This window comes from Flammeovirga sp. OC4 (genome assembly GCF_000812565.1).
Taxonomy (GTDB): domain Bacteria; phylum Bacteroidota; class Bacteroidia; order Cytophagales; family Flammeovirgaceae; genus Flammeovirga.
Genome location: NZ_JTAM01000073.1, coordinates 1 through 57671, shown reverse-complemented (window position 1 = coordinate 57671; position 57671 = coordinate 1). Strand labels below are relative to the sequence as shown.

The 57671-nt window shown below is 32.5% G+C and carries 38 protein-coding genes; 4 read left to right on the top strand and 34 right to left on the bottom strand.

Annotation, left to right across the window (positions count from 1 at the left end):
- Positions 1-364: 364 nt before the first annotated feature.
- From PL77_RS25110 to PL77_RS25035, 16 genes are all read right to left on the bottom strand, one after another.
- Complete coding sequence (locus PL77_RS25110) at positions 365-2455, bottom strand: UvrD-helicase domain-containing protein (RefSeq protein ID WP_044211536.1); 2091 nt, start codon at positions 2453-2455, stop codon at positions 365-367.
- 55 nt (positions 2456-2510) lie between these two features.
- Positions 2511-8807, bottom strand: a complete 6297-nt coding sequence (locus PL77_RS25105; protein WP_044211535.1) for a DEAD/DEAH box helicase — start codon at positions 8805-8807, stop codon at positions 2511-2513.
- Positions 8808-8868: 61 nt separating this feature from the next.
- A complete protein-coding gene (locus PL77_RS25100) occupies positions 8869-11496 on the bottom strand; it encodes a hypothetical protein (RefSeq protein WP_044211534.1) in 2628 nt (875 codons plus the stop codon).
- Between the two features lie 7 nt (positions 11497-11503).
- Positions 11504-13072, bottom strand: a complete 1569-nt coding sequence (locus PL77_RS25095) for a hypothetical protein (RefSeq protein WP_044211532.1) — start codon at positions 13070-13072, stop codon at positions 11504-11506.
- 74 nt (positions 13073-13146) lie between these two features.
- Positions 13147-17403 carry a sacsin N-terminal ATP-binding-like domain-containing protein gene (locus PL77_RS25090; RefSeq protein WP_044211530.1) on the bottom strand — a complete coding sequence of 1419 codons (4257 nt, stop codon included), beginning with the start codon at positions 17401-17403 and terminating at the stop codon, positions 13147-13149.
- Between the two features lie 138 nt (positions 17404-17541).
- Complete coding sequence (locus PL77_RS31030) at positions 17542-18777, bottom strand: HNH endonuclease (RefSeq protein WP_052444711.1); 1236 nt, start codon at positions 18775-18777, stop codon at positions 17542-17544.
- Positions 18764-20773, bottom strand: coding sequence for an AAA family ATPase (locus tag PL77_RS25080; protein WP_044211528.1), 2010 nt, complete (start codon positions 20771-20773; stop codon positions 18764-18766). The genes PL77_RS31030 and PL77_RS25080 overlap by 14 nt, the downstream gene beginning before the upstream one ends.
- A gap of 191 nt (positions 20774-20964) precedes the next feature.
- Positions 20965-21399, bottom strand: a complete 435-nt coding sequence (locus tag PL77_RS25075) for a hypothetical protein (protein ID WP_044211526.1) — start codon at positions 21397-21399, stop codon at positions 20965-20967.
- 6 nt (positions 21400-21405) lie between these two features.
- Positions 21406-21822 carry a helix-turn-helix transcriptional regulator gene (locus PL77_RS31375; protein WP_063769051.1) on the bottom strand — a complete coding sequence of 139 codons (417 nt, stop codon included), beginning with the start codon at positions 21820-21822 and terminating at the stop codon, positions 21406-21408.
- Between the two features lie 12 nt (positions 21823-21834).
- Positions 21835-22347: a hypothetical protein gene (locus tag PL77_RS25065; protein ID WP_156152532.1), complete on the bottom strand. Its 513-nt coding sequence runs from the start codon at positions 22345-22347 to the stop codon at positions 21835-21837.
- Between the two features lie 140 nt (positions 22348-22487).
- Positions 22488-27494, bottom strand: a complete 5007-nt coding sequence (locus PL77_RS25060) for an Eco57I restriction-modification methylase domain-containing protein (protein WP_044211523.1) — start codon at positions 27492-27494, stop codon at positions 22488-22490.
- 230 nt (positions 27495-27724) lie between these two features.
- Complete coding sequence (gene tnpA / locus PL77_RS25055) at positions 27725-28138, bottom strand: IS200/IS605 family transposase (RefSeq protein ID WP_044211521.1); 414 nt, start codon at positions 28136-28138, stop codon at positions 27725-27727.
- 161 nt (positions 28139-28299) lie between these two features.
- Positions 28300-31161, bottom strand: a complete 2862-nt coding sequence (locus tag PL77_RS25050; RefSeq protein ID WP_044211519.1) for a helicase-related protein — start codon at positions 31159-31161, stop codon at positions 28300-28302.
- Positions 31162-31261: 100 nt separating this feature from the next.
- Positions 31262-32425: a hypothetical protein gene (locus tag PL77_RS25045; protein WP_156152531.1), complete on the bottom strand. Its 1164-nt coding sequence runs from the start codon at positions 32423-32425 to the stop codon at positions 31262-31264.
- 110 nt (positions 32426-32535) lie between these two features.
- Positions 32536-33102 carry a lysozyme inhibitor LprI family protein gene (locus PL77_RS25040; RefSeq protein WP_082026720.1) on the bottom strand — a complete coding sequence of 189 codons (567 nt, stop codon included), beginning with the start codon at positions 33100-33102 and terminating at the stop codon, positions 32536-32538.
- An 18-nt stretch (positions 33103-33120) separates the two neighbouring features.
- Positions 33121-34491 (bottom strand): hypothetical protein, encoded by a 1371-nt coding sequence (locus tag PL77_RS25035; RefSeq protein ID WP_044211513.1) that lies wholly within the window; start codon positions 34489-34491, stop codon positions 33121-33123.
- Positions 34492-34909: 418 nt separating this feature from the next.
- Between PL77_RS25035 and PL77_RS25030 the strand changes: the two genes are divergently transcribed.
- Positions 34910-35662: a metallophosphoesterase gene (locus PL77_RS25030; protein ID WP_044211511.1), complete on the top strand. Its 753-nt coding sequence runs from the start codon at positions 34910-34912 to the stop codon at positions 35660-35662.
- A 239-nt stretch (positions 35663-35901) separates the two neighbouring features.
- On the opposite strand, the gene PL77_RS25025 is transcribed toward PL77_RS25030, so the two are convergent.
- The 6 genes from PL77_RS25025 to PL77_RS25000 all read right to left on the bottom strand — a co-directional run bounded on the left by PL77_RS25025 (position 35902) and on the right by PL77_RS25000 (position 40810).
- Positions 35902-36111: a hypothetical protein gene (locus PL77_RS25025; protein WP_044211510.1), complete on the bottom strand. Its 210-nt coding sequence runs from the start codon at positions 36109-36111 to the stop codon at positions 35902-35904.
- A 12-nt stretch (positions 36112-36123) separates the two neighbouring features.
- Complete coding sequence (locus PL77_RS25020) at positions 36124-36780, bottom strand: hypothetical protein (protein WP_044211507.1); 657 nt, start codon at positions 36778-36780, stop codon at positions 36124-36126.
- A gap of 11 nt (positions 36781-36791) precedes the next feature.
- Positions 36792-37820, bottom strand: coding sequence for a hypothetical protein (locus PL77_RS25015; protein WP_044211505.1), 1029 nt, complete (start codon positions 37818-37820; stop codon positions 36792-36794).
- Between the two features lies 1 nt (position 37821).
- Positions 37822-38979, bottom strand: coding sequence for a DUF6371 domain-containing protein (locus tag PL77_RS25010; RefSeq protein ID WP_044211503.1), 1158 nt, complete (start codon positions 38977-38979; stop codon positions 37822-37824).
- 144 nt (positions 38980-39123) lie between these two features.
- Entirely contained in the window at positions 39124-40515 is a 1392-nt protein-coding gene (locus tag PL77_RS25005; protein WP_044211502.1) for a DUF3987 domain-containing protein, read from the bottom strand.
- 100 nt (positions 40516-40615) lie between these two features.
- Positions 40616-40810, bottom strand: a complete 195-nt coding sequence (locus PL77_RS25000; RefSeq protein ID WP_172665948.1) for a helix-turn-helix domain-containing protein — start codon at positions 40808-40810, stop codon at positions 40616-40618.
- 219 nt (positions 40811-41029) lie between these two features.
- Here PL77_RS25000 and PL77_RS24995 point away from each other — a divergent pair, with 219 nt between their 5' ends.
- On the top strand, positions 41030-41800 hold the full coding sequence (locus PL77_RS24995; RefSeq protein ID WP_044211499.1) for a helix-turn-helix domain-containing protein: 771 nt from the start codon (positions 41030-41032) through the stop codon (positions 41798-41800).
- A 437-nt stretch (positions 41801-42237) separates the two neighbouring features.
- Here the strand turns inward: PL77_RS24995 and PL77_RS24990 are convergent, their stop codons facing one another.
- On the bottom strand, positions 42238-43461 hold the full coding sequence (locus PL77_RS24990) for a site-specific integrase (protein ID WP_044211497.1): 1224 nt from the start codon (positions 43459-43461) through the stop codon (positions 42238-42240).
- A gap of 247 nt (positions 43462-43708) precedes the next feature.
- Between PL77_RS24990 and PL77_RS24985 the strand changes: the two genes are divergently transcribed.
- A complete protein-coding gene (locus PL77_RS24985) occupies positions 43709-44131 on the top strand; it encodes an N-acetyltransferase (protein WP_044211495.1) in 423 nt (140 codons plus the stop codon).
- Between the two features lie 6 nt (positions 44132-44137).
- Here PL77_RS24985 and PL77_RS24980 read toward each other — a convergent pair whose 3' ends face one another.
- The 11 genes from PL77_RS24980 to PL77_RS24930 all read right to left on the bottom strand — a co-directional run bounded on the left by PL77_RS24980 (position 44138) and on the right by PL77_RS24930 (position 55723).
- A complete protein-coding gene (locus tag PL77_RS24980) occupies positions 44138-44815 on the bottom strand; it encodes a M48 family metallopeptidase (RefSeq protein WP_044211493.1) in 678 nt (225 codons plus the stop codon).
- Between the two features lie 92 nt (positions 44816-44907).
- Positions 44908-48036: a type I restriction endonuclease subunit R gene (locus PL77_RS24975; RefSeq protein WP_044211491.1), complete on the bottom strand. Its 3129-nt coding sequence runs from the start codon at positions 48034-48036 to the stop codon at positions 44908-44910.
- A gap of 38 nt (positions 48037-48074) precedes the next feature.
- The gene (locus tag PL77_RS24970; protein ID WP_044211489.1) at positions 48075-48653 is read right to left on the bottom strand and encodes a DUF2971 domain-containing protein; all 579 of its coding nucleotides are present in this window, start codon (positions 48651-48653) and stop codon (positions 48075-48077) included.
- 25 nt (positions 48654-48678) lie between these two features.
- Positions 48679-49575 (bottom strand): hypothetical protein, encoded by an 897-nt coding sequence (locus PL77_RS24965; protein WP_052444710.1) that lies wholly within the window; start codon positions 49573-49575, stop codon positions 48679-48681.
- Entirely contained in the window at positions 49565-50689 is a 1125-nt protein-coding gene (locus PL77_RS24960; RefSeq protein ID WP_044211487.1) for an AAA family ATPase, read from the bottom strand. The genes PL77_RS24965 and PL77_RS24960 overlap by 11 nt, the downstream gene beginning before the upstream one ends.
- 225 nt (positions 50690-50914) lie before the next feature.
- Positions 50915-51433 (bottom strand): hypothetical protein, encoded by a 519-nt coding sequence (locus PL77_RS24955; protein WP_044211485.1) that lies wholly within the window; start codon positions 51431-51433, stop codon positions 50915-50917.
- On the bottom strand, positions 51423-52154 hold the full coding sequence (locus PL77_RS24950) for an ImmA/IrrE family metallo-endopeptidase (protein ID WP_044211483.1): 732 nt from the start codon (positions 52152-52154) through the stop codon (positions 51423-51425). Before PL77_RS24950 ends, PL77_RS24955 begins: the two co-directional genes overlap by 11 nt.
- Positions 52154-52492 (bottom strand): helix-turn-helix domain-containing protein, encoded by a 339-nt coding sequence (locus tag PL77_RS24945; protein ID WP_044211481.1) that lies wholly within the window; start codon positions 52490-52492, stop codon positions 52154-52156. Before PL77_RS24945 ends, PL77_RS24950 begins: the two co-directional genes overlap by 1 nt.
- An 85-nt stretch (positions 52493-52577) precedes the next feature.
- Positions 52578-52778 (bottom strand): hypothetical protein, encoded by a 201-nt coding sequence (locus PL77_RS24940; RefSeq protein ID WP_044211479.1) that lies wholly within the window; start codon positions 52776-52778, stop codon positions 52578-52580.
- Between the two features lie 86 nt (positions 52779-52864).
- Positions 52865-54139 (bottom strand): restriction endonuclease subunit S, encoded by a 1275-nt coding sequence (locus PL77_RS31025; RefSeq protein WP_052444709.1) that lies wholly within the window; start codon positions 54137-54139, stop codon positions 52865-52867.
- Between the two features lie 3 nt (positions 54140-54142).
- Positions 54143-55723 (bottom strand): class I SAM-dependent DNA methyltransferase, encoded by a 1581-nt coding sequence (locus PL77_RS24930; RefSeq protein WP_044211476.1) that lies wholly within the window; start codon positions 55721-55723, stop codon positions 54143-54145.
- 757 nt (positions 55724-56480) lie between these two features.
- Between PL77_RS24930 and PL77_RS24925 the strand changes: the two genes are divergently transcribed.
- The gene (locus tag PL77_RS24925; protein ID WP_044211475.1) at positions 56481-57206 is read left to right on the top strand and encodes a DNA-binding domain-containing protein; all 726 of its coding nucleotides are present in this window, start codon (positions 56481-56483) and stop codon (positions 57204-57206) included.
- Positions 57207-57671 lie beyond the last annotated feature (465 nt).

Sequence of the window (57671 nt, the reverse complement as noted above, 5' to 3'; positions counted from 1 at the left end):
TTCACCTCATCTTATTCTTATCGGTTGAATCCTTCTTGTAAGCAAGATCAAACCCAAAAGCATCAGATCTCATCTATTTATCTTCTAAGTTAGGACTGGACAATTTAAATTACCCATTGAGATTGCAATTGAAAAGTACAATTTAAACGAAAGCAGAACCTACGATTTTAGCTTGTTTTACGGGTGTAAGAACGGTGTCATAACGGAAGCAATACGAGGGCAACACCAGTAAAAAGTGTATTTTTACCGGTGTCTCACCAATGTTATACGGGAACAATCAATAAACTTATTCTGATTTATTGGTAAAGTACAATAGTATTACACTCGCAATCTATATTAGATACCATGATAGGCAATCCAAACTTTACAGTTCTTCAATTCTTTCTCCTACACCACTAATATTCAAATAGGCAATAGCCCTTGTCATAGCCACATACAATAGAGATTTCTGATTTGCGACAAACTGTTTCTGTTTAATTTGCTCCCAATCATTAAAACTATATGGTTTGTATGGGTAGGTCTCTTTTGAAATTTTTGTTATAAATACTGCTTTAAACTCTAGTCCTTTCATATTATGAAAAGTAGAAACATTTACACCCTCTTTATCACCAGTATTATTACCAAGTTCAAAATAAGGTATACTTGCTTTGTGTAATGCTTTCCTTAGTTCTTTAAGATCATCATTCTTATAAGCTGAAATACAAACTTCTTTATAATCTAGTTCTTCCTTTTTAATATTCTCTACAATTTGGTGGACTATATCCTTATGCTCTTCCTCTGGTGTTTTGAATACTTTATAACTTGGTTTAGTACCTTTGATTAATGAAACATATCCATTTTTCTCCTCTTCCTCTCCTTCAAAATTATCAAAAGAAATTCCTTTGATACAACCGACAGCCATTCTTCGAATCTCTTCAGTAGTCCTATAATTGACCTTCAACCTTTTAGATCTATTCCCTCTGATGTTGATTCCACATTTTGAAAAATTCAGTGCTTTCCCATAAATATTTTGAAGAGGGTCTCCAACTAAAAATAAGTCATTCGCAACCTCTTTTACAATACTTCTAAGAAAGCGTAATTCTGCATTTGAAAAATCTTGAATCTCATCTGCCAAAATATGATCAAATGGTTTTATTTCCATTTCAGAATAATAGTTGGCTAGTTTATTCATTACTTCCTCTTTAAGAAAATAGCCTTCAGAAGACGAATATTTCTTGTATGCTGTAATGATTTCCCAAACATCTTTTCGATCTTTTCTATTTAATCGACTTTGTCTACCAGTACGGGGAGTTCTAAAATATGTTTTTTCATCTATTACATTATTCCATAAGACAACATCTAAATATTCAGAAGCAAGAAAATCAGCATCATATTTAGTCAAATTTTGTTCTAATACTTCCTCCCAAAGCTTTCTGTAGTCATCACTATTATTGTATATAATCTTAGCATCAAATGGTATTACTCCTTCACTTCTTGCAAGATCTGAAGCAACGCTGTCAATATTCTCAATTCTTAGCTGTGAAGGTTGAATACCGAGGGTCTTTATATCTTTCTTTAAGTGTTTTGTAAGGCTTTTAGTATAAGTTGTAAATAAGATTTTTGATTGAACTTCTTTACTCAAAAGAAATTTTGCTCTGTGCAACGCTGCTACAGTCTTACCTGTCCCTGCTCCACCAGTTACTTTGATTGGTCCTTTATAATCAGAAGTAACAAGTTTACGTTGGGATGGATGTAAGAATACTTTCCACTTTTTAAAGTCATTAGAAAGAATCTCATCTAGGTTATCTTCAGCGGTGATTTGCATGAAGAAACGTTGGTTATTAGCAGAATGATCTTCTTCATCAGCATCAATAGTCTGCATTCCTTCTTGCACCTGTTCTATCAATAGCTCAATATTCCCACCATCAAATAAAGTAAATATATTTTCAAAAGCATCTTCAGGTAGATGTGACTGCATCTTTTCTAAATCATCGAGATCATTTATTTGAAGAACACTTGGAATTAATATCTCAGGAACACCAATTTTTAGTAATTGATCTTGAGAATAGGACTCCATATAACTAACATTAGCTTCTTCTTTTATGTTATAATCAGTAGTTTTTGGGGATTCAACCTCATGAACCTCATTAGTTTCATATACTTGATAAGCATTGGTATGCTCGTTCCATTGAAACATTTTGTTTGCAGCCCAACGATAGGCTTTGTCATGATGATCGACCCATAGCAAGTGAAAGATATCACCTCTATCAGGTTGATGAACGATCGCTCTATAAGTTTGATCAACTCTTACAGATCTAAGGTTTTTATCTTTTAAATTTTTTATATGTTCAAAATGAAGAGATTCCCCTTTTGGGTTTGCTCTAAATTTTTCAATAAATGTTTTTGTTGCTTTTTGAACTTGTTTAGGTAATTCAATAAAAGAATCCCAAAATTTATCGTATAAAAATAATTTCATTTCTTATGTTCTTATGATCTATAATTCACAAATTATTTATGACTTACAGATAGTTTTAGTTTAATTTCTCAATAGTCTCTTCAACTGTTTCGGTTATAATATAACCTAGTTCTTTCATCTTGTCTTCATCCCCATCAAAAGGTAAAAGTGCTATTTTTCTTGGTGAATTTATGACTATTTCAGCTCCACATAACACAATCCCATTATCATCTGTTATTTCATAACCTTCCTCCATAACAACAAAGTTATTATCATCACAAAATTTGATTAAATCAAGATACTCCTCAGAATAATCTTCAATAATATCTTCATTGGAGAAATCATTCTGATCAATTCTATTTTCTTCTATTAAGCTATCATACATTGGTTGAAAGGTATTATAATACTGCCAGAATAACTCCCAATTCTCCTTACCAACTTCAATTACCTTGTCATCTATTATATCAACGTAAGATTTTGTATTCTTTTTAGGTAAACCAATCGATAATCTCAATTCAACATTATCAATACCTGTATCAATATTTGTAATCAAAAATGGCTGACTTGTGCTTTCTGGTTTCAAATCATTTCTATCTCTACCCTGAAGATATTCCATAATTGTACTTTCAGTAAAAATCAAATGTTGTTCGAAAGGGGTAAACCCTAAGAATACATTCGTTACTTCATCTTTGATCACTTCTCTCTCTGGGTGAGAAAGATGATACAAAAACCTTTCTACAGCATTCTTTTTAGATACTAATCCATGTGAATAAGTAAACTTATCTCTTACACTTTTTGGTAGTTTATTTAATGAATTAATATGGTCATTGAAAAACTGATCCGTTTTATTTTCCTTAAAGAGATCTAAATCTTTCCATGTGAAAGAATATACCTGATAATAATTAGGTGATTTTAATATAGCGTCACGCTTTTGGATGTCTTTATGAAAAATATTATTAGATTCAGAAGCATGATATTGATAACCATCTGTGAATATATTAATCTTAGGAAAATTGATTAACTCTTCTTGTTTATTAATACCATCTTCTACGAATTGAATACATCTAAATTGAAAGTCTGGTTTACTTGAAATCGCTACCCCTTCACTATGACTTAAACTAACTTGAGGATCAATTGCCCAGATGAACTCCTTTTTATCATCTTTAATAGTTAACTCATATCTAAAACCATTTTCTCTTTTGGTATGAAAATTCCATCCCTCCTTTTTCTGTTCTTCTGATAGAGCAAACTCTTTTATTAAGGAGATAAAACGTTTTTCCATCTCAGATTCTTCGATTTGTCCTGAATCTTTAATTTTAGATAAACCTTCATCCAATTGATCCCAGTCATTAATCGAGGACATTAAACGACCAAACAAAGTTTCTGCATTTTTCCTGCTTAATTGATCTTGCTCATATTGATTACTATAGGTGTATACACAATGATAACAACCATCTTTTCCATTATTCTGACAATTACATGTTTTGATTGCCTTATAAGCTTCTCTTAATACTTCTGAGAATACTTCTGTTTGAAAAAGTTTACCCAAATAGCCGGTTCCACCAGGAATAGTATCAAAAAGAACTAAAAACTGTCCCATTCTTCCTACTTTCTGATCATATTCTTGATAGTCTTGTAAAAATAAATGAGAAGGGTTTCCTCCGTAATAATTCTGGATTCCTCTTAATAACCCAGATTTAAAAAGTGCTATTTGCTCTAACGTTTCGAAATCTTGAACAGGAAGCATAATTTTTATAGCTTCAGTATTCATTCTTCGGTATAAAAACACCTCTTCAAAAATAGCATCAGCTTCACCTTTATAAGGTTTCTTCTTCTCTGAACACCAACCGTAGTGATAATCAATAGCTTCTTTATTACCAGGTTTTGAATCATGCTTTGTTGTTGGTGTTGATTTTCCACATTTTTTACATGTTATAAAACCACATGTTGGTATTTCTTTTTCATTAATTTTTACAGATCTACCTTTATCGTTTAAATTCATAGGTAAACCTGAATTCACTGTAGTAATTTCTACATCTTCAAAAAGCTCTATACCAAAAGGAATTTTCTTTAATGCAAAAGCACCTCTAGAACTTTCTTCTTTAAATTTAAAGTGGGTAGTTAAAGCGAATAATGCATTACTTCTATCATCAGAAGAGTCATCTAATCGAGTATCTTTTTCCCAATTGATAGACCTAGAACGTTCTAATCTTAAAAATTTGTGTGTATTTGTTACTGATGCAAAAGATTCATCACCACACTTAGGACAAGCTTCATTTTTGGATTTATAAGTCTCTTCAATATGATCACATTTCGAACAAAAACGCATATCTACAGCTTCCTCTTTCCAGCTTAATACATTTAGTCCTGTGATTTTTAATTTATGACCTTGTGTGTAAAATACATTACCCGGTGCTAATTCTTTAATAGCACTACTTGCAGGTCTAACCAACTCAATATTTTCAGGTGGTATAGGTTTTACCTCATTACTTTTTTGTTTAAAAGTAATATTTGCATTAAGGTTAACTCCAGTTTCAGGGAATGCATAATTAGGTAGTAACCCAACATTGGTCATATATTCAATGACAGAACGTTCATTGATCTCTTTAATAGTTCTTCTAATATTCGATATTTCTTTTGAAAGCTCCTCATATTCAGCATCAGTCTTTGCTAATTTCCGATTCTTTATATCTTCAAAAATACCGTCTTTCTTATTATTAAGCAGATTAATTTCTTCTCTTACATTATTAAAGTGAAGTTCAATTTGCTTAGATAAATAGCTACTATCCCCTCCAATTACATATTTTTCAAGCGAATTAAACGCATTAATGATTTCCTCACCACTCACATTTGTTTGATAAGTGCTTCTAAAATTATTTAGTAAGTCATTCTCATTATTTGTAATAAAATTAATTAGCTTTCTACCAAAGAAAACCGAGCTCCTCACGTCAAGAGTATTGAGTTTTAAAACTCTCATTTTATGAGGTATCCTTGCTTCTTCACCTTTTTTATTTACCCATGTATCAATACAATATGCTAGAAAATGACGTTTTAAAATGTCCTTTGCTTCTAAGTAACAGCCAGGAGTACATACCTCACCAGCCATCATACTCATAGGCTCCTCATAATAATATTTATCGTGGGCTTTTCTTCCTGCAAAATTTAGAATTAGAGCACTACCCGTTTTTCTACCAGCACGACCCACTCTTTGTAAAAAGTTGGCAGGAAGAGGTGGAACAGAACTATTCATTGTTACATTCAAATCACCAATATCAATACCCATTTCAAGGGTTGAAGTTGCAATTAAAGTATTGATTGAGTTAAAGAAAGGACGTTTTTTAAATGAATATTCTACCTTTTCCCTTTTAGATCTCTCCAATAACCCAGTATGTTCAGATGAATATATTCTAGGAGACCTTTTCCTATTATAAACTTTTGGGTAATACCCTTCTTGAATTTCATCTTGAGCAACATAATGTCCAGTACATCTATATTTCAAACATGAAGCATTATCAAAAACAGGATCATATTCTTCCCCTAACTTAATTTCATGCCCACATTTATCACACACATAATTTTGTACTTGATTTGTAATCTTTATTTCTGAAGGATTAATTGCAAAATTAACAATACTTCCATCTGCTTCTTTAGAATCGAATAATTCAAGGTCAGTAAATACTTCAAAAAACTTTAAATAGAAATCATTTATAGCATCAACATTATCTGTAAATACAGCATATCTAGATGAAATACTTTTTCTGAAGTGAGTATGAAACCAGTTTGCCGAATTTCCTCTAGTGATAGGACTATCGTATACATCAAACTTCTTAGAAGGACTAATTAATTTGGGAATCCTACTACTCGAACCGAAATTCTTATTCATGAAATGTCGATCATCTCTTGCCCAATTGAGATTAAAAGTATCACTTTTTGTAGTTCTAAACTTCTGTAAGAATGGATGATCAACCGCTCCTCTTTGTCGCATTCTATGGAGTATACCAAGAGTAAATAAAATGAAGTGTTCTTCTTCTAATAGCTCCATTCTATTTTCAAATAACCATGGCTTCATTTTTTGAAAAGCAGTAGTTACTTTCTCAATATCAAAGTAAGTAGCAGATGATTGTGTTTTCTCTAAAGTTCTACCAATTGTAGCATTATAGCCAAATTCACTACAAATCTCCCAATCTACTCTTAAATCAAATTCATTGATAAAAGAGTAATCAAATTTTTCTTCATTTAGCTTAAAGTCCCTCACCGCAAAATCACCGATTTTATCAGATGGGAAAAACTTATAAAAATAAGCCTCAATAGGTGTTCTTTCGTCTGCATTTCTTTTCCAATACTGCTTAAAAGCATCTGATAACGATACTATATTTATCTCTTCTCCTTGTTCATCAAGAGCATTTATCACTTTCTGAAGAGCAGATCTAAATGTGAATCTAAAGTTTCTTGCTTCCACAAAGCCAGCAAGGTGAGCAGCATCTTGAACTCCGTTGGCAAAAGAGAGCATCTTACGATCTCTTTCTTTATTTTTATCTAAATCAGATGATAATATTTGTGCAGTAGAAATTGAGGATAATGTACTTACTCTTGTACCGATTGTTGCAATGGTGTCTTTTGCATTACAACAAGGACATCTGTTTTCAAATTTCTCTTTATTATTAAGTTTTTGATAAGCATATATCTCTATGTTATCATCTGCTTTTTTTCTTTCTTGCTTTAGCGTATGAACATTTAAAAAGTACCCTCTTGAATCAGTATAAGTATATTCTTCCGTACATGGCTCTGTCCCTACAAGCCAAACTTCTTTATCTTTTCTGAAAAATTTATTGTTTACAACCGATGGGCTTGCATTAAAGGCATCTTTAGTGTCAGGTTTTGTCATTAACCAACCTGAATGTCCACAATCTCTACAGAAGAATGATACAGAAGGATGTAATTTCCGTCCATTTTCATCTTCTTCTTTAAAATTTTCTCTCCATATAAACTGAGAATTACCATCTACTATTCTTCCTATACCTGATAATTCTCTAATCCATAATTGACCTTGGACGGCCAGCAATGGGAACCGAAAGTCCTTATCTGCTTTAGCTTCTGCAATAAGCGCTAGAATAGACAATACAACTCCTTCCTTAGGTGAAAATTTTGCAAAATTATCGTAAAATGGAAGAGAGGAAAAGTCTAAATTCCTTCTATCCAATTCTGTTATCAAAGCATCAACAGTTCTGATTCCTTTGTTACAGATAGCTGCTATATCTTTTACAATCTGAAATTTCAATAACTCTTGACCAAGTTTTTGAGGATTAACTCTAGGTTTAATACCCCAAAGTTTTTTTTGTCTTAAGATATATGTCTCATACGTTTCACCTGATGTTAGTAAAGTATCTTTAAGGCTAGCAGTAGGCAAACCCTGTTTTAACTCTTTATTACCAAAAAACTCATCTTCACTATATCGATCCTCTCCTACAATACACTCTTCAGTAAAAGTTTCTCCAAAGATTTTAGTTGCATAATCTGCTAATAGTTGTTTTGAATTTTCTCCCGAACCAATAGTTGCTGATGTTCCAACAGGACAAAGCTGTCCCTTTGGTAATTTCAATTTCAACTTTAACCTTCTAATTAGGTTTGCTACATCCGATCCTTGTGCACCATCATAAGTATGTAATTCATCAAGTGCAATATATTTCAGAAGGTCAGGTGCTTCAAAATTAGGTTTCCAAATTGAAGAAAAATCTTCACGCATTAAAGCGAAATCCAACATTTTGAAATTGGTCAATAATATATCAGGAGGACTGGTTATAATTGTATTTCTATCTTCTATTACTTTTATATTACTCATCTCCTTTGGGAGATTATCTTTCTTTCCACCTGTACCAATAAACAACCCTACTCTAATCTTCCCTTTCGTTAGTGGATTGTTATAAATCTCTTCAGCAAAACGTTGAGCTTGATCTGTTGCCAATGCATTCATGGGGTACATTACAATCGCTTTTATCCCAAACTGATCCCTACGTTTATAACAATAATCCAACAATGGAAATAAGAATGATTCTGTCTTTCCAGATCCTGTACCTGTAGTCAACACTGTAGGCTTAGGAATATTCTCTTCCTCAGTAGTTAATCTACAAAAGGATTCATATTGATGTTTAAAAGGAGGAAAAGTAGGTTTTATATCTAAAGGAATTTCCGCATCAAACTCTTTTCTATAGGGTAAACGTAATGAGATGTACGGTCCTTTTATCAACCCATCTTCTTTATCTTCTATTATTTTTAAAAATGCCTCCTTCAATTTTCTATCTGAAAAGTTAAAAGTGGCTTTTAAGTATTCAATAATGGAGGTTTTAACTTCTTCTGCTTGGTGAAAAACGAGCATGATTACTTTGTTTGTGATTGTTGTTTTTAGTGTTACGAATATAAGAAAAATTAGAATTGAATTAAAATAATACCATTTCACGTACCTCGTTCTTACCCATATTTATATTTGTCCATAGAAAATCTCCATTTTGATAATCATAACCCACTCTTTTAAAATCAAAATTTAAGTTGGCTCTCTTATTTACTAAATGATAGAAACCTATCGAAGTTGAAAAGATGATATCTGAATCCGTAATTTCATTTAAGGGTTTGCGCTTTTCATTATTCCAAGCTAAATATTTTGGTAAAGTTATCTTTCTTAAATATTTTATTTCTTGTAGTATATCTCTATCTAAAAATTTTATCTCATCGAGGTATTTATCTAATTGATTAAAAATCGATTGATAGGATTTAATATCATCTCCGATTTTTAAAGTATGAAGCGTATTTAATATCAAATTGTTTTTATACTTCTCTTCATCGGGAAGCCAACTCATATTAAATGTGATAAATAAGATATAGCTCATTAAAGAAGCTTTAAATTGCTTCATTCTAGCTATGGAAATATCATCGGACTCTGTAACAATGTTGTTGTTGGCAATTAATAAGAACTTACTCACTGTAGTCATCAAAAACTTTTTTAAACCAAATTCTTTTTGATTTAACTTACCATTAAGCAATAGTCTTAATTTAATATTTGGCTTTTTCGAATCTTCACTTTCTTCTTCTTGATCATAATTTAGCATTATCACTTCCAAAACAATTAAAAGGTGCTTTATTTCTTCTTCAGTGATCTTAAACTCAATCTTTTTATTTGTGTCTTTACTTTTTAAATAGTCATATAAAATTTTGTCGTACTGCTTATCCAATTTTGAAATGATAAAAGTATTATAACTAAGCGTTTTTTTATAATCTGCTTTTTCTCCTTCAGTTTCAGGCAAGTCATCTCTTACATCATTTCCCCTTTCACTTTCATCCTTTGTCAATTCTTCTTCTTCAATACCTGATTCTATATTTTGGTCATGTAAGTGAGCTCTTACACTTTGTAAAAATTGTAAGATCAAGTTGGTTGGAGAGCTACTTACTCCCAACTGCTTTAAAAGAGATTTTTCAGAAGGTGTCATGAATTCTTCCTGAGAAATGTTTTTAACCTCCTTTGGTTCATCTGCTCCGTGGCTTCGAATGTTTATTTTTGAATCTTTCCTTTCATTTTGAAACTCTCCCCAATTGCTAGAAAGATAGGACATCAATTTTTCTAGTGAACTATAATTTTCTATTTCTCCATTTAATAATTGATGAAGTTTTGAATTCTTTTGTTGAGGGTTACTTCTAAAAAAAGTATCAGCGTGATGTACCAGTGCAAAATTTGAGGTTCTATTAGTTTCTATTTCTATAGCTTGCACTTTGAAAACATCTTCTAATTGAGAAGTAATAAATATAGTTTCTTCTTTTTCTGTAGTGAAGCTTATCTTTTCTATTTGATTATCGAATTTATCAAAAACGAATAATTGACAATCACACGCTCTTATTTTGTCATCAAGTTTGATACTAATTTTGTCACCTTTGGCTTCCGCATATTTTAATCTGAAATAAAAAATACTTTTGAATATTTTATTGTTTTGATGCTTCAAATTTGATGGAGGAGTATAATCAATTATTGATTTCCGATGATTTGCTTCTATCCCTAATTCTTTGATAAAATCTTTGTTAGATTGCTTGATTAAAAGCCCTGCTTCCTCATTAAGGGCAGATTTGCCATTCTCTCCAAATGCTGGGATTGAAGCATTAGCACTTCCAAAATACAAATAAGTCGTTCCATCACTTAATTTTATCTGTACTAATTTAGCATGAAGTCTTGTAATTTTCTTTACTTTTTCATCTTCTGAAACCTCATAACTATCAGACCAATCATAAAATTGAATCTTATCATGATAGGCCTTATCCAATTGATAAGGTAATGACTCAAAACTCTGGTCGACAAAACATTGTAATAATTGTGGTTGATAATGTTCTATTAAATGAATTAATAATTCACCTTTCAAGTCATAAAATGGAGCAACTACTTGAATGTTTTCTACACTATTTTGTGGAACGTATTCCATCAATTGAGAAATTGTTGACTTAGTTGAAGAGTTACCAATAAATCGGATAGAAGTATAAGTATTTTTTTCTATCCAACCTGAAGGAGTTGGTAGTTTAGTTAACCATGGTGTATATTCTTCTACCCAATGTAATTTCTGAATAGATGCTCCCAACAAATTACTTTCAAATGATTTAAGGTAATTCCATACTTCTTTGAAAATAGGGGCATGTTTATTTTCTTCTTTGGTATTGAATTGAAAAGCGGCCCATATTTCATCATTCCCGTTTAAACCCGAAGAGGTAATGTTACCAGAACCTATCAATAATAACCCATCTTTTTCTCCTGTTAAAAAGAGTATTTTAGGATGAAAAACGCCCTTAGTATACACTCCATGAAAACTATATCCTCTATGTGGTTTAAATTCTTCCCCAATGCACTGTTCTTGTGCATATTCCAAATAATTACCATCAGCTAAAATAATAGTGTTATTAATATTTAAGACCCTTAGAGTAGGTAAAAGACGAGTTTCGAAATAATTGAAATCAAAGGAAAAACTACTTATCACACATGAATGATATTTTCGTTTGTTTCCTCCTAAAAGTTCAAGAATGTTTTGTTTATTCATGTTAGTTTTACATTAAGTTGTTGAGTAACTGCAATCCTTTTGTGGTTAGTTTTTCTTTTTCAACCAAGTTTAAATCTTCCAAAAAGAGATGCATCACTCTTAACCTAGGCCCTGAGAAGAAAGGAGAAAAGTTATCAATGTATCGCATATGTTGATCTTCCAACAAAAACTTTTGTGTGGTTAACGATCCTAACCCCATTTTTCTTAACGCCACCAATTGATGTCTCTGAATGATTCTTTTATTTATAAAATTCTTACACCAAGATGTGAATTTTTGACTCTTTTGATTAGAGAGCTCTTCTATGAAATAAACCAATCCATTTCCCTCTCTATTCAAGCTATATTGCTGACCAAATTCATTCATTAACTTAAGTTGATCGTGATTAGTTTTATACAGTTTGAGAATTAATAAAAGGGCAGCTACACTGTTTTCCCTATCATTTTGTTGCTCAATCTCATCAGCTAATTGTCTTTCGTTCTTTTCTATTAGTATATCTAGGACTAACACATCTTCCAAAGTCATCTCTTGTGTTATCCCTAAGCTATTACAAATAGTATTGACATTCTTATTAACAATATCAGAGGTAGGTACCCAACCTTCTTGATATCTAGCTAAGTCTATAAGCAAGGCATTTAAAATGGAAGTATTAGCAAACAACCAAAATTCATTAAATAAGTAAAAATACCAACCTTTTAAAGTGATGTTATTGAGGTCTTGAAAAACGGTATCTCCAAAATAAATATGATCTAAAAATGCTCTATCGTAAAAAAGTTCCTCTTGCTGAATGTACTCCAACATCAACTTTATAGTTTGTCTTCTAAAGTAATTCGATTCTTTGTACAAGGGTTTGTCTTGATCTGTAATTAACTCTAAAAGAAGTCTTTGTTCCTCAGTACCATCTGGAATAACTGACAAATTAAAAGAAGTACTGATCTGACTTAATTCATCAATGCTTGCTTCCCCTTTTTCAATACAATCCAAAAAGATTTGTTTAGCATTCAACTCCAAATTCTGATCAAAAGCATTCGCTAATTTTAAACCATTGATTTTATCATTCGTTTTTTCAGTGGTATTGACCAAACTGAAAAAGTTATTATCATTAATGATACTTAGACTTTTCATTGCTCCTGAATAATAGGTAGCCAATATCCCATAGGTTCCTTTCCAATAAGTGCCTGCCGTACTTTTATCTTCCTTATAGATCCCTGCTTCTAAATTGACACTTTGGGTTGTTTCAGAAAGGACTCTTCCTGCATAATCACTCCCTGAGATTCCTTTTATACTTTCCCCTTTATGAAATTGTGCTTGGGAACATAAAGCAATAAGATATTCTCCCTTTCTTAGAAAACTAAGATAGTGGCTATTATCATCAGTCAGTTGCCCTTTTTGAATGAACTCATTCAGTAACCAACAATAAAAGCTATAATATCTGTAACGCTGTGTAAGGTTGGTTAATCCTGGAAGTAATGTGGCATAGGTAGTTTCTGATGTAAGCTGTATGCCCATAGGATCTAAGCCATGTATAAACTTTGTTTTTTGGCTGAAGAAGGGGTAAATGGAAGTGTTGTTTTTCAATTTTAGTTTTCTTTTCAGTAAAAAATAAACCCTCAATCCAATATATTATTACTCTGATTGAGGGCTACATTTTATTAATTCAGTTTCTCTATAGAAATACCAATTAATTTTAATTGAGGGTTAGATTCTACTTCAGTTACTCTAGCTACCATATATCTTTCAGAATTGCTCATTCTTCTATATTCATTTGGAGTCAGTTTAAATTCAGCAAACTCTCTTGATTCTGAAAACACCGTGGCTTTACTATCCATATAGATTTTTCCCCCTTCTTCTTCGATAACAAAGTCATGGTCTGCTCCTGATTCAACACCTCCAATATTTTTCCATGTCACATCAACTTTATCAGATATTTTAAACCCTTTATCAGTTTCTGCTATATCGGTTTCATATTTATCTTGATATATCTTTTTCAGCTCTTTATAAACAAACAGCTCACCTTTATTACCAATATCAGCTCTTTTTGAATCATAACCTCCACCAGTTACAGGTGCATTATGAGAAACTTTTCCTGATGTTTTAGGGTGTAAGTATTCTTCTGGAATTTTATCTATTACTTCTTTACCAAAAATTTCTTTTAAGTATTCCATACCATCTTCAAAACTATCGGGTAATAGAATTTGTAAATGAGTGGCATCGCTTTTATTCAATTTGAGAAGTTTTGCTAAGGGTTCTACAAGACCTGCTAATATCCTAGGTCTGGACCAATCTCCAGTCCAATAGAAGTTTTTATCTTCTTTTTCTACCCATGAACTTCTTTCTTGTGTATCCTCATCATTTCCATAGGTCAAAACTATTTCTTCCGTTTGATAAAAGTTAAACTCATTAATTAACTGACTCAATTTTTCATACTCTTCTATCCAATTTGCATTTGCTTTACCTTCCATTCTTAAAGTTGTAAGATGTGGTAGCAAATGGACTAATTGATGTCTCATTGCTTCAATTTTAATCCTAGAAGAGGATATTTTCGCTGAAATATCTTTGATCACATTAACACCAAAAAGTTCTAATAGTTCATAGACTTTTTCATCTTTTAGTGTAAATGCTAGGTTTGGTGCTTTAAAACCATCTGCTAATACTATTGATAAATCTTTAGATTCAATAAATGTATTATCTATCGATAATAACTTATTGTTCTTCCCAAACTCAATAAGTCTATCTTTATAACCTAAATAGTTCTCAGCAATTTTTGAATATACTTTTGCTATTATTTTTTTAGTTTGTTGCAGTATTTCTTTATTTGAAAATTCTTCATACTTAACCTTTTTCAAAATTTCCAAATAATCATCTAAATCTAATGACTTTTTCAATGGTAATATATCTTTCCATTCTTCATCTAAAATCCCATCATAATCAAGTATAGGTAAATAATTACTAGCAATATTTATTATTTCTGGATTATTTATATATAAAGTATCTGCACGTTCAAGTGTATTTAGAGAACTTGGAAATACTTTAAGGTTGGTTAATATCCATTTGAAATAATTAAAATTCTTCTTATAACTTCTTCCTACATTATGATGAAAACCACATGATCCTCTTGAAGTTATATTATTATTTAACTCAAATTCTTGTTCAAATACTCTTGACCAATAAAGTTTACTACTTTCATAACTCCTACAAGCTTTATCCATAAACGAAAAATTATGAACCGTTATAGTTCTTGGGTTATAAGAATATACATTTCCAGAATAATAAGCTGTATAGAAGTAATCTTTACTTTCAAAGTCTTTAAAAATTTCTTTTACTTTAGTATAATCTAATCTATTCGATATTTCACTCTTTGAAAGAATTTCTTTATTCCATCTTATATTTTGTGAAATACCTATTTCCTCAAAGAATGCTTTCCAATATGTTAAATCAACATTATTTTCAACATAATCAAATGACACATAAAAATCACCCTCAAATTCTTTTTCTAAACTAAATTCAGGTTTATATTCATCACATAAATAAGTTTCGGACGCAGGGAGTATATTACCCTTAGTAGTCAAAATATTTAATTTATTTAAATCACTTAAATGGTTTTCTTTCAAACTTCCATTTTTAAAAGCTTGAAATAAAAATTGACCAATTTTAATAGCATTCTCTTTCGTTACAAAATCAGGGCTATTAATGATTGTTTTCTCAATTAATGCAATATCTGATGGTAAACTAACGCCTAACTTAGTTAACCATTGCTTAACAGAATAACTTCCGTTTATTTTTGACATTACATCTTGATGAATAATTGGAATTCTGTTATTAAAATCTTCAGAAGAGAATTCATCCGATGGGAAGTATACTGCTTCAGGAGTTTTTAAATTTTCATTTTCATCAAAAATAAAAGTAGTCTTCTTTAAAGTAAGATCCCATTCATTATTATCATCCTTTTGTTCAGAGGATTTACCTTGTAAAAAGGACAATAAATCAAAGTTATCTTCTAGCTTGTGCTGTTCCTTGAAAATGGAAGACTTAAACAATTTTTCATTATCATCAATAGAAAAAATCTTGATCCCAATATTTCTCATTACTTGTATTGGGTGATCGATTGTTGTGAAAGAATCTAGAGTATATTCTTTATCCTCATCTGAATTAATAAAATCAACAATTAATTCTTTTGGTAAAAATTCCGTAATTCCTGATTGATCATAAATAACCTCAGAAGGATTTAACAATTGGTTCTCAACAGGTATAAAAATAGACTTTGATAAACCTTCTTCAAATCCTTTATTAAATGAAGTACCAAGCACTCCTTGATTACTAAGATTATTAGGAATTATTCTTAGCACCTCATGCTTATAGTCAGAATTACCTAATTCTTCTAACCACGAAAACAACTTTAATGGGATATGCTTGAAAATCCATTTATTCCAAAATAAATCTTGATGAAGATTCTGTCTACCTGCATCCGTTAAGAAGTTAGCGTTTACTAAAAATGGGAAGTTAAGGTTAACTGAAGTTGGAAGGTAAGTGAATACTAAACTATCTTTTGAATCTACTTTTGTAATTACTCCTTCTTCTAATTTTAAGGCAAAAGAAATTTCTGTATTTGTAGCTTCTCTTAATTTTTTAGGAATTCTATTATCATTTTCCATCTGATTTCGAGCATCTTGATCAACCTCGAAATCAAAGGACTTAAACAACCATTCAGAGATTTTGTCTCCATCCTTTTTTAAGATAAGCACTTCATTATCATGTACTTTTTCAACAGTAAACTTTTCTCCACAATCAATTGTAATAGAAACTTCTTTACTTCTTAAAAATAATAATATTTGTGTGTCTGAAAATAATTCTTTTAAATCTTCTTCTATGTTATCAATCATACTGTCTAATTTTACGACAGTTGAAACATTATATTCTTTCAAGTGAGAAAATTGTGAGTCTACCTCAGACCATATAGGAATAATTTGCCAAGGCATTTTTACAATTGCTTCCTTGTTTTTAGCTTCTCTTTGGGTTAACCAGTCTTTCTTATTTCCCCATCCTTTTTTCCAATAGTTATCCCAATAAGTTTTATCAAATCTAAAACAATAGTCACCTGTAATGATAGATACATTTGTTGAATGAGAAAATACTGATTTAAAACCAATACCTTTAAAACCTGTTTTCTTATCATCTCCTTTCTTGTTCCCGTCACCAACACTACAAATTGATTCTATATCTATAGAAGAAAACTTTTCTCCATTATGGGATATCGTTAAATACTCCCCTTTTGTTTGGATAAGTACCTCTAATTTACCCGAGTTATTACTAGAATCATCTGCATTTTGAAGGAGTTCATAAATAAAACGTTTACTGTCAGTGTAAATATCTGATGACAATGAGTTTAAAGAGTTTGCTATATTTTGTGATGACTCAGGGCTATTATAGTCTGAATTTTGTTGATTGATAAACTGAATTAAGCCTTGAGGAGTTTTGGTTTCATCGTTCTTGAGTTGGCTCTTTGTACTTTTATTTACTTTATGTCTTTTCTCTAAAAAATTACTTTTTAATTTATCTACAGTATCTTGAATATCTAGTTGGTCTAGTAGATCAATATTCTTTATAACAATTCCAAACTTATTTTTATCAGACTTTTCTTGTATATCAGTATCTAGAGTTAATAAATAATAGTCTCCATTTTTTAGTTCGGAGTTTAATACTCCGAATTGAAAGATATCTAATGGTTTATAATAAGTTTTCCCTCTCTCATCAATCTCATATAATAGAGGTCTACCTGTTTCATGATCAATTGGGGCTTTATAAAAACCAAAATTTCCTTTTGGTTCATTCGAATCCGCTTTCTTAGGGATTTCTAATTTTGCTATAAATTTTTTCCCAGTAACGTTTAGCTTTTTAGTTAAAATTTTCATTTGCTTTTAGATTAAAAAAAAGAATTGATTTGATGATTAGTTTAATAAGTTTCAATTTTTAAGTACAATATATTTCTGATACAAAAAGAATTATTTCCAAAGAACATTATTTTTCAACTAAAAGCAATGTTTATAATGTTATTCTTTATCAAAATCAGACTTATCTATTTTCCACCTAACCCAAAGTTCAAATTGATCAAACAAATCTCTTGTTAATTTAGAGAGTGGTCTTTTTGAAAAATCGTTTTTAGAGATGTAATTTCCAATTAATAATCTGATATTATCTTTTATCGGTTTATTAAAAACACCTTCTAAACTCTTCAAATAATCTTCAGGATAAGCTTCTGCTTTTTGATAAATTTCTAATGCATAATCTTTATGGTTGTTATCGTATAAGTTTTCTAATTTAAAAGTGTGATTACTGTTTTCTACTTTTTCTTTTTCTGTATGAGAGTTAATCAGCTTCAAATTAAACTGATTTACATTATTAAAGTATGTTTCTGTTTCACCTTCCATCTTAAAAACAGCCCCACTTCCAAAATTTTCAAAATATGGGTGAATATGTTCTAGAATAAAGAAGTCTTTTGCTCCTTTAAAACTACTATTACATACTTTACAAGAAGGAATAAGATTGTAAATTGATAATGCGAAATAAGGATATTTCGATTTTGGAAAAAAGTGATCAATATCTGGTCTAGTTCCTTTTAATTTATCATTACCTTCAATACTAATGTATTGTCTATTACAGTATGGACAAACAGGCAAATTTAGACTTTTTACAAATTCATACCCTTTTGACTTTGAGAAATTTTCATAATCAAAAATTTCATATATCTTATTAAGAAAACCTCCCCTTTTTAATTTTTTCTTATTAATTGAATATAATTGATTTTTAACACACCATGCCTCATATGCTTTTGTCATTTGTTCCGCTCTTCTTTTATATGAAATCTCATCATCATTTAAACCTTTCAAAATACGAATATTTCTTTCTAATCCATCTTCTAAATTAAAGTCGCAAAAATCAACCAGTTTATTAAACCTTTGAAAGGCAACTTTATATTCAATTTCGTGATCAGCTATTCGATTTATATGGATAGGTGGGTACTGATTAATTATTGAGAGAAAACGATATGCATTTTTAACTTGATCCAAATTTATTTGTGATCCTCCAAATATAATTTCTTCTATTTGAGCATTAAAAGCTATCATTTCAGAATAATTATAAATTAGAATCTCACCATTAGTATTTGTAATTAAGTTTGAAATCCTTTCAAATTTATTTCTTGGAGAAGAGAATAAAGGTTTTGGTTTAAAAAATGGTTCTATTAAGTTATATAAATCCCCAATTTCACAATCTTTAATTTTTATCATTTCTTTCTAGTTTTTTAATTTGCTCTCTGTAATATTCAATTTTCTCCTGTTTACTCATCTTATCAATTAAAATCTTCTTAAGTTGACTTGAAATCAAAGATTCCCCTATTAGATCAATTATTTGTTTAGCTTCTTCATTGTAAGCCTTTAGCTCTTCAATATTTAATTTATGCAGTTTTTTATGAAGGTCATTAACTTTACCCAACGCAAAATCACCAATAGGACTTTTATCAAGGAAAAATTGCTTTCGTAATAGGGAATGAATATTTGCTGCAAAAGATTTCCCTAATTGACCATCTTTACTATTGCCATTTTCGTCTAATAACAATAGGTTTGAATGTGGTATATCAGATAAAATAAAAGGTGAATGAGTGGCTAATAAAATGTTTATGTTTTTAATGTTTTCAAGTTTGATGTTATTCAATGAAGAAAGTAGATGATTGATATACTTACGTTGAAATTCCGGATGAAAATACAGTTCTATTTCATCTAAAATAATATTTAAGTTTTTATACTTAATCTTACGATTAGATTTTATTACTGAGTTTAAATTTCTGATATGATACAAAATGCTACTCACACTATAAACTAGTTGCCTTTCACCTGAACTTAATGTTGAAAAAGGAAATTTCTCTTTGGAGTTTTTATTTTCTAAAATAATCTGTGTTTCAATAAAAGGTGCAGGAACGAAATCGATGTAGGACCAATTTGTTTTACTAATGAAACTTTTTGCTTTTGATGAAAATTCTTCGATTGTAACTTCCTTCCATTCAGGAGTAACTGATAAATGCCTGTTTGTCAGAAAAGCTATTGTCTGACGTAATTTAAATGTGATATGACTCTTATCAAGATTTAATTCTCCAATGCATATATCTAAAAGATGTTTTTCGTGATTCTCTAACGTGTCATTTTCTATTAAAGTTTTTAATAAACCGTCTATTGGTATAAACAAAATATTCTTGTAAGTCTTAAACACTGAAAGAGTTTTATAAGCTAAATAAGTGGTTGCCAAATCATATTCAATACTATTACCCCCTTTCTCTTCAAAAGAATAATATTTATCCCACATCGAAACAATATGATTTTTAATTCTGTCGGCTTGTTCATAGGTTATATCATTTCCAAGGTCCTCTTTTAAGGATTCATTTAAAGTATCAATTAGCCTATCCCATTTATTATTTACTTTACTATTAAGTCGTAGTTTTAAAGAATGAACACGAGCATTATTAATCACTGTAATATCTGAAACGCTTTCTTTCTCCTCGTTATAGAATAATGATATTAATCTGTCATTGACTAAACTGTTTTCAATGTTAATATCAATATTACCTCTTGTTCTCATCGGGTTTAAGACTACAGGTGTTTGATAACCATCATTTTTATGAAACAGTCCATCTAACCAATATTTTTTTTCTTTTTTATCATCATCCCATTCCCATTCTTCTATATATTCTTCAGTATTGAATGAATAGAGAGAATAATTCATAAGAATTGTATAAAAGAAAGATTCTCCCAATGTTTTTCTTGCTTTACTTTTAGATACAATTAGCCATTTTCCCTTTTGTTCATCAAAAGAAAATAAATCTACATTTTTAGCTTCATCTCCAGATTGTTGAAGCAAATAATTTTTATTATTTAAGTCAAAATACAATTGGGCTCTTATCCCTTTTACAAAAGTCAGGCTTTCCTTTTCTGATTTCAGGTATCGTATCGAAAGATTATTGGTTAATCTTAATATAATATCAATTAATGCACTTTTACCACTGCCATTTTTTCCAACTATTGCACTTATATTAATATTTGTATTTACTCCTTGATTGAAAAAGTTATCCGGTACAATTTGCAGGTTCTTTTTGGTTATTTTAAATCGAAGTTTATCATTATTTAAATCGATTAACTCATAATCTTTATAAAAAATATATGGCTCTTTTTGAGTTAAGTTTTTCTTGATGTGATCTAAACACCCCTCTAGTATATTGACTGCAATTATTTTCATTATCTTATGTTTGTTTTTAGTTTATTTGAGTATCAGTTTGATTAAAAAATTCAATAGTCATCAAAACTGTTTATACTTTAAGTTCATTCTTTCTAAAGAGATTTATCAGAGCTAATTTCAATTACTTTTAATCTAGGTTTTCTAAAGTTTGCTTATAAAAAAACCTACGAACTCAATCATAGGTTTAAATTTTATTCTTTATCAAAAACAAAGTCTTCTGTAATCATCTCAGTGACATTGACAGTGGGTAGAACAAAGTCTCTGTAAGGTTGTTCTGATACCTTGGTGTGCATAATCCCTCTTGTTGTTCCTACCACTAATGTGAGTAGATGTTGTAATAAGTTTACTGGAAAAATATATTGCTCTTTTTGTTCAATTTGATTTTCCCATGCTTTAGGCTCGATTTCAAAAAAACCGGTTACTTTAAGAATAAGAAAAGGCTGTTCTTCTTGTAAAAGTGTTAATTTATAAGTGAAAGCAACCGCTTTATCATCGGCATTAAAACCAAAATCGTATCCATTTTCTACTCCTAAGGTTTCGTTACTTTCATCAAAATTTCCTTCTATGGTAGCAAATTCATCTGTTTCAATTTTTGCAAACCGAAAGGGTATATTTTTATGTTCCATTGTTTTTTATGATGCTTGAAAATCAAATGCTTTAGAAGAGAGATCACTAAAAGTAGTTTGTGACCTTTTCCTTACACTAAAACCTGATCTTGAATATTTTTTTGAAGGAGTAAGTGCAACGGTTGTAAATACTACTTCTTTATTATTCGATACTTTTTTCATTTTAGGTATTTCTAATAGCTTCTCATCTAAAGCTGCCATTAACTTAGAAATACTTCTAAAAGTGAAATTATGAGACCCTGTAAGCCATTTGCTCACTTCTGATTCTCTTTTGCCTAAAGCTTTGGCTAAATCCTTTTGGGTCCAACCTTTTTTCTCCAATACCTCATGGATAAGGTTGATTAACCCTAATGACAGTTCCACAAAGATTTCATTCTCTTTGGGCATGTCTGACATTAATTCTTGAAGGTATTTACTTGGCATATCTGTTTTACTTTATAGTTCTATAGTTTCAGAGCATTCTAAATCTTGTCCATTGATTTGGATATCTCTTGATAGAATTAATTGATCAATACTATTTGCTGCTCTATTCGCAAAATTAAAATGTGGTGCCACATTGGGACAATCTTGTGCTCTTGCTGCTGTTTTATTCCCACCATTAAATAAGATGACTACTTCTTCTGTGACTCTTAGACAATATAAACGTAATGGTATTTTTGCATCTGAAACATTTAATATGGTTGAAAATAGCGATGTTGGAGGTGGTAATCCATGAGCAGATTGTTCATGTCTAAAAAAACGATCCAGTGCCCCATATTCCTTTCCAATAATTTCAATACTTTTAAAAAGTTTTTGAATATTAGAACGGTACTTGGTATTCATAAAACGTTTCATAAAATTATCCGTTTCTGAATCACCGATTGGTTCTCCTTCTTCATCTACTTCTTGTAAAGTATAGTAGGTTACTTTTTCATACGTTTGAAATTCATTAATTGTGTAATATCCCACTTTTATAACTTTTCTGAACTCAAAATAATTCACTTTTAAGTGAATTTCCAAAAAAACAGCGTTAAAATTGGTAAACATCTATCGTTCTTCTCGCTTAATGTTTACCAACTTTAACTATACATCAAGTAATTATGATTCTCTTAGTTCTTATTAAACACCCCCTCAAAATACCCCCAAGCAACCTCATAATCCTTCAATCGGTCACATTTCTCAAAAGGTGCTTGGTACACCACTTCTTGCCCTTTGTACATTTCTGATTTCTCAATGGTATATTTAAACTGACCTTCTTTTTTATCTTTTATTGATTTCCAAAACTTTTTATCTTCTGGATCATTACTGATCCCTACTCCATTAAGTCCTCTACTTACAGTGTAAACAATTTTGCCGTTTTGGTCGTACCAGGTGTCGTCTTCGTTTTGTTGGAGGACGGGGAATTGTACGTTGTAGATGAGTTGTAATTCTTCTAGGGTGAGGCCTAATGCCATGGCGGTGATGACGTCAATTTCTACTAAGGCCCAACGGCGGGCGTAGTAGGTACGTAGTGGTGTGGACCACTCCCAGGTTTGTTTTAAGTTGGCAAAGCTTGGTAAGCGGTGGTCTGTTTTACTCCATTGCATGCTGTTCCATGTGGGATCGTAGTTGCGTTCCCATAGGTCTGCGTAGGGTTTGGTAAGACAGTTGAGGAGGAGGGTTCTTAGGGCTAAGTGGGGGTAGAATTTTTTATTAATACCCAAAGGCATACTTCTAAAAATATCACTTCCTATATTACTTTTACCTAACGTTTTTATATAAAAATCAATAACTGATGAAGCACATAAACCTGAAAATTCTATTGCTGAATCATCTGAATTAAAAACCATTGAAATTACTCCATGTACATGCGAAACTTTAGGAGGAATAATTGAAGGCTGTAAAGTTCTTTCAACAGCGACATCAAGCATTTTACTAAAACAGACTTTATACTCCTCAATCCACTCTTTCCCATTCTCCAAGCCTTTAATCCTATTTCTAAACTGTCTAAGGTCTTCGGCAGGCACGTAGTTGGTTCTTGGTAAGAAATCCTTAGAAATAACATCTTCAATATTTAAATCTACAGTGTCATAATCAGAGCTTTTATTGCATACTTCTCTTGGTATTTTATTGAATGGATTAGCTACAAAAAAGTGTGGCCCACTATAAATTAATTCACATTCTTGAAGGTTAGGAAATTTTGTTTTTCTTTTTATAATTTCTGCATTTACTGCATTTGTTTCATCCCAACAAACAGTAGTATAAGAATCGACATCTTCTACTTTCCCTTTAAACTTGGATAATTTTTCTAATACATTAATAATTTGTTTTGAATGTATAGAAACTAACTTTGGTTGCTTACCATTTGATGAATTTTCAAAGGTTTGGGCTAAAATGTTAAGTTGTTTTTCTGTGAAATGTATGATTCTATCTTTATGAGGTTTTACATTCCATGACATTTTTCCTGTCTGCTCATCTTTTACTTTAAATCCTCCACACATACCACTCCCATTATGAGTATAACAGCCTGTAATTGTGGATGGATGAAATAAATTATTAATTGAATCAAAACTAACCTTCTGATTCAATCCTTTATAAATATGGATACCGTAATTTCGTGTGTGCATCACTTCAGCAAAAAGAACTAATTCATTCCTAAACTGAAAATGATATTTCAATCTCTGATAAATCTCCTCACGCATTCTACCTCCCTTTGGGTCATCATATGTACCTTCTGGATGAACTAAACCTGCAAAACCTTGTTGTGCCAATAAACCAAAAGCATTTTCTAAAATACATTTGTACAAATTGGTTTGTTGCCCTTTTAATAATGGGAAGTTTTGTAACGCATTTAAGAAAGCAGAACCTCCCAAGTACTCATACAATTCTTCATCAAAAAGACTCGCTAAATGAGGGTCTTCTGCTAAAAGACCTTCTTTTAGTTTACGTACCTGTGGAGCAGAAACTTTACGAATTAATACTTCTGGATTCTTTTCAGAGATCACCCCTTTTTCTTCAAATTCTAATTTCACCCAAGGTGGATTCCCCACAATCACATCAAAACCACCTCTATCTTGGAATACTTCTACAAACTCCAATTGAGGGTGGAAATAACGGTAGCGTTGTGCCATTTCGGCAATGCGTTCTTGTCGGAGAGAAGTGTGTTCTTGCCCTAGGGTTAATTGTCCTGATTTGAGCTTTTTGGCTTGGTCGAGGACACGTTTTTCGAAATCGCGTTGAGAGGTTTTCGATCTTAGTCCGCGTTGTTCATTATGTGTGTCATGATTGGCTTCCATTGTTGACCCACGATTGAAATCGTGGGCTGTTGATAAGGAAAGAATAGCTTCTATGTCAGTGAGCCATTGAGTACGGGTTGGGAGGTCTTCTATGTCTTTGAGGTCCCAATACCATAAGGCACACCAATAGTCCATCACCCTTTTGATTTTGTGGTAAGGAGAATTGCTGAGGTCACGAGTTTGGATTAAGCGTTCTTTTTGCTCGTAGTCGGTGGTATCCAAAGCCATTTGTTCGTCATGACTTTCACGCATTCCCCAAATCTTTTCGGTAGAAGCTGTCAATCTATTGATGGCTTTTTGTTGTTCTGACCAATCTACCAATAAGGTATCAATCTTGGCAGAAATACGGGCTAAACGTTGGCGTTCATCGGCTCTTGCAGGTTGTAACCATTCCGTACGCATCTCTTTGGCTTTTTTGCTCGCTTCAGGAAAACGTTTCGACAGTTCTTTATGGTCTGCTGCTGCCAACATTCCTTTGTCTGCCAACAAGAAATGATACACCTCTCCTTCTTTACGGTTGATTGTTCCTTCTCCTTTTAAGAAAGAAAGTTTACGAGGTGCTTTGGTCCACCATTCTTTTTTCTCCCACTTTTTCCCTGTTTTGCCTACAGGTACAAATTCAATATCGTCTTTTTTATAGGCACGCAACCAAGCCCCTACTGTGGCATTACCTGCTCCCAAACGATAGCCAAAGAAAGGCGGTTCCATGCCCTTATGAATCACATTGAGCCATAGAGACAATTTCCCCAATTCAACGGCAGTGGGGTTTAAGTCCATTCCATACACATTGTTGGTGGCAATATAGGCTTTCACCTTTTGGAGTTCGCCTTGTTGGTATTTTCCCGGAGGAACTTTCCAATTATTATCTCCCTTCTCTTTCTTCTCTTTCTGTCTGGTCTCTAAATATACCTCTGCCAACTGATTGATCACTTCGTTGTGGAAAGCTGCTGCACCCATGGCAGGTTCTAGCACTTTCATTTCCAGTAAATCTTTGGCACGGATCTCCCCTTTTTCCAATCGCTCTAAAATAGGCTTTAGCGTATATTTTACGGTGGTTTGGGTCAATACCTCCGGCGTATAGAAAGAGGCTGATTTTTGTCGGTCACGCCCACTCAAACGGTACAAGAACGTTCCTTGTAAAATCCTTTTGTCCTCCCCGTTTTCTTCTTGGTAGATTTCCGTTTCTTTAAACTCGTCTCTTCTACTTCTAGGCACTAAGAAAGAACCGTCTTCACGCACTACTTTCTCTGAAGTCTCTTTGGCTTTCTTGGCTCTATGTACCTCTATCATTTCTTCTTCTGCAAAGAAACCTCTAAAGGCCAATAGACTCTCGTACACACTACCCAATTGGTTTACACCCAAGTTGGCATAAGAAATTCTTCCTCTCTGCTTTCCTTTCTGCTTTTGAGAAAGTGATAATTGCTGTATGATCTCTTGCCATACATGATTACGGAAACGAACGCCTTCCAATACTTTAAAATGTCCGTCGTCAAACATTGGGCTATCCAAGGGTTTCATTGAGAAACTTCGATTGTTGCCCGTTTTATTAATGACGTCTTCTTTGCGGTAGCCTCCTTTTAATAGAGCAAAAAGCTGTGCAATAGAATCGTGGAAGAAATACCCATTACGGTGTGCATCGGTATTTAATGGCGTTTGTTCCAAATCGCGCAGCATATCTAAGGAATATCCCTTTTTGTAGACTTCATCGTCCATAGGGAGAATACCTAGTTCTGGGCGAGATTCTGCAAAGAAGATAAAGAGAAGGCGGTAGACTACGGTTAGGCAGTCGTTTTTGAGATCGTCAGCATTTAATGAAACGTTTGTATTCCCATGATTGAAATCATGGGCTAATGATGCATCGTCTGTTAACCCACGATTGAAATCGTGGGCTGTTGAAGCCCCATCTTCAGCCCATGAATTTATTCGTGGGGAGTTTTTTGATAGGTAATAAACAGCTTCATTAGCAAGTCCTTCTACGGCTTTGATGACCCCTTCTTTTAGGTCTTTGGTTACGGCATAAGCACTTTTATGTGATTCTTCGTCCAATTGATCCATTAGAATCACATCGGCATCGGGTGCTAATTTCTCTTTGGAAAGCATAAAGTACAACAGGGCATAATAGCCTTTATTGTGGCTTGCTTCATCGAAAAGCATTTCCAAATCGAATTGTAAATAGCTTCCTCTGCCCCATTTGTCGTCTCGCATTAAAAACACCTGATTGCCCGCTAAAAGCAATACATATTGAGGGCGTTCTTTTTGATCCAACAAAAACAATTCTCCAATGGCTTGGTTTATAATGGCTGGAGAGATATTAATATCCTCTGGTACTTGAAATACTCCTTCCCACTGACTTGCTGTATAACGTTGTGATCGTTGGCTAAACTCCAACTTCACTTGGTCGTTTTCGGGATCTTCATCGATGTATTTCTGCTCAAACAATCCTTTTGGTGGTACATCTCCTTCTTGTACCATGGCTTGCATCTCCATCACAAACAAGTGAGGATGATCCGCTCTGTACAATTTGTGTCTTACCGGTATGCCTTGTTCATCGTTCAGTAAGAATAATTCTTTGTAATCTGTGGGTTCAGCATCATAGCCCAAAGCCGTCAGTAACTTGGTATGAAACTTATACGTGGCATTGATTTTATCTTTTGGTCGGCGTAAACCGATGTACTCTTTCTTGAAGGTAAAGTAATCTTCTTTTAAGCGACCTACTTTCTTCTGTAATTCTTTAAGGTCTTCTTCTGCATATCCTGATTTTGCTTTCACTTTGCTGATCAGGTTATCATCAAAATAGTTGGAGGTGAAGAAATCTCCGTGATTGTGAATGAATTTTAGCATAATGTATTTTTTCTTTCATCAGCCCATGAATTTATTCATGGGAATTGATAATCTACGATACGCATACCCACGATTTCAATCGTGGGCTGTTGATGCATATCTCACGTCATAAGACCACGAATTCATTCGTGGGATATTGTTTATCCATGATAATCATCTACACCTTGTAACCCACGAATGAATTCGTGGGCTGTTGATGCAAAACATATCATAAGTCCATGAATTCAATCCTAAGACATATTTTGTATTTCAGTTGAGAAATCCATCTTTTGATGTTTTTCCCATTGATTTTTGATATAATTAATAGCTACTGGTACTCGATTAGGACTGACTGAAAATGCACTATACCCAACTTGCCAAGAAAATATAAAATCAAACCATTTTTGATCATTTATTCTTTTCGCTGAAATCGCTTTTAAGTTTTTTACAACAGTTGCAATGTTTTGAGTAGAAGACAATTTTACTAAACAATGAATATGTTCTTTGTATCCATTTGTAAACTGTAAATCAATACCTTTCTCATGTGCAATCTCGTTAAGTAAAGGTCCTAATCTATGTATCAATAAATCTCTTGTAAAAACAGCGTCTCTGTTTTTAGTGGTCCAAATAATATGGAACCATAGTTGACAATTGTTGTGAGGCATGTAGTTAGAATTTGAATTATGAATCGAAATTCTAAACTACAAAAAAACACATTAAATCAATATTCTATGATTGAAATCATTTACATCTTGTTCCCATGATTGAAATCGTGGGCTGTTGATGCATCCCACATCATAAGCCCACGATTTCAATCCTGGGGATTTTAATTAAATGCCACCGCCAACAGCTTTAGATAAGGCTCATTGGATAAGGTAGCCATATCGTTAAAGTATTGAGAGGTTTCATCTGAAATGGCCGTAATTTCTTTGTCCATCTTTTCTTTTTTACGTTTTAAGATGGTATTACTTGTCTCCTCAAACTTGATTTCTAACGTCTTGTGTGACTTATCTCTCCATTCTTCGAGCTTCTGTTGGTATTCCTTCATGCGCTCCTCCATTTCAAACTGTCTGTTGGTTTGTTTCTCAAACAGATAAGGTGTTTTAGCCATCATACAAGCCATATCAAGGTTATCTTGTACGTTAGAAAGATCCTTTTCAGTGATTTCTCTTGTATAAGTTTCTTCATGAATAGGATGTTCCCTCAACCAGTCTTCTAGAGCCATTGGTTTTCCTATCAAGTTGCCCATTGTACCAATAGACACTACAAGAAACTCAGAAAGAACGGGTTGCCCTAAAGCATTGGATACTTGCCCATGGAAAATGTAATGTGATGTTCCTTCATTGACTTTGGTTGTTTTGATGGCCAAAGCAGAATCTTTGTCGATACTTCCTACTAAACGATTCATCAACACTTTTACCAAAGGATGCAGATCATACAACACTTGCCACTTAGGCCATTCTCCTTTTTTCTTTCTAGCCTCTTCAATTCCTCTTTGAATGGCTTCTTTGTCTGTGGTCAGCTTGTAAGATTCCCCAATAGATGGTTTCGCTTCTTTGGGTAAATCATATAATATATCTTGTAATGCTTCTGTATTTCGGATAGAAATCAAATTGTCTGATCCAATAGAAATTTCTTCTTCTGAGAGTAATTCTTTGTGGATCAAGTAGGCAATCAATTGTTGATAATATTCATCATCACTCTCATAGAACTCGATTTGATCGCCTCTTGATTCACCTTTCGTTTCAGGGATTGTTAAAGGTGTACTCTCTTCTTCAAGTAACGCCATTAAATCAAACTCTTCCTCCTCTTCTACATTACCATAGGTAGCTTCTTTCTCTAAAAACGTTGGTTTATTTTCAGTTATCGCTTCCGCTACATATTCATTTTCTTTTTCAGCATTATACAAATGCATTACTGCTCCAGCATCACCCAAAGTATTGTGCACTTCCTCTTCTTTATCAGTCAACTTATTGACGATATGAAGATCATCTTTTACACCATCTAAACCAGAATTGGCAACTAAATAATAAATATATGGTGTATGTTGCTGTCCAAAACGATCAATACGCCCGTTACGCTGCTCTAAAGTAATTAACGACCAAGGAATGTCATAATTAAACATCACATTACAGTAGTAGTGAAGGTTGACCCCTTGAGAACCGGCATCAGAAGCTAGAAATAAACGGACAGAAGAATCTTCTTTTCCAAAATCTTCTACAGCTTCCTGTTGCTGAATATCATTCAATCCACCATGAAACATTCGAATGGCATTTTCCTTTAAAGAAAAATCTGCTTGTAATTTTTCCTGCAAGGCATCTAAGGTATCTCTACGTTCTGCGAAGACCAAAATACGTTGGTCCTTTTTACCCCCTTTCCATTTCAGCTTTTTTAATTCTTCAACCAAACGAGCATACTTTGCATCGGCTTTGGTTTCAATTACATTACGCACCAAACGGATCGCCTCTTCAATATCTGCTGTTTCAACTATTTTTCCTTCTTCCTCCTGCTTCTGCATTTTTTTCAGCCTACCCTCTAAAGTAGACAAACATGCTTCAGGTGAAGATAAATAGGCTTTAAAAAGGATAATTGAAAACAAGTGATCCCTTTTTCCTTTACGTTTCCCCTTATGTTCATTCAGATCTTTAATTTTCATCTTCTGTTGAAAACGAAGGAACTCTTCTTCTGCATGCATCAAGTTGGCTTGTAAAGAAATGATCTTACGGTCTTGGAACTTTCCTTGTACCGCTTCTTCATCCAAATCTTTCTTGAACCTCCTTACATAGTAGCGCTTAACATCATCTTTGGTATATTCTCCTGATTTTGGAATGGCTGTTGGCTCAATCATAGAAATCAGATTCGCAAAACTTTCTTTTCTTCCATTATGAGGCGTAGCCGATGTTAAAATCAAGGACTCACAACGCTCTGATAAAAACTGTGCTAACTTCCCTCTCTGACTACTGATATTGGCCACCGTATGTACCTCATCAATGGCAATGATATCCCAATGTGCTTTCTCCAGATAATGCTTGAATTTTGCATCATTCTTTAGTGTATCAATTGAAACAATGATCTTATCATAATAATCAAATGGGTTCTTATTCGCAGGAAGTTCAGCTTTCACTTTAGCAATCCCTTCCGAATCTAGTCGTACTAAAGGAATCGCAAAACGTGACCATAACTCTTGCTGAAACTGCCCTAAGATCGATTTCAACGCTACCACTAAAATACGCTTTCCTCTACCTCTTTTGATCAGTTCAGACATCATAATACCTACTTCAATGGTTTTACCCAAACCCACGGCATCTGCAATCAGAATTCTTGGTCTTGGTAACTGTAACGCCTGTTTTGTAGGAGTATATTGAAATTCGGTGGGATTAATGGCTGCTTTTTCCGCTATCTCTATATTATTTGACTCAAAATTGGCATTGCGTATTTGAGTATTCAATAATAATTTTGTCAATCTATAACGATCACTCTTATCTGCTATGATCTTAGTATTCTCAGCTTCCAAGAGCGATATATCTTTATCTAACTCGGTATCAAACACATAAGACTTTCCTTTTACAAGGTCACTTACCCCCTCACAAAAAAGCAGGGTGCCTTGTTTGAAATTGTCTTGAACTTTGGTAATTAAAAAATCTTCACCTCTTGTTGTAATACGTATTCCAGGGGAGTATTGAGACATGGATAAAATTGGATCTATTGTTGTTTTTAATAGGTTAAATATAGTGGTTTTTGTTACTAAAACATCAATAACATACAGATTAAATAATCATCAAATGTTATTAATTCCGTATTATGTTACGAATCTTAAACCACCAATCAATTAGTGTTTCAGAACTGATGTGTTTAAGAGATTTTTGATAACCTAAGCTTTGTCTCAACGAGGGGTTTGCATCCCAAAGATTACTTCTCTTATACCCTTCTTCAGCAGTAATAAAAGTCTCTAAATTATTCACAATCTTATCATATCTCGGGATGTTAGTTGTGAAAATATGAGTTGCTTTTCCAGACAAACAGCTTTCCCATATCAATGACACTTTCTCTGAGGTACCTAACGTTTTTACAGTAAAGATAAATGAATCATGTTCAGTGTAAGTATTATGGAGTTTTACCTTTTCCACCACTGGAATAATTTTATAATCCTCAAGCTGCTTTTCAGACAATTTCTTGATATACTTTTTCTTTTTAGGATCTATTGTGAAAATTTGAAGCAATTGTGCATTGCTTTTCTTTTTCATTGCATCCCTTAAAATTTCACCTTTTGGTTTATCTTTGAGACTATCTAGTACTTTATAATTTCTTTTTGAAGGAGTCAATTCCAACACTTTATATAAATCATTTATTCCCTCAATTCTACTAATACTATATCCCTTTAAGTGGACAATAAGCGTGTCGCTCTGTAGTTTACTTTCGATATGATCTCTTACTGCCTCAAAGCTTTTTCTTGATTTTGCAAAGGGATAAGCTAATTTAGTTTGATATTTAGGATGTTTCACTTTCAAGTGTCCATCTTCAAAATCTACATCACACCAGCTACAAGTATAGCTTGTTACCGTATTAGTATTATTTAGTGATCTATTCTCTTTTTGGACATCAATTACCTCTTTTTTTACTTCTATCTTCTGTTTTTTAGTTTTTTTGTTATTCGGTTTAGTTTTAGGTTTTCGAGGAATTAGATGTTTAAAAACCTCCTTAAACTCCTTATAAAGTGATGGATATTTTTTCAGTTTTTCTGGAGTTTTGAATACTTCTTTGAACAATGTTTTTTTATAATCATTCAGCAGAATCAACTTTATTTTTAAAGTACTTACTACATCAAACATAAATACCTTTGAACTATTTGAGGATTTATAATATTTGATTATTTCAAACTCCGATTGATTGATAAAGTAATTCTTATGCAACACGTTAATTACACCATCACTAATCAACGTAATTTCATTCATTTTTAATTTTAACATCACTAATGGGTAAGTTTATTTTGCTTGAAAAATATTTAGTTATACTCCTTTTTGTTATTGAATAAAAAAAGAGTCAAAAACGTAAAAACTTCTAATTAATGTACCTCTACTTCAAAGAAATAATACCAATTTAAATAGTTAGTAAAATCTTCCACTCGCCGTCTTATTATTTCACTTCTATAATAATTTGAAATTTCTGTAGTCATAGTTCCGTGCTTAACCGGATTGATACAGGATAATACCCCTTTAAAATCATCTTCTCGATCCCTAAATTTAATCCACATCCTCTGAGAAAGAATTAGTTTTTCTTTCTCTTCATCATTTAAAACACTCATTAATTTTTGATAGTACTTATTCAATAGTTTATCATATTCCCAAATAAGCACTAGAGAAGTTCTTTTCATTCTACCGCCAGCCCTATATGAAAGTGTTTGAAAAATGTGATATATAATCATTGTATCAATCTGATATTCTATATCTAAGGCTTCAGAAGGTTGAATATTGGATGATAGTCTATTTTGTAATTTAATAACTTCATCACTTTGGATAAATTCAGAACGTATTTCTTCAATATCTTGATCTGTAAACATCTGAGCATGTATTAATGGAGTTACTCCTAACACAACTACTAGTATCAATAAGATCTTTTGCATTCTCATCATAACTAACTACTAGAAATATTATACATCATAACCATACACTACTTCTCCATTAAGCAAAGCCACGTCTGTTTTCAGTCCTAAGGCTCCAAGACCTCTTGCATCCAATTTCATAATAGGGTATTTTTCAATCAAAATTTTTAATTCCTCAAGAAGAATATCTACTGAGCTAAATCTATTATTCATATCAAAAGCAAGACACTTTTCTAAAAAAGCTCTCCATTTATTTTTACTATCTCTATTTCCCTCAAAAATTGAACTCTCAGGAGAGATATAAACAAATGGCTCATCAAGTAATATCTGATGCTTTACAATGCCATTAGCGTCAGGAATATAATAATCCGATGTCTTCCCAAATTGTTGAGCTCCAATATAATTCAAGATCACAAGTCCTATAAAATAGATATCAGTTCTTTCATCTAAAGGTTGGAGAAGAAGTTGTTCAGGTGCAAAATATTTATCGTATTTTGAAGGACTCACTGCTCCAATGCTAAGGTTTAAACTATCTTTCAATACCCATTTACTTTCTAGAAAATCAATACAACCGGCATAAAAATTACCATGAACTTTTCCATCTGAATGCATCCCATTTAATGTTTCGATTCCTTGAATTAAAGTATCAAAAAACGCCTCGGATGTAAGTTGAATAGTAACATTTGCTTCATCATCACGATAACTACTTAAAGCCTTTTCTGCATACTTGTTGAGAAGTGTTATATAACTTTCATCCAATAAAAGCCCATCATATTCATTAGTAGGTGTAGTGAGCTTATACTCTAAGGCTAACGGTAATAAATTAGAGACTGGGGTTAAATCTTTTAGATAGATATATGTTTCCTTCTCTCTTACAACTTTAATAAAAGTTCCGGTTTCAAGATGAATTCCTAAGTACTCTGGCTTTTGATATTCATTTCTCAAATCGATAATATCATCATCTGCATAAGAAGTAAGCACCTTACAGTAATTTAAAGCTACTCCACCATAATCATCATCATGCGATCTGCCTGTAGATGAATTTACCTGATCATAAAAACTTTGCCTTGGACAGAATCTATCTAGAAATGTCGATAAAGAATATAGGTTTTCTTCAAAAGGAGAAGATGTAATAAAGTAATCTCCCTCATAAGGTGCATCTTTTACTGGGAATACTTTCTCTTTTAGTAATACTTTTTGAAGCCTCTTTCCAATGCTTTCAAGAAGATCTTTTTCAACACCTTCAAGATCATTTCTATATTTGTATAGTTCCTCTTTAAGTAAATCAACTTTGATTTGTAACACATTTAGATATTCCTCTTGTCCCAATGCATTTTTGCGAAATGGGATATAAAGGTTTTCATTGTATTTTAAGATGTCATCGTAAGTCTTAACATCTGAAGGTAAAATATTTTGCATGTTGTAGTTAAACTTTCAAATAATATTAATAGTACTCCAATTAACTGTACTTATCCCAACTAAATATGTGATTGACAAGTTATACGAGAGTTATACTATTAAATGTGTAAAAAAGAGGTAAAACCCCTATTTATTATAATTTATTAATCGATCGATCAAGTCAAAAGATGTATATTCAAAGATGTAGTTTTAAACTTAGCTAATAATCAATTGTTTAACACAAGAAAAATAGATAAAACTTAGAAAAGTTGTGAACATTATATTTAAGTGGTTATTTGTAGGCAATGTATACTATATATATTTCGTATACTAACTTCCCAAAACATTCAATTTTGAACTGTATTTACAGTTTTTAAGTCAAAGTTAGTCTACATTGTACTGTATACTTCAATGTAGACTAAGTCCTAAATTTTACGTTATGAAAATCCAAATTTGCTCTGACTTACATCTTGAATTTGAGGAAAACCGAAAATGGATAAAAGAAAATCCGTTAGAAGTTAAAGGAGAGATATTAATTATTGCAGGTGATACCTATTACTTAGATCAAGATTTTGCAGAATTGGATTTTATACAAAAAGTCTCTACACTATTTGAGCGTGTATTTTTGATTCCTGGCAACCATGAATATTATAACGGGTTTGATTTAAGTATTACACTAGACCATTATTGCATGGATATACTACCCAATGTTCATTTAGTTAATAACTACTCTATCGTGATTGATGGTTATCGCTTGATTTTTTCTACGCTTTGGTCTAAGATTTCACCACATAATACCATCATCGAACGTAGAATGAATGATTTTCACCGTATTAAATATAATGGTGAATTAATAGATATTGAAAAGTATAATGACGTACATAAAAAGTGTTTTGATTTCCTTCAATCTGAAATTAATAAACCTGAAAATAAGATCGTCATTACACATCATCTACCAAGTAAAGAATGTAACCACCCCGACTTCTATGGTAGTATTTTAAATCAGGCATTTTGTGTTGATAAGACAGATTTTATCCTTGAAAATACAATTCAATACTGGATATACGGTCATAGCCACCGAAATATGATGGATTTCCAAATTGGAAATACACAAATGCTCACAAATCAATTGGGGTATGTACAATTAGGAGAACATCAAAGCTTTGATCTTGGAAAGGTTATTCATTTATAATTTTTGATTTCCTTCACCACGTAATAGATCTTTAAATAAGCTTTTAAAAAAATACTGTATACTATGTATATTTTGTATACTAACTCCCCAAAACCTTCAATTTTGAGCTGTATTTACAGTTTTCAGATAAAAGTTAGTCTACATTTCGATGTATACTTTAATGTAGACTAACTGTATAAAACTAAAAGAGCAGACCTCCTTGCGGAAAATCTGCTCTAAAAATGGGATAAAAGCTAGTACTATTTTATATAAATTTCTGTACTTCTTTTTTTCTCCAATAATCGGTAATAATCATCTGTAAAACCTCCTGAAAGTGGTTCTTCTGACTCTTCTTCTTCTGAGGTATCATCTATGATTTCCGTTTGATCTGCTTCAACATCTACTATTGACTCTTCGTTGTTGAATTCTTCTTCTTGATTGATATGGTTCTTTAAAAAAAGATTAAGCATTGTTTTTCGGTTTTAAATGAATGATTCGATTTCTGATACTACTTCTGGTGAGAAGTTAAACTTCACTGTCTCTAAAGAGTTGTTTTCGTCAAATTTTCTTAGTCCTTGTTCAAAGTAATCCGAAAGCTTGACAACGAGGAAATACTCTTCTTTGAATGCTTTAAAGAGTTTTGGTGCTTCTGAGACCTCCCTTTTCCAATCCCAAAGCTCATTAAACACATGCAACACCTCTTCATTGCACATTGATACTCCATCTAAAGCTAATACTTCTTCAAAGTGCCCTATTATCTCTTGTTGAAGTTTTCCTTCTTTTTCTTGAAATTCTAAGGTACCATTTAACTCCTGCGCTTTAGATTGGCTCTTTTCAAGCTCATCTTTATAAAACTGCAACTCGCTTTGCATCTTAGCCATTTGTTTTTTCATCGCTTTGGCTTCCTTGTCTTTTTTAGACTTTTTCTTCAACTTCTTAGAAGTCGATTCTGTTGGAACAAAATCATCATGAATCTGTTCATATTCTGTTCCATCCATAGGAGGATTTCCTTGCAAAGAGGCTCTTCCTCTTATAATCTCTCCTACTTTTCCGTGAGACAAACCTACTTCTGCCCCAATTTTGCGATAGGACAGCCCTTCTTCATAGAGGGCTATCACTTGTTCTTGTAATTTTTCCATTTGTAATGAAATTAGTTTTGCTCCTTTAGAGCTTGTTTAACTTGTGAGGGATTAAACCCTAAACTGCATAGTTTCCTCATGTCTCTGCATCCATTATGTATTGCAGACAAGAGTGCTTCTTCTTTTTCTTTGATTGAAGAAAGAGGGTCGGTACTAGGCAAACCGTCTTTATCATTATGATTTCCTTGTTTTATGTCATGGTCATGTAGTTCTTCATGTAATGATGTTAGTGCTGTTTTCCAATCTGGCTTTATTTTAATAAGCGTGGAAAGTTCGTTGACAGATTGATATTGGTAGTAGACGATAAACCAATAACCAAATGCAATTCCTAAGTCAATGAGAAGGAATAATATCACCAAAATAATTCTAGGTTCTTCACTTTCATTCCTTAACTTCTTAATCTTGGTTTGATAGGTGTCTTCTAGCTTCTTCTTATCGTTTTGAAGATTCAAATCAATTTGTCTTAAACGATCTTCATACTGTAAAACCCTTAAATTTTCTTCCTTTGTAAGCATCTGTCCCCAGCGTTTCTTACTTGCCTTATCCAGATGTAAGAGCTTTGTTTCATAGAAACTTTTCCTTGTCTCAGCGATACTATCCAACGAACTCTTATTAGACGAATAATTTGCTGTTATTTCAGTCGTATCTAACTTTACTTCAACATACCATTGATCAATTCCTTTACAAGAAAAATAAATACTCCCTAGGCTAAATATCAAAGCTAATATTGTCAATAAACCAATGGGTTCTTTTCTATATTTAGATTGAAACAAAGACGAAATACTCACTGACTTTGCATACTCCCAAATCAATATCACAATTGCTGAAGTAATTAATGCGACTATAGGTTGAAAGAGTAAATCAAATGTTGATTTCACAAACCAGACTCCTGAGCAAATACTCATAATTGGTAGAAAATAAACCAATACATGAACTGTTTTGTAGAGTGCCTTATAACGCATTCCATAAGGTCTTGATTCTAATAATTCAGCATAACTATCAACCAATTTTATATAGTTTGCTAATTCAATTTTTCTCATTTTAAAATATTATTTTGTTATCATTAATTATTTCTTTGCAACCCCATTCGATTAATGAGATCATTACTTTATCCATACATGGAAATACAGGATATACACCTGTATTACAACCACTTAAAATATCCTGCATATCCATAAAAGAATATGAATATCCACTCTTAAACAGTGGTTTATAAAGTCCTACTATATTTTTAGGGTGTAGCATTAAGTCGTTGCCAAAACGTTGTTTGATACTATTGATTATTTCTTTGTCACTTAGGATTAGATCGGCTAAATCAGAGCCGTCATTTAATGATTCTCCTATGTTTGAGAGCTGTATATCCACTTGGTATTTCAATTGGATATCCTTTGCTTTTTCTTTCCATAGTTCTCTAGATTGTTCACTAAAGTCAGGTATTAGAATTACCTTACGACCTATTAATGCTTCTGCTTTATCAAGAGTCAAACCATTCAATCCTTCTGTCGATAACCATATATATTGTGGCTTCCAAAGCTCCCCCAGTAACGTTGTTTTTGCAGACTCTACAATAGCAATAGTTTTATTCAAATCTTGATTCAATAGGTGTTCTCCAAAGAAGCATTGCTTTAAGTGAAAGTTTGAGTTTAGTTTTCCTTCTTTCATTAAAATACTATGTAACCAATCCGTTGAATATCCACTCTTCACTCGTTTCAATTGTGGGTCGTATTTCATTATTTTAGCAGTGCGAATTCGGTTCTGCTTATCGATTTGCCAGAACATCACTGCATCATCCAAAGAATGATTCGATTTGAAGTTGTAAGTATTCAAATGATACTTCAGATGTAAATGCCAATAGGCACCTGTTCCAAATTTGTCTAATATCGAATTAGCAAATTGACTTTCTCCTTTTTGCTGATAAAGTAACCGCTTCTCTAGGACATCAAACTCTTCTTTGACAGTAATTTTTTTAGGTCGAAAGATCACATCATTTTTAGAATAAGTAGGCTTTTTATGATAACCACATTTCTCTTGGCGGTCACACCTTCCTTCATCATTTTGGAGGTATTCATTGGTTTCAAAATTGAAATATCTTACTAATTTTTTCTTCCCACAATTGGGGCATACCACTTTCTTTGGGGTGTGATCTCCCCTTCGGGTATCCAGACTGATACTCCATGTTTTTTGATTTGAAAATGTCATATTAAATGAATTAATTAATTTTTGGGTGTTAGTCTACATCATAGTATACACACAATGTAGACTAACATTCCTTTGAAAAACTGTATTTTTGATATTGAAATGGGTGATTTTTCCACTTAGTATACAAAATCTACATAGTATACACTAGCTGACGTTTTTGATATATTCCCCCCTTTTATCTGTCTTCTTCAGCATCCCTTTTTCAAGTAATTTTGGGAGCAACCTATTTTTGAAGTTTGACGTTTTAATACCCACTTGTTCAGCGATTTTATGAAGTTCAGATGTTGTTACAAGTGTATTTTCAGGTATCAAATCTAAAAAGGATTGATGATTACCTTGTAATGTAGATTTACCATGAGTTTGCTCTAACACTACATTTGCGGTTCCAATGAAATAATCACAAAGCAATTTAGCTTTTTCCATGCTTGCTAACGAAATACTCTCCACATGTACGCCAATTTTATCATCAAATAATTGATGAAGCACTTCAAGCAACAATGCAAAACGTGGCATGTAATCACCAACTTTCTTATAAGCGGAAATAATAGCATCATCCTTTGTTTCAGATGCTACTTTCAAATAATGATTGAAGCTACTGATGAAGTAGGTTCTTGCCTCCTGAGATAAAGGAATATATCTCATTTCCTCGTCCTGTAAGGCATCATACAACCCTTCCATTTTCTTATAGAACGTATCTAAACGATTACTAGAAAGCTCTTTCTCTGAGAGGTAGTTCACACTCTCACTCTCTGGCATGACAAAAAGAATTCGATATAAAAATCCATTATCCCCATTTCCATTCTTTGTAAGTTGAGGCAAAATGCTAGGTTGAATTCCTCCTATTATTGAAAGAAATGGATCTTTCACATATAAATTCTTACCTACACGATCTACCTCACCCACAAGCCCATTAAATACACTCAAGAAAAACTCAATATCTGCACCTTGACGATATTGATTCATGCTTTTTAGCCAACCTATCAGCTCATCTTTAAAAAGCACTAAAGAATCTTTAGCTAATAGATGACATAACGATTCTTGTGTAGCATCAGAAGTGATTAAACGTTTACGAGTAGGTTCTTTATTTTCTAAAATAAATTCCCTTTTCTCTGTCTCATTCATTCCTACAATAGCTGCTTCCCATTCTGCTTTCTTTGCTTCATACCTTTCTATTTCTTTTTCATTAATAGAAGTAAGTACTTTCAAAATGATTTTGATAGCTGGCGATTTACCAATACTTGAGTTACCAATAATAGCTGTATAAATACTTGGAATTGTAGTCCAACCATTTTTCACAATCACCCTCATTTTTCCTCCAATAATTACACTTAAAACAACAAGTGTTGTCATCGCAGTGTATGGCTTCTCAAATGAAAATACATCCTGTAATTCTAATAGAGTCTCTTGTATATACTTTGAAAATACATAAAGTGGAAAAGGGTATTTCACCTCTGATTTTAATGTATTTTTGGGCAATACAGTATCTTCCAGACTTGAAATATTGTTCAAGTCTGGTGAATTGTTTAACTTTATCATCTAGTATAATTGTACTGTGTACAAATAAAATCTGAAGGTATTACGATGGCAGTCGTTTTACCTTTTTTATTTATACACAGGTTAATTTGAATAGAGAGTGCTACATATGTTTTCCTTTAGTTGTAATACATTTTTCAATATCTACTCTTTTAAATAAAGTCTTTCGACCAAATTTATGATATTTCAGTCTTCCATCTTTCATAAATTTGTGGATCGTTGATCTACAAAGACTGTATTCTTGTGACAATTGTTGAATAGTCAATCTGTCGTTGTTTTCTTTAGATTCTTGAGACATAGAATCTATTTTTTTTAGAAGAGTTTCTGTTTTAGATTCAAGAGAGTTTAATCTTAAAAAGAGTTCTTCAAAAGGGTTTGCTATCATTTTTAACCTGTATTAAAAAAATATATAATCTATTAAAAGATTGTCTTATTTTTGTATTTATTATACATTAACAACCGTTAAAGTTCAAAAATAGAACCCGGGTTCTATTTTTCAAAATAAATTTAAATATTTATGGAGATCCAATTTGGAAAAAGAATACAAACTGTTCGTAAATCGCTAAATATCAATCAAAAAGATTTAGCAATGATCCTTGGGGTTTCACAGTCTTTTATATCAGCAGTAGAAAAAGATAAAAAAAAACCTACAAAAGAGTTACTTGAATATTTAATTCTAAATGGAGGAAATCATAGATATATTCTTAATGTAGATCAGAAAAATGTTCTTAATAAAAATTTTATTTTATATAATAACAAAGATCTTGAAAAGTATATTAAGATCACATATGAATGTATTCAAAGTAATACACGTTTGAAATATGACGAATACATTAGAGACAATGAAATGTATAATGAAATTGAGAATCAACTTCACGAAAAATATCCTGATTTATATGAATTAAGAAGAACCTTATCAACATTATATTATATCTCTGAATCTATTTCTAACAAATTCGATCAAATTGATGTGGATATTGAAAATACTTTTTATCGTATCATTGTAAATGAAAAAGCAAAAGATCCTGATATAATAAAAAACATCTACGAAAAATTTGATAATGAAATAAATATTAAGGAAAAATTACCATTTTTCAATAACACATTAAAAAAATTAAAAGAGTTTACAGCTTATTTTGATAATAAGAAACCTTCAAAAGGGGAAAATTTTCAAAGTGAAAATTTTGTATCAGAACCTCCTAAAATAAATTATGCAGAAAGTATAATAGATTCTTTGGATAGAAAAGATGAGAACAATTCTATTGAAAGAAAGGTCTTTAAATTTTAAAAAGAATTAAAAGTTTTAGAGTTTGTTTACTAAAAAATCTATCTCTAGTAGCCTATTTTTCTAGGTGACTTCAAAGTAATTTGATTTGTCTTAGATGAACAACTTTTCTTATACTTATCTACAAAGTGAACTAGATGTTTTGCAAGGGATCCGACAAAGGAGCTAGTTCACCTTCCCTTATTTAAAATGGAGGTTCACTATATCTTTGTATATGTAAATTATTCATCAAATCATCTTAATTTTTCTACAAGTTCAACTGTATTCTTGCTCCAAATTCAATCTATAGAGAATCTTGTTAAAAGTTAGTTTTTTTGATCTGCCATAACTGAATTGAAGATCATAGCCTTGTTATGAAATTTTAATGTTGATTAGTCTAAAAAACAATAATATACATATTCTGCACTTATTTAGGTTCAATTAGATACTTCTTATTAATCCTAATCACTTAATGCCATTCTTACCAAGTCCATTTCTTTCTCTTTTGGAATGTTTACATATTTAGAAAAACTTCTTTCATCTTTATGACCTGTAAACTTCATCACAGTTTTAGTAGGAACTCCTTTTAGTAAGAGTCGTGTAGCAAATGTTCTTCTTCCTGTGTGAGTTGTAATTAATTCATATTTGGGTTTCTGATAAGTTGTTTTTTGTGTTCCTTTAAATTCATCCACTTCAAAAAGGTCATCTATACCTGCTAATTTGCACACCTCTTTTACATACTGGTTTAGCTTTTGATTACTTATCGCTCTAACTTTACCATCAATCAGATCATGAACAATACGAGAGGATTCTGAATTTAAAGGGACTTCTATCCTTTCATTAGTCTTAGTTTGTCTTAATACCAAATATTCTCTTTCTTCAGAATCTATTCTTATCTGAGATAAATTAATTTTACTATAGTCACTAAATCTAAGACCTGTCAACGTGGACAGTATAAGCAACTCTCTCGCATTATCTAAATAGTTATTGGTTAATGATACAGTTCTTAACTTATCTATATCCTTATCATCTAAAATTGGTTTTAATGTTTCTGGTTGATGAGTTAGAGAAAATTGTTTGTGATCATCATTATCAACAATCTTCATTGATTTACACCAATTCAAGAAAGTCTTAAACAAACCAAGATACTTTGCAGTGGTTTGAACATTGAGATCTGCATCTTTATACATATAATCCTGAAGTCTCTCAAAAATCATCTGATCCATTTTTTCAAGATCAAAAGTGATATATTTCTTTTCCTCAAAACCCTTTAAATGTACTCTCAATGATTTTATCTTTTTAATACTTGAAATTGAAAGAGAGTTTGTTTTTAACTCAAGGTAATTATCAAAAACTTTCCAAAACTGCTCTTCTTTAGTAACTGTATTCTCTTTAGGATGTAATTGCTCCTTTATATATTTTGCGTTTGCTTGCAATCCATTATTTTTCGCTTCAAGATAAATAGTGAAAACACGATTTTTAAATTTTTCAAGTTGTTGATTTAAAGCAACTGCATTTGAATTCGCAGACAGGATTCTTTGATTCTTAACACTCCAGTGTTTTGGGTTTACAGAGACACTAGTAGGAACTTTAATAAAAACACCTCTTCCATCAGACACAGCACAAATAACTTTTGTTACTTTATGAGCATTTTTGTCTTTCAAATATAATTTCACTGTTGCCATAATAACCAATTACAAAAAGAGAGATAAAAAAGGGGATAACATTGGGGATAACATTTTTGTTTTGCAATCCATTTCCATCAACAATATTACAATAAATTTGATGTAATGTTGCGTTATTAGTATAAAAAAGACAATAATAGACAGTAACACACAAGAGGTTCAATTCCCTCCGACTCCACTAGAAACCGCGTTTACAGTAATGTAAGGGCGGTTTTTTTTTATATTTACTAACTAAAAACTAATTATAATGAAACCAAATATCTCTGAATTCAAAGATGAGTTAAATCAATTTCTAATGAATAGGTTTAAATATAAATATCCTCCTGCTGATTATTCAAACCGTTTTAAGAAAAATTTAATAATACATAATAAACGGAAAGTTGATATTTATATAAGATTTCATATGAATTCTTATGAATCAATTGGTTGGAAAACTAGAACATTGATTATTGCTAGAATATATTTTAAAAGCATACGAAAAGGACATGGTACAGCTTTTCTCAAATTCTTAACAGAAAGATGTAAACATTATGGTTTCGACTATATTGGAGTTGAAAGTATTAATCCTAATTCTAGAGCATTTGGAGAAAAATTTGGCTTTCATATGATAGGAGATCATAACATGTATATTGAAGTAGATAAACTCAAAAAGTATTTTAAAAATAATTAATACCAATCACACCTCCCAATAATCCAACCTCTTATCAAACCCCTCATAATCTTCCATGTGCTTTCTGATTTCATTCCAAAAGTCCTTTGTGTGGTCTTTGAAAGGAATATGACATAGTTCATGAAGAATAAGATAATCTATCAGTTGCCATGGTAGTTTAGAAGCATCAATATTGAGGATAATTTGATCCTCAGAAGTACATGAACCCCATCGCTTTTCCATTTTTCTGAAAGAGACTTTGGAAGGTGTATAGCCTGTTGTTTTGATCCAGCGATTAAAACGAGGTTTTATCTTTTCAATACATTTTTGGCGATAAAAGGATTGGAGCTGTTCATTGATGTTCTCTTGAGTGACTTCAGTTAGAGTGATATGAAATTTTGAGCCTGAAAAAAGCACTTCATTTTTATCCCCTTTTTGTACTTCAGTATAATACTTACGACCAAAGTAAGGCAAGCGTGAACCTGTTTTTATTTCTTCGTGAATGGGTTCAGCAACTAGCTTCATTTTTTCTATGATCCATCTTGCTTTCTTTAGCACATATTTATCCGCTTTTTCTTCTGTTACATTCGGGGATCTATAAAGAATAGGTTGACCTTGCTCAACTTGAATATAATCATGCTTCAACTCCTTTTCTATGCTAATTACATAGTGAATTGTTGTATTACCGTATTTTACCTTACCCATGGATTGATTTTAACTGTCTTATTAAAGTTTCCTGATAATTAAACTCAACTTTATCATCAGGATAACTTTATTAAAAATCACTCTTAAAAAAGTTACTTTGCATTCTTTTTTATAAGATCGACCAAATTAGATAAAATTGGCTTATACTCCTCTTTTGGCATATAGTTTTTCAAGGTCTTTCTTATGTTGCTCTCAATCGATTTTAAGGATTGAAATTTTTCTTGCCAACCTTTCACCTCCATCTCTGACTTTATCGCTTCAAAGATTTCTTTTGTTACAGCTAAAGCATTTCCGTTGAGTTTAGTGTTTATAGTAGAATAAACCGCAAACTCTTGTTGGTTCAATCCTAAGTTTTCTGCTTCCTGATCTTTCATTCGTATCTTATCAATTACTTTGTGATTCACTTCTATTAATAATTGAGTATGAGAGATTCTATCTTCTTCTTGTTGTTTAATCAAGTCTTCCAGCATTTCGCTCAACGGCTTAAAGAAATCAGGATTCTGATCCATCCCAACTTTTATAACATGTCTTGCTCTATTGGCAATCTTCTTTGCTTTTGACTCGTCTGAACTCGTTCTCTCTAATTCTTCTTTAAACTTTTCATGATCAATAATGGAAACAGGTTCTTCTAAAAGGTCTTTTACTCCAGTAGCCTGTAGATGTTCGTCAATTAGGGCTTTTAGCTTTGCACTCTCCTCTTTTGATATTTTCAAGGTGTCATCCTCAGGGAACAACTTTCTAGCCTGCAAACGAATTTGATTGAAGAGTTTAAAATCATTAATATACTTTGATGCTTTGGGATGTGGAGTAACAATCGCAATACTTTCATTGAATTTCTTTAGAAGATCCTTAAACTTATCCCTAACATCAAGTGGCTCAAGCATTCTTACAGCTTTATCGATAAACTTTTCTCTCTCGTAATTACGATCTATTTTAAGACTTTTAAATAGTTGTACCAATTTTTCACATCGTTGTTCTAACCTTGGGAATTCACTATCAAAATCTGGGATTATTTCATTCCTTGTCAACTCTCCACTAAAAATCTCTAATGCTTGGATTAAGTTATTGGTAATACCATAGTAATCTACTACTATACCAGCCTTCTTCCCTTTTCTTGTCCTATTTACCCTAGCAAGTGCTTGGAGTAGAGTATGCTCTTTTAAATTTTTATCAAGATAAAGAACTCCTGCAATTGGAGCATCATAGCCCGTCAATAACATATCAGATACAATCAAAATTGCATCGTTATTAAATTTGAGTTTTCCAGACTTTTCTAGATCATTCTCGTCTCCAAATGGCAGTTTAAAATTATCAACAGCATCTTTCACTTCATGGGCAGGCGTTGCTAATGTCAGGTACTCATTTGGGTCTTTTTTAGGAGAAAAAGACATCACTACTCTTGTATTAAAATCTATGGCCTTTTCTTCCTTTTTTCTATCAAATATTTTTTTGTAAGCAATGGCATTTGCTCTGTTTTCACACACTAACATAGCTTTTAAATCATCGGGATAAATTCTTGAAGTGTAGTGTTCTATAAGGTGGTCTACAATCACTTCCAACCTCTCATTTGAACTTTTTATCTTTTTGCCAGCCTCTTTCTTCAAAAGAGTCTTTTTCTCTCTTGACTCATGACCAAACTCCTCATCAAAAGCTTGATCCATTACGTCTTTATCAAGGAAGTACTGAGGTAAACCCTGTTCATACAATAAAGGTAAAGTGGCCCCATCTTCTACAGCTTCTTTGATCGTATATAAGTCTATATAATCACCGCCATAAAATGTACCGAGTGTGGATTTATCTTCTTTGCTTAAAGGTGTCCCTGTAAAAGCTACAAACTTTGCATTAGGTAATGAATCCCTCATAAATGAAGCTAACAAACCATATTGTGTACGGTGTGCTTCATCAATAAGTACATATATATTTTCCTTTTCAGATAACACCCCAACTGATAACTGACTACCTTTCACTTCAGCAGTATTACTTATTTGTTTGGATACAATCTCCCCATCTTGATTCACTATTTCGAGATAGGTAACTAGAGTCCCATCTTTTTGTTTCTCTTTACGAGGACGAACAATGTTTCCTTCTTCATCCGTTTCTTGAAACTTCTGAATAGTAGTGGTGATTATTTGTCCATAATCATTACTCAGCAACGCTTTTAACCCCATCACTGATGAAGCACGAGTAACATTTTTTAAGCCAACATTTTGAAATGTATTTGTAATTTGTTGGTCAAGGTCTGTTCTATCTGTCAGAACGATAATAGTAGGGTTTTCAAAGCCAAACTCTTCTTCTTGAAGTTTTCTTGTTACATAAGCCATTGTTATTGATTTCCCAGAACCCTGAGTTGCCCAAACTACACCGCCTTTGTCTTGTTTTAAACTCTTGATGGTGTTATTGGTTGCTCGAACCTGTTGGTATCGAGGTAGTTTTTTTATGGTTTTCCCATCTTCTAATTCAAAAATGGTAAAATGTTTAAAAAGATCAAGGAAGCGATCTTTTCTAAAAAGATAATATAACATGATATCTTGTTCCGATACCTCTCTCCCTAGAAACTTCTCTACTTCAGTCTCATCATTAACTCTGTATCGGGAGTAAAATTGTGAAGGTGCATTAATAGCTCCATATTTAGCTTGCCACTTGCAAATGCCTGCACTTATAAAATTATAGATAAATAATCGTTCACTGTTTTCTTGATAATATTGCAAATCACTAATTGCTGAATCCAAAGCAGAGGGAGCATTGGGTGATTTACACTCTATAACAGCTAAAGGAAAACCATTGACATAAACTACTATATCGGGAATACTATTCTTTTGTAATCCTGTATATTTCATCTGACGAGCTACCACCCAATCATTGTTTTCAGGATTATCAAAATCAATATACTTTACATCTTTCTTTTTTTTATTGGGATCTTTTTTGTTCTCTAGCTGAGTTGTAAAAGATCCCTTACATAGGACTTTCAACCAAAACTTTTCGTTAGCATCCATCAATGAGGTATTATTAATGAATTCTATTTCTTTAAAAGCCTGATTAATTTGATCATGTTCCAACCATTTGTTTAAATCCTTAATGGCATATTTTACTTTATCTTCTAAAAGTACCTCTTTGATTGAAGAACGAGGATCCTCTTTACCCCCATCTAATGGGGTATAATCGAGTTTTTCTAGTAGATTGATAGCAGGTTCTTCTGATAATGTGTATTCGTTGTTTTGCATGTTAGTTGATTTTAATTCTTGATAAGAATAGGTATTAACTATTTACTCTCATCTTCGTCTCTAAAAGTTATTTGATTGTCAATAGTACTGATAAGTTTTTTGAGCATCTGTTTATCATTATTACTTACTCTTTTACCAAATACTACTTCTTTAATTTTCACTTCAACAAAGTATTGCATAGTAAATACTCTGACCTCATTTTCGTACTGCCAAATTTCATTTTTATAACTTAGTATTTTCTTGGCATCTACATGCTCACTTTCTTCTGTAATTTTTAAAGGATCAGGAGTGTAATACATTTCTCTAATATCTGAGTCTTCTACACCTTGAGGTATTACCCCAATAGAAATCCCGTTGTGACCATTGGCATAATGTGCCCAAAGTAATTTATTATCTGCATCAGCAGAAAGCGAACAGAATCTCAGATCCCTTTTATCCCCAAGAATTGTTGCTCTAAATTCAGCAGATACTTTATGCTTATTAAAGCGGTACACCCCTTCCATTGGGTCATTCATTGATTTATAATCCCCAGCATAAAGCCTCTTATTCAAAAAAATATCTACTAAAAACTTGAAGTTGTCTAAACTGCGATACTTGTATAAAATTGTGTTTGCCATATTACTTTATAAATAGTATTTGAATCTAATTCTCAGTCACTAAAAAATCGTCATATATTCCTTTTAGAAATACTTTAAATGTCTCATTCTCCAATTGATTTAAGATCAAACGTTCAAAATCTGACAAACAAACCATCTGTAATAAAGAAAACTCCTCTTTGACATCACAAGAACCCTTTAACCTTTGGAGTTTTCTGTTCACTCGGCGTTTTACCTCTGCCAACGTAGCTTCTCCTTCAGAGTAATCCAACAAAATGTCTTCAATATCTTCCAACCACTTATCAATAACGTTCTGTCTTCTTTCAAGTAGGTTGTCCCTATTCATATTACAAATAGATATCGTGGCTTCTCCTCTTCCTTCCCCATCAATCCCTTTTATGGCTCCATTGTTCTCAAATGTGAAGTAATCTTCTACTTTTTCTACTTCGGGATGAAGTAATAATGGTTTTTCTGCTAGTAATTCCTCTGTATCTACCTTACATCGGTCTGTATTAAAAACACCTTCTTCTATTGGTGCATCAAAAACTCTCACGCCACCTTCTGCCAAGGGAAATTTCATCCCTTTACCTCCTGAAGTATTACAGTATCGACATGAAGGTAATAAGTTTGTCCACTCATAACATAACCAGAAATAACCATTGTGTGTTTTTTCTTCAGTTACTTCTTTTTTAGGTCTGTAATGTTCTACTTCTGGAGCATGTTCAATAGTTTCACAATAGCAACATTTGTTGTAGTACATCTTGGAAAGTGGATCACGTACAGAGTAATAGGTCTTACCTTGCCTAGTGTATTTTCCTTTGTAAACATTTTCGTTGATTTCACTTTTGGGAAGCTCCCCTTTCGCTATTTTTTCCCAATTGTCTTTATTCTCTGTTAGTTTCTTTGGTGTTGAATAGTTTGACCTGTTGTTATTACTTCTCATCTCTTCGTTTTTTAAGGAATTCTTTCAATTCGGCTTCTTGTTCAGGGTTTAGTTTGCTGATTTTCTCTTTCACCTTTTTCCTTTTCAATACATCCTCATAGGTGTCTTCCGTTTGTACTTTCTCACCTTTATGGTGTTGCACTGAGAAGATTTCATTAAAACCAAAGATGGGAGAACTTAAAATAGTATTCGGCAGTAGATTCTTAATTTCCGTTTCCAACGTCTCTAATCTTTCAACCGTAATTCCTTCTTCTTCTGATCGATTTACTTTTAAGAAAACAGAACCTTCTGGAGCACCAAGTAAAGGAATAGGGCTATGCGTTGAAGCGACAAATTGTATTCTTGGGAAGATTTCACTTAATAAAGTGGGCAATTTTTTCTGCCAAATAGGATGTAAATGCAAATCCATTTCATCTATGAACACAATACCTCCTAATTGTCTTATGTCCTTTGTAGAATTTTGTTGCAGTAAACGGATTAATAAATCTCCGATAAAAGCGACTAAACTTTTATTTCCAGAAGCTAGCTGATGTAATTCTTTATTAATTTTCGGTTCATTTTCCTCAATATAAACAACCTCATCTTTGATGTTATTGGAGACAATTTTCATATCAACAAGGTTAGGCATTACCTTCAAAAATAAGTTCCTTGTTTGTTCAAATAAATGATCACTACTTTTAATTCCATTTAAAGCCAACAATTGATCTTTGTACCAATTCGGTAAATAACTTTCTATATTTAATAGAGGTGTATTTTCAAAAAGTGAACTTAGATTTGTTTCTAATTTTGGGTCATTTGAACTTCTTGCATCTGAAATGGATAAACGGTTTGGTCCGTAGGCTACACACTCTTTTGGCAATGATGATCTATTTTTTCCTTTATATTCTTTTATATCTACCGCTATTTTTGTGGCTTGAGGAAGATACATTTCCTTCTTTTTTCCAATAAACGCAGATAATGCTTTCAATACTGAAGTCTTACCAAAACCATTTTCACCTGTCAAAAAAATCCATGGTGAAGCTTGCGGTAAGTTTTGTATATCAATCTCTTTTATGCCTTGGTAATTCTTGATATTAAACCCCTCAAGGCTATATTTTGGTACTCTTTTATTCATTATAGTTTTTTTGCTTAAAGATAATTATAAACCATGAAAATGTTTTCCTTCTAAAATGGTATAACCGAGCTTGCTTAGTAGTTCGATGGCAGGTTGTTCTGATTGTATGTATTCGGGGTTTGGCATGTTAGTGTTGCTTTTTAAAACAAAAGACCTCCCAAGTGTGCTACTTGTTGGAGTAAGCATGGGAGGTGTATTATGTTGTAAATATAGTATTTTTTTATTCTAGGTAATACTATCTCTATATTCTTGGATAGTATCAAATGGCAATTTACTTCCTCGACTTTTTACTTCATAGATAAATTCATCACAATCAGCTTCCGATAATAACGCTATATCAAAAGCTTCATTCAAAAAATTCATTGTCGTTAAATATTGGATATCATGTTCCTCACAATAATCTTTGATATCTTTTAAGTTACTACTTCCTAAAACATCCTTATGAAATCTACAATAAGCCATACAAGCACTTTCTCCAGCTCCATATTGCTTTTTTAGCTTTGCGTATTCCTTTAAAATTCTAAAATCCATTGAAAAATCTAAGGAATCCACCATTTTGAATTTTAATAAATTATCCACTTGATTTCGTATTTCTCCTTGAAAAACTTCATCATAAACATCATTAAGTATACATAGTTTGTTTTTTGGAAAAATCTTATGAAGTAAGCCTATTTGTTTGCCTTTGATAAAATGTATAATTACATCCGCGTCAAGAATGATCTTTTTCCCTTTCTCAATCTTCATCTGATAGATCATCTAAATTTAATAAATCTATTCCGATAGCAGACATCAAACTATGGTAATGACCTTCTGATATTTTTTCAGCATCGAATAATTTTTTGGCTTTCTGACCATAATCACCGATGACTGTTTCTTCTAAATGAGGTTCATATATCTTAATGCTATATCCATATTCTAAAGCTGATTTTTTCACATTATAATAAAATTTAGATACATGATCTTTAGATACCAATTTTAATTCTTTCAACCTCCCCAATAATGCTGCTCTTGAACACCCAAAATATTGTTCTAAGCTAATTATTGTACCCAATGTTATTTTGTCTTTTTTGAGTAATTCCTCATCTGGAATATGTTTGATGAGTCCATCTTTTGGTAAAAGTAAATTAGAAGCAAACAGATCAGCATTTCGTTCTTCCTTATCTTCACTTTTCTCATTACCTGCCGAAGATTGATGAGGTGTAAAGTTTTCTTGAACAAATAAATGGTACAGCTCATGGCAAATTGAAAAACGTTGTCTACCAAATGAATGATTGGCATTGATGAGCATAAATCTGTTCTCTTCTGCTTTTATTGCCATACCAGAAAAATTAGGAGAAAGTGGTTTAAAGAGTGTGATAACATTTAGTTTTTGTAAAAGGCTTTTAAGCACAATTGGTTCGGTAGTTCCTAAGCCCCATTTTTCTCTAAACTCTGCGGCTTTTTTTTCAATAATTTGTAACTGCATTATTGTATCGCTTCCATCTTTAAATAATTCATCACTACTTTTTTGAATGATGATACTGTGTCAAGATCTGATGCCTCTCCATCCTTTCTAAATGCAAAAGCAAGGTTTATCTTATGCGTTGCTTTATCTTCTTCTAATAGATCTGATAACTCAACGCCAAATAAATCTGCTAGTTTATTTAATTCCTTTATTGATATGTTACGTTCTGCTCTCTCATAATTAGAAACTTGCTCTCTTGTAACATCCAAATACTTGGCTACTTGGTCTTGACTTAAACCCATTACAGTTCTTAAATCCTTAATATTTTGACCAATAAGTATTTTAGTTTCCGTGTCCATATTCCTTTTCGTTTGTTACAAATTTTATCACAATGAATTTATTTTCCTAATTATGTAACAATTATTTTGAAAAGAAAGTTTATGATTACTCCCAATCATCATCACCTCTTCTACTTCTTTCATATCTCCGTTTTCTGGCTTCCTGTTTTAATTCTTTTAATTCCTCTCTACGTTCTTCAGAAATTCTACCCGTACCTTCACAATAGTTACAAAAACCGTCCGTATCATATTTTACATCTTGTGGTTCTCCTGATCCTTCACATCTTTGACAAATATATTCACTCATATTTTTGTTATTTTAAAATGAAACAGTGCATCCCGCAAAAAAACTCGAAACACACCATTTTTCATTCTTAACTCTTAATTCTTCATTCAAGAAACCCTCACCTTCCCACTCAACAACCCCTGCATCAAGCCTTTCTTTAACTCGGCTACTTTGGATTTTTTACGCTCCAAAATAGATAGCTTATGGTCGACAGTGGAAAGAATGGAGGCGATTTGTTTTTGTTCTTCGATTGGAGGTAAAACAACATCAACATTACCTATTAATGTTGTATTTAAATTTGGTTGACCACTACCAGGTGCAATATCATTTCTAAAAAAAGATGTTTTTGATTCTAATAAATAATATAAAAACATTTTTTCAATATTATTTAACTCTAAAAAAGCTGCTATTCCATCATTTGCTCCTGCTTTAAAAGTTAAGATTTTAGGCACACCTAAAGTTGCTCCACTATTAGAAAGTAGAACTGTATTTGGTTCTAAAATTCTTGTCCTCTTTGAGCCTTCTTCTGTTAAGAAAGAAACTACATGATCTTTCATTAATGAACTGCCATTATGATTAGTTAGTGCAGCAACTGTTATCCATGGTAAATAATCACCATCAAAAAAACGAGGGTCACCAGCAGGTCTCGGTGATGCACCTCTTACTACATTAGAAACATCATTTATCTTCACCACCTCCCAACTCTCCGGCACTTCTCCAATCTTACTCTGCTTAAATTTTGTATGACCGATTCCGCGAGTCAATAAGCGTTGGGAAAGTCCCTTTTTTAACTCCTGCGTTTTGGTGATCTGCTTGTCTATCTGTTCCAACTTCTGATCGACGGTGGATAAGATGGAGGCGATCTTTTTTTGTTCGGGGAGGGGGGGGATTGCAAGTTTTATTTCTTTTAAATCATTTAATCCTATTCTGGCTCTTGTAGTACCCGTACATTTAGATGCTACCTGATTTAAAAAATAAGATGTATTTAAAAATTGAAAAATATATTCATTATCAAATTTTTCTTTATCAACTTTTAACCTGATTCCATCAGAACTTAATAAATATCTTTTATCTTCATTTGGTATCAAACATGAACGCCCTGCTGGGTGCATCTTAGCAAGAATTATTTCCCCAGGGTAAATGTTACAAGAAACTAACTCATCAGCTTTTTCTTCAGAGGTATAAATTTTTGATTTATCTATAAATGAACCACTACCAATATTTTGAAGCTGAATAATTCTAACTCCATTTTCTTTATAATGCTCACTTTTTAGATCAGAACCAAAAGGTCCTCCTGTAAAAGAATATCTATCATTTGGGTCTTTTACATCAACTAATTGACATATAGACCAACTATCGGGAACTTTAAAACCAAAACTCATACCCTAAAACCCAATTTCCTTTAAAAACTCATTCAACTTTGCATCGATGTCCTTTTCTTCATTTTCAATACCTTCTAAGTCTTGTAACACTTGAGGTACATCTACTTCAGGTTCTGGTTCAGAAGTATCGATATAGCGGGCGATATTGAGGTTATAATCGTTTTCAGCGATTTCTTCCATCTCCACCAAACGAGCATATTTGTTTTCCTCTTCTGCTGTTTCATTATTGAAAAGCGTATCGTACCATTGCGTAAGGGTTTGGATATGTTCAAGTTCTAAACTGTTTTGGTTTTTTCCTTCCTTAAACTCCTCTGATCCATCAATAATGATCACTTTGTTTTGTAAGTGGGCTTTCTTTTTCTTGCTTAATACCAAGATACTCGCAGGAATACCTGTATTGTAGAAAAGAGAAGACGGTAAACCTACCACACCTTCCAACAGATCAGACTTTAATAATCCCTCACGAATTTTACCTTCGGCACTTCCTCTAAACAATACACCATGAGGCAAGACCACCCCCATACGTCCATCGGTTTTCAACATGGCCAACATGTGTTGTAAGAAAGCCAAATCAGCATAACCACGAGGGGGAACCCCCAAATGAAAACGTCCATAAGGATCAGAAACGACTTTGGTATAGTTAGGAGCAAGTTCTTTTTCCTTCCCGTTTTTATCTACCTTCTTCTCCAAGTTGGTTTCAGCCCTATCCCACCATTTGTTTAATGAAAATGGAGGATTGGCAATCACTCTATCTTGTAAAAGGAAATCGTCGTTGGCATCAATATGCTTCGGCGTTCCCAGCGTATCCCCTTTCTCAATACGACTATCTGTGTAATTGTGCAAGATCATGTTTAGCTTACAGATCGCCCAAGTACTCAAGTTTTTCTCCTGTCCGTTGAGCGTACAGTTCACAATACCCGAAGCCGTCTTTCCTCCTTCTTGTTTACTGATATAACGAGCCGATTCAATCAACATCCCACCACTACCACAGGTAGGGTCATAAATGCTGTTGCCCACTTCAGGTTTAATTAAGTTCACAATCAGTTTTACCACACCATTAGGCGTATAGAACTCTCCTCCTTTCTTCCCTGCATCATCGGCAAACATACGAATCAAATACTCGTAAGCATCCCCTAAGATATCTGGAGAATATAAATCTGCATTACGTAAAGAATATTTATTAAAATGTTTGAGTAAGCGTTGTAACACCTCATCGGTCAGCACCGCCTTGTTCCCAAAGTGAACAGCAGTCAAAACTCCATCAATATTTAATTCTGTATTTTCCTCTTCAATACCCGCAAAAGCCTTGTCCAACGCCTCACCAATATCCTGCGTCTTCTTGATCAGCTCCTTCCAATGTGCAGAAGCAGGCACTTTGAAATGTACATCTTCATGTGCCTCCTCATGATCGTAATCCTCTTCCTCTACCAAACGCTCCACTTCCTCATCATAGACATCAGAAACACGTTTGAGGAACATCAATCCAAAAATATAGTTTTTAAAATCTCCTGAATCGACTGATCCACGTAATATATCGGCAGAATCCCATAACCAGGATTCGAGTGTGCTTAATTCTAATTTCATGGTTTACTTTCTTTGTGAAAGGGTAAATATAATTGGTGGTGCAATATAGATGTTTTTCACTACTATTAGTATTAATAAATTATTATAGCCTAACGTGATTTCTTAATTTTAAAAAATTACAAGACCCACTCGATCTATTCTTAGCATCAGTTGAGATTTTATAATTGAATTAATATATTCATGAAGTACCATTTCAAATAATTGCTTTTTGTTCATTAGTCAAAAGGTTTTTAGCTCAACACCATAACTCGCCACTAATATAAGTGTTTTTATGTTTTATGGAATACAAAAAAATAGTTATTCTTTTGTTTTATGTTATAAGGTGGAATAATTGCCAAAAAAATTGTAGAAAGCCATTTTTTTCTTGAAGAAGATTTCAAAATAAAAATGTAAACACTTGTAAATAAGCAATCTTGCTACTAATATTAGAGCTGATTTGAATGAACTATGTTACTGAGACGATTCTGCATTGTTATACCTTAAAAACGAAACTAACTTCATCTAAAAATCTGCTTAAGTACTAAGTCAAAAATAAATCATAGTTAATTCTCATTTATTTTTTGTGAGAACAACGCTAAAAAACGCATCAATAGTGGTGCTATTGAAAGTTTTTTGAAGGAAGTAATCGCAAAACAATAAATAGAATTAGTATTAATTAATTTTGTCTTGGTACTAAATAGGTGTAAATAACAATATTTCTCATCATCAACGATTCAAATCCTATTTTAATTTCTAACACTTAAATCAAACATTTGCTATGGCAAAAGAAACCAACAAAGTGGACATACAACTGTATGACCTCGCCGTTACCCCAGATCCTAATGACTATTTTGGTAGAGTAAGAAGCAAAGGAACTATTGACAATGAAGCAATTGCTAGTCGTATCAAAAAAGAGGGTTCTGAATACCAAGCTGAAACCATAATTGAATTGCTTAATCGTGCTGACCGTATCAAAAGTGAAGGTTTGGCACAAGGATACAATGTTAATACAGGTTTTGTCAATGCAAGACTGAGTGTCAGCGGTGTATTTTATGAAGAGGTTTTCGACCCTAAAAAACATCAGTTAAATGCGAGTATTAATCTAACTTCTAATACTAGAGAATTGATTGATGAAACTAAAGTGACGGTACTTGGTCAGGCACAAACTGGCCCTGTATTACTAAAAGTAGTGGATAGTTTTACGGGTGAAATCAATGCCCAAATCACTCCGAGTAATGCAATAACCATTTATGGTGATCGTATTAAAATTGATGGTTCAGAGGAGTTCAAGGATGAAGTAGGATTATTCTTTATCAATCTTGATGATCAAAGCCGTACGAAAGTAACGCAACTGATCAACAATGAAAATAAAGCGGTCATCTTTATGGTACCTGCGTTGGCTAAAGGTAATTATGAGTTGGAGTTAGTTACTCAACTTAATAGAAATGCTTTACTTAAAGCACCCCGCTCTGAAAAATTAGAAGCTGTGCTAATCGTCAATTAGAACGTTTTAGATAAGCAGGTTTTTAGCATCGCCCCTTTATATCTTTTGGGATATCAAAGGGGCTTTTTGATGTCCCAATGAAGATACAACGTGTATATGCTAGCACTTACATACCGTATATGCTAGGACCTACGATGTGTACACGCTAGCACTTGCATACCGTACATGCTAGGATCTACGATGTGTACACGCTAGCACTTACATACCGTACATGCTAGGATCTACGATGTGTACACGCTAGCACCTACATACCGTATATGCTAGGACCTACGATGTGTACACGCTAGCACTTGCATACCGTACATGCTAGGACCTACGGTGTGTACACAATTAAGGGGTGTATATCATAACGGGCACCATGATTAAAATCATGGGCAGGTGATACGGACTCCACCAACACTAAAGTGTTGTCTTCGTTACCAACCCTCAAGACTTTAGTCTTGATGAGGTTGCACTATCACCTGC

What these genes read in the sequence shown, in the direction of transcription:
- PL77_RS24995 (WP_044211499.1), top strand. Translation starts at nt 41,030, where the DNA reads ATGGAGATCCAATTTGGAAAAAGAATACAAACTGTTCGTAAATCGCTA.
- PL77_RS25045 (WP_156152531.1), bottom strand. Translation starts at nt 32,425, where the DNA reads ATGAATGAAATTACGTTGATTAGTGATGGTGTAATTAACGTGTTGCAT.
- PL77_RS25090 (WP_044211530.1), bottom strand. Translation starts at nt 17,403, where the DNA reads ATGAAAATTTTAACTAAAAAGCTAAACGTTACTGGGAAAAAATTTATA.
- PL77_RS24975 (WP_044211491.1), bottom strand. Translation starts at nt 48,036, where the DNA reads ATGCAAAACAACGAATACACATTATCAGAAGAACCTGCTATCAATCTA.
- PL77_RS31025 (WP_052444709.1), bottom strand. Translation starts at nt 54,139, where the DNA reads ATGAGTTTTGGTTTTAAAGTTCCCGATAGTTGGTCTATATGTCAATTA.
- PL77_RS25020 (WP_044211507.1), bottom strand. Translation starts at nt 36,780, where the DNA reads ATGGAAAAATTACAAGAACAAGTGATAGCCCTCTATGAAGAAGGGCTG.
- PL77_RS24950 (WP_044211483.1), bottom strand. Translation starts at nt 52,154, where the DNA reads ATGCAGTTACAAATTATTGAAAAAAAAGCCGCAGAGTTTAGAGAAAAA.
- PL77_RS25040 (WP_082026720.1), bottom strand. Translation starts at nt 33,102, where the DNA reads ATGATGAGAATGCAAAAGATCTTATTGATACTAGTAGTTGTGTTAGGA.
- PL77_RS25105 (WP_044211535.1), bottom strand. Translation starts at nt 8,807, where the DNA reads ATGCTCGTTTTTCACCAAGCAGAAGAAGTTAAAACCTCCATTATTGAA.
- PL77_RS24980 (WP_044211493.1), bottom strand. Translation starts at nt 44,815, where the DNA reads ATGGGTAAGGTAAAATACGGTAATACAACAATTCACTATGTAATTAGC.
- PL77_RS24925 (WP_044211475.1), top strand. Translation starts at nt 56,481, where the DNA reads ATGGCAAAAGAAACCAACAAAGTGGACATACAACTGTATGACCTCGCC.
- tnpA (WP_044211521.1), bottom strand. Translation starts at nt 28,138, where the DNA reads ATGCCTCACAACAATTGTCAACTATGGTTCCATATTATTTGGACCACT.
- PL77_RS31375 (WP_063769051.1), bottom strand. Translation starts at nt 21,822, where the DNA reads ATGCCAAGTAAATACCTTCAAGAATTAATGTCAGACATGCCCAAAGAG.
- PL77_RS25060 (WP_044211523.1), bottom strand. Translation starts at nt 27,494, where the DNA reads ATGCTAAAATTCATTCACAATCACGGAGATTTCTTCACCTCCAACTAT.
- PL77_RS25015 (WP_044211505.1), bottom strand. Translation starts at nt 37,820, where the DNA reads ATGAGAAAAATTGAATTAGCAAACTATATAAAATTGGTTGATAGTTAT.
- PL77_RS24940 (WP_044211479.1), bottom strand. Translation starts at nt 52,778, where the DNA reads ATGAGTGAATATATTTGTCAAAGATGTGAAGGATCAGGAGAACCACAA.
- PL77_RS25080 (WP_044211528.1), bottom strand. Translation starts at nt 20,773, where the DNA reads ATGAAAATAATTGCAGTCAATATACTAGAGGGGTGTTTAGATCACATC.
- PL77_RS25035 (WP_044211513.1), bottom strand. Translation starts at nt 34,491, where the DNA reads ATGCAAAATATTTTACCTTCAGATGTTAAGACTTACGATGACATCTTA.
- PL77_RS24965 (WP_052444710.1), bottom strand. Translation starts at nt 49,575, where the DNA reads ATGAGAAGTAATAACAACAGGTCAAACTATTCAACACCAAAGAAACTA.
- PL77_RS25010 (WP_044211503.1), bottom strand. Translation starts at nt 38,979, where the DNA reads ATGACATTTTCAAATCAAAAAACATGGAGTATCAGTCTGGATACCCGA.
- PL77_RS24970 (WP_044211489.1), bottom strand. Translation starts at nt 48,653, where the DNA reads ATGGCAAACACAATTTTATACAAGTATCGCAGTTTAGACAACTTCAAG.
- PL77_RS24960 (WP_044211487.1), bottom strand. Translation starts at nt 50,689, where the DNA reads ATGAATAAAAGAGTACCAAAATATAGCCTTGAGGGGTTTAATATCAAG.
- PL77_RS25075 (WP_044211526.1), bottom strand. Translation starts at nt 21,399, where the DNA reads ATGGAACATAAAAATATACCCTTTCGGTTTGCAAAAATTGAAACAGAT.
- PL77_RS25050 (WP_044211519.1), bottom strand. Translation starts at nt 31,161, where the DNA reads ATGTCTCAATACTCCCCTGGAATACGTATTACAACAAGAGGTGAAGAT.
- PL77_RS25110 (WP_044211536.1), bottom strand. Translation starts at nt 2,455, where the DNA reads ATGAAATTATTTTTATACGATAAATTTTGGGATTCTTTTATTGAATTA.
- PL77_RS25030 (WP_044211511.1), top strand. Translation starts at nt 34,910, where the DNA reads ATGAAAATCCAAATTTGCTCTGACTTACATCTTGAATTTGAGGAAAAC.
- PL77_RS31030 (WP_052444711.1), bottom strand. Translation starts at nt 18,777, where the DNA reads ATGATAAAAATTAAAGATTGTGAAATTGGGGATTTATATAACTTAATA.
- PL77_RS24955 (WP_044211485.1), bottom strand. Translation starts at nt 51,433, where the DNA reads ATGAAGATTGAGAAAGGGAAAAAGATCATTCTTGACGCGGATGTAATT.
- PL77_RS25025 (WP_044211510.1), bottom strand. Translation starts at nt 36,111, where the DNA reads ATGCTTAATCTTTTTTTAAAGAACCATATCAATCAAGAAGAAGAATTC.
- PL77_RS24930 (WP_044211476.1), bottom strand. Translation starts at nt 55,723, where the DNA reads ATGAAATTAGAATTAAGCACACTCGAATCCTGGTTATGGGATTCTGCC.
- PL77_RS24990 (WP_044211497.1), bottom strand. Translation starts at nt 43,461, where the DNA reads ATGGCAACAGTGAAATTATATTTGAAAGACAAAAATGCTCATAAAGTA.
- PL77_RS24945 (WP_044211481.1), bottom strand. Translation starts at nt 52,492, where the DNA reads ATGGACACGGAAACTAAAATACTTATTGGTCAAAATATTAAGGATTTA.
- PL77_RS25100 (WP_044211534.1), bottom strand. Translation starts at nt 11,496, where the DNA reads ATGAATAAACAAAACATTCTTGAACTTTTAGGAGGAAACAAACGAAAA.
- PL77_RS25005 (WP_044211502.1), bottom strand. Translation starts at nt 40,515, where the DNA reads ATGATAAAGTTAAACAATTCACCAGACTTGAACAATATTTCAAGTCTG.
- PL77_RS24985 (WP_044211495.1), top strand. Translation starts at nt 43,709, where the DNA reads ATGAAACCAAATATCTCTGAATTCAAAGATGAGTTAAATCAATTTCTA.
- PL77_RS25000 (WP_172665948.1), bottom strand. Translation starts at nt 40,810, where the DNA reads ATGTCTCAAGAATCTAAAGAAAACAACGACAGATTGACTATTCAACAA.